Consider the following 57,671-nt stretch of genomic DNA (forward strand, 5'->3'; position numbering starts at 1 on the left):
TGATTTTTCCGGGCACTGGACCCCCGCCTACGCGGGGATGACAGATCGAATATTGATGTGAATTTCCGGGACACAACACTAGACTCTGTGCGCGATCACCCGGCCGCGTTCCTGAACTCCAGCATCACCCGCAGGCCACCCAAGGGTGAATCGCCCAGCTCCAGCATCGCAGCGTGGCGTTCAGCGATCGCCTTGACGATCGCCAAGCCCAGGCCGCTGCCGCCTTCGGTCGAGCCGCTGCGGCGATGGAAGCGGTCGAACACGCGTTCGCGTTCCTGCGCCGGGATGCCCGGCCCGCTGTCGTCCACGGTCAGACGCACCGCTTTCCCGAACGATTCCAGTTGCAGCCGCACCGTGCCACCGGCCGGTGAATAGCGCAGCGCGTTGTCGCAGAGATTGCGAACCAATACCCGCAGCGATTCGGCCTCGCCTTCAATGGTCACGGGTGTATCCGCGGCCTCCAGACTCAGTTCGGAGCCGCGTGACTGCGCATGGGCGGCGGCGTCCGCGACGCCGGCGCGCACCACTTCGTCGAATCGCAGCCGCGCAAAGGACGGATTCGCGCCGCCCGGTTCGCTGCGCGCCAGCGTCAGCAACTGCGCGACCAGATGCCCGGCGCGGTCCACCGCCTCGCCGAGTCGCGCGAGCGCATCCTGCCGCGCCGAATCGTCCGGCGCGCGTGCCAGCAATTGCAATTGCAGACGCACCGCAGTGAGCGGTGTGCGCAATTCGTGCGCCGCATCGGCCACGAAACTGCGTTGTATCTCGATGGCCTGCGACAGACGCGCGAGCAGGCGGTTGAGTTCGAGTACCAGCGGAGCGACTTCCGTGGGCATGCCGTGCGTGGTCACGGCTTCAAGAGTGCCGGCATCGAGTTTCTGAACTTCGTCGGCGGCGCGCCGCAAGGGCGCCAGCGCGCGCGTCACGATCCACCAGATCGCCAGGGCCATCAGCGGCGGGAACAGCAGCAACGGAATCATCGCGCGCAAGGCGGCGCGGCCCGCAAGGTGCTGGCGCACCTGCCAGGGTTGCGCCACCTGGATCACGCGACCCAGGGTCTGCAGGCCGAACACGCGCCAGCGTTCGCCCTGCAGAGTGAGATCGGAGTAACCGAGGATCGCCTGATTGATCGGCGGCAGACCGGGCCGCGACAGGTAGATGCGCGTGCCGAACAGGTCCCAGATCTGGATCACGAAGTCGGAATTGCTGTCCTCGGCGCCGAGTTGCAGGCGCGGCGCCACAGAACCCTGGTCGCGCAGCGACAGGGCCATCTGACGCAACTGGTAATCGAACAGCTCCGAGGTTTCCTCGAGGATGCGCTGATAGGTCAGCAGGCCGACCAGTGCGGCCACCGCCACGAACATCAGCAGCAGGCCGGCAAACAGGCGGGCGCGGATCGAGCGCATCAGCGCGCGCTCATGTCGGCACGCTGTAGCCGACGCCGCGCAGTGTGCGGATGCTGTCGCTGCCGAGCTTGCGCCGCAGACCGTGGATGTAGACCTCCACGGCATTGCTTTCGACTTCCTCGCCCCAGCCGTACAGATGCTCCTCGAGCTGCGCCCGCGACAGCACCGTGCCGGGGCGCCGCAACAGCGCTTCGAGCACGGCGAATTCGCGTGCCGACAGCCGCACCGGCCGATCCTGGAGGCGCACTTCGCGCGTGGCCGGATCCATGCGGATGCCGCGATGTTCGATCACCGGTTCGGCCCGGCCGGCGCCACGCCGCAGCAGGGAGCGCAGCCGCGCCGACAGCTCGTCGAGATCGAAGGGTTTGATCAGATAGTCGTCGGCGCCGGCGTCCAGCCCGGCGACGCGTTCCGGCACCGCATCCCGTGCCGTCAGGATCAGCACCGGCGTGTCGTCGCCGCGGCCACGCAGTGCACGCAGAACCTGCAGGCCGTCCATGCGTGGCAGGCCAAGGTCCAGCAGAATGCAGTCGAAACGCGTGGCGCGCAGACTGGTGTCCGCGTCCCTTCCATCGGCCAGCCAGTCCACGGCATAGCCCTCCTGGCGCAGCGCGGTGCGCACGCCTTCGGCGATCATGCGGTCGTCTTCGATCAGCAGCACGCGCATCGGCTTGGTCGGCATCGGTCCACGGCGGGGGACGGCATGATCGCCGCGCTTGTGGCTGGCGGCAAACGTCGCAGGCACACATTGATCGGGCGAATCTGCGAAAATCGCGCCCGCTCATGCCCCCCGATTCCACACCGAACGCCGCGCCGCCGCGCAAGGACGCCTTCGCGGCGCTGCGTTACCCCGAATTCCGCAACCTGATTCTGGCCAATGTGCTGCTGACCTGCGGCCGTCTGATCCAGGAAGTCACGATCGGCTATGAGCTTTACCGCATCACCGGCAATGCCTTGATGCTGGGTTTGGTGGGGCTGGCGCAGGTGATTCCGTTCATGGCCGTGGCGCTGTTCGGCGGGCATGTCGCGGACCGCCGCGACAAGCGCCGGCTGATGGCGATGGCGCAGGGGGTGATGCTGCTGGGCTCGGTGGTGCTGGCCTGGATCATGTGGTCCTCGCGCAGCGACAGCAGCATCGCGGATGCCAACGAACTTACGTTGATCTACGCCACCATGGCGGCGATGGGCTTTGCCCGCGCCTTCTATTCGCCGGCGATGTCCTCGCTGCGCGCGGAACTGGTACCGCGCGAAATCTATTCCAATGCCTCGGCCTGGAGCAGCACCTTCTGGCAGGGTGGCGCGATCACCGGCCCGGCGCTGGCCGGTTTCCTGATCGCTGGTTTCGAGGTCAACGGCACGCTGCTGATCGTGGTGGCGATGATGGTGTTGTCATTGCTGGCGACGCTGCGCATGTCCGCGCATCCGCCGCGTGAAATCCCCAGGCGCGAGTCGGTGTGGAAGAGTCTGGGCGAAGGCCTGGGTTTCGTGTGGCGTTCGCCGCTGATCCTGTACGCGATCACGCTGGACATGGTCGCGGTGCTCTGTGGTGGCGTGATCGCAATTCTGCCGGTGTTCTCGATCGACATACTTCACGTCGGGCCGCAGGGTCTCGGCATTCTGCGTGCCGCGCCAGCCGTGGGCGCGATGCTGACCATGCTGATCTGCACCGCCTTCACGCCCACGCACCGACCCTGGCGCAACCTGCTGCTGGCCGTGGTCGGCTTCGGCATGGCAACGCTGGTGTTCGCGGTGTCCAAGCTGTTCTGGCTGTCGGTACTGGCGCTGTTCCTGACCGGCATTTTCGACGCTGTCAGCGTCGTCATCCGGCAGACCATCCTGCAGGCGCTGCCGCCGGACCATGTGCGCGGCCGGGTGTTGTCGGTTTCCAGCATCTTCGTGTCCGCTTCCAATGAACTCGGCGCCTTCACCTCCAGCGCCATGGTGCGTTTCCTCGGGGCCGTGCCCGGCGTGCTGATCGGTGCCGCGCTGACGCTGACCAGCGTCGGCTACATGTGGAAGCGCGGCAAGGGGTTGGACAAGGTGCGGGTGGACTGATCGCTTCCGGCACGCTCAGGTGGTTAGTTTGAGGATCCGATGAATTTCGCCGACGAACAACTCGCCGTCAGCACCGTCGACAGCATCGATCTGTCGATGGAGCTGGCCGGGGTCGGAGCGCGTGCCTAGGCGTTTTCGATCGACGGGTCGATACGCGCGCTGGCTGCCGCGTTCTGATTGTTGCTCGCCGCCGGCTTCGACCGGGCGCGCACAGAACCGCCGCGTGGAATTCCGGGTGCTCGGAAAATAAGCCTCAACAGCTGGATCGAGGGCGCCTTCGGGCGCCCTTTTCTGTGGGAGGGCTTGCCTGGCGATCCATACGGTCACCGAAGCTCTCACAAATTCCGGATCGTGCCGGCGACCTGTACGCGATGAGCTGTGCAGGGAGCGTGTCGGTGCACGCTATGCGCCCGGCTTGATCGGCTGCGAGAGTATCCACAGCCCCGCGGTGGTGAACAACACCATCAGCAACAGCATTGGCAGCTGACTCGCTATGGCCTGCGAGCGCTTGGGGAACAGGCGCAGGGCTTCCACATGCGCAAGATAGACGCTGACCATATGTCCGAGCACAATCAGGCCCACCTGTACATTCCAGACCGTTCCCATGTCAGGAATGAACGGTGCGCGAAACCAGCCGGCCGTGCCGAACAAGTCCCAGCGCCGGCCCAGCGGATCGGAGGCTAGGCTGATGATCTTCGGACCTTGCGTCAGCAATAGCGTGTAGTAGTGCGTGATGTTGTAGACCAGCGCGATCGGAATCAGCGAATAGGTGAAGCGTAGCGCCAATACTCGGAGCGGCAGCGTGCTGCGCGCCGCGTGTTTCGCCAGCCAGACGAACAGCAGGTAGACCATCAAGTACAGAAACGGCGACAGCACCAGCGCCGTGGTCTGGTAGCCGAGATAGAGCTTGCGCAGCGTCGGGTAGGCAAGGAACGGATTGGGGCTGATCCAGGGCGTGAGCGACTTGTAGATATCCAGCCAGAACCAACGCATCCAGATGACGGTTTCGTGCAAGCCGTCGAAGGCGGTCGAAGACAGCATGAACAGCACGAACAGCAGCAGGCTGATGCTGTCAGCGCGCTCCTCAAGCAGGCCAGAAAAGGGCCAGCGTAGACGCAGGCGTCCGGATCCGGGTTCTCTCGGGCGGTATTCAATCGGCGCCGCTTTGGCGAGCAGCCGGAAATAGACGGCCAGGAATTCGCAGTAACGAAACCAAGCTGTCTTGCCAAGCAGCCAGACGCCGATCAGGTTGAGTACGGTGTAGACCGCCAGGATCACGGACAGCGAGTACGGTCGCGTATTGCCGAACAGCTCGATCCATACGAAACCCATGTACAGCAGCAGCGCTGGCCAATAGCCGAGCCAGGGCGGGTAGCGCAGGCGCCCGCGCGCGTACGAACCCCAAAACCGACCGATCAGGTCGGCGAGCGTGCGCCAAGGGCTGAGTACGGCATAGCTGTCGCCGCAGATCGCCGTGAAGTAGCCGAGCCCGAGGATGAACACGACCCAGAAAAAAGTCATGTTGAAATTGCCGTAGGCATTACGGGTACCGAACAGTCCGCTGACGATGCACAGCACCAGCATCAGCACGGCGACGATACGCAACAATCCCGTCAGCCGAATGCGGCGTAGTAGGCGGACGCCCAGGCTTTCGCCAAGCTCGATGCCATGTGCCGGATGCTCGTTGTCGCTTTCCGTCGCGAAATAGCCGACCACGACGAAAGACAGGATGAGCGCGGCGGCGGCGCCATACAGATAGAGCCACACCGGAACCGGCAGGTTGTAGACCTGCCCGAAGGAATGCGCGAATGCTGCAGACGGTGCGCCCATCAATGCCAGCGCCGCCAGGCTACGCCAGCATGGAAGCCTGTGGCGGTCCATCAGGGTTGAACTTCCACGACGGTCAGTTCGACGTCGGAATGATGCAGCTCCAGCGCGAAACGGCCGGCATGTTTGGCGATGAACTCCAGTGTCGCCGCCTGGTCTGCGTGCACATGCTGATGAAGGTCGTAGCCATGCAGGTGCAGCTCCTCGGGCTGATCGGAGTGCAGCGTCAGCGACACCGTGTCACCGACATGGACGACGACCCGCTCCGGACCCGACGCACGGCGACCGTTCGACGCCGTCCACTCGAAACGCTGCGGCTGCAGCGCCGGAACGGTTCCATCGCTTTTATCGAGTTCAGGAATGTCGGCTTGCAAGGCCGCAGCCGGAGCCGAGCCTTCGATCATTTCTTCTGCCGCGGGCGGAGCCTTCGCGGCCGGCTCCGGCGCCGGCTTCATCCATAGGAAAAGGCCGAACAGCATGAGCAGACCGGTGGCGGTAAATGTCAGCCTCTTGATGTCCATCGAGTCTTAGCATGCTCAGTGAATGACACTGTTCAGCTGGAAAAACCAGCCCTGTATACGAGCAGTATCGGCTAGGGAATCCGGGAGAGACTTACCATGAAGCGACACGGATGTCGGACGGCGCTGTTGGGTGCCGCGCTGTTGCTGGGGGCATGCGGCGGGTCGAGCGAGGTCGGAGGTGGCGATACGCCGCAGGACCCGGATCCGACGCCAGCGCCGTTGACGCGTTATGACATGGCCAATGGCTGTTACGCCCTGCAGGCGGTCGATAGTGGCGAGTACGCGTTGCGTGACGAAGAGGGCGGCTATATCGCCGCCGCTGGCGATGTCGCTGCCGCCACGCCGCTGTTCATGAAGCCGACCGCGCTCGGCAAGTATTTCCTCTATTCCGACAATGAGACGATGCTCGCCGTCCGCGGAGCGGCGGCATTGGGCGAGACCCGGATGCTCGTAGGCAGTGTGGCTGACCCCTGCGCCGAGGCCGACTGGACCGTACTCGAACGCGGAGACGCCCAATTCACGCTGTATTCCGAACTGGCCGACCGTTATCTCGCCGTCAACGAGGAAAGCGGTCTGTTCGAGCTGGCGACCGAGCCGTTCGATTTCGCGTTCGCCGCGGCACGCGGTTGCGTACCGTTCCCCGAGATTGCGCTCGATGTGCAGGGACAGACCTTTAAGGGCCGCGGCGTGGACCAGCCGGTACTCGGCTTCGCCGAAGTACACGCCCACGCCAGCGCCACCACTTTCCTCGGTGGCGGGCACTACGGGCAGCCGTTCCATAAATACGGTGTGACCGAAGCGCTAGGTGACTGCAGTGTGCAGCACGGTCCGAACGGCATACTGGATTTGGTGGGCAATCTGATGGGGGGTGAAAGCGTCAACCCGCTGGCAGCCCATGACACCCAGGGCTGGCCGACCTTCGTCGACTGGCCGAATCGCAATTCGCTGATGCACGAGGGCATGTACTACCGTTGGATCGAACGTGCGTACATGGCCGGTATGCGCATCATGGTCAACGATCTGGTCGAGAACCAGGTCTTGTGCGCGCTGCAGTCGGTGGTCGATGTGGCCAATGCACTGGACATCAACGTCAGCGACATCGTCCACAACCTGACCGAGCTGGTGGTACCGCCGCGCTGCAATGAAATGGAAAGCTCGATCGAGCAGATCCAGTACATGCACGATCTGGAGGACTACATCGATGCCCAGTCCGGTGGCCCCGGCAAGGGTTGGTTCCGTATCGTCGAGTCGCCGCAGGAGGCGCGTTCCATCATCAACGAGGGCAAGCTCGCAGTGGTGCTGGGCATCGAGATTTCGCACATCTTCAACTGTCAGGTCATCAAGGTCGGCGGACTCACACCGGATATCAACGGTTGTGACAAAACCGAGATCGATACTCAGCTGGACCGTCTCTACAACCTGGGCGTACGGCAGATGTTCCCGCTGCACGAATTCGACAACAGCCTCGGCGGCAACGGCATCTTTGACGGACTGATTCTAAACGTGGGCAACTTCGTTGATACCCTTGGATTCTGGGAAACCTATACCTGCCCCGACCAGCCGTATTTCTTCGACGCCGGTGCGGACATGACCACCTCGCTGCCGATCGATTCGCTCAATCCCCTGGTGGATCTGCTGACCAATCTGACGCAGGGGCTGGTGCCCTTGTATCCCACCGGCAAGCAATGCAACTCGCGCTGGTTCACGGACCTCGGCCGCTACGCAATGGAGCGGCTGATGGACAAGAAGATCATCATCGAGGTCGACCACATGGACCTCAAGATGAAGACCCAGCTGCTCGACATGGCCGAAGAACACAGCCCGGCGTATCCCTTGGTTTCGACGCATGGCGGCCACGGCGGCATCAGCATGGAACAGGCGCGACGCCTGCTCGCCGATGGCGGCCTGCTGTATCCGGCCAAGGGCAATGGCATCAAGTACAACGAACAGCGCGAACTGCTGCGCACGGTCAAAAGTCCCGACTATCTGTTCGCGATGGGCTACGGTGCCGACATGAACGGCCTGGCGCATCAGTCGCCGCCGCGCGGCTCGGATGCCGAGCCCGTGCAGTATCCGTTCACCCTGTTCAGCGGCACGGGCTGGGGACCCCAGTTCGACGGTCTGCAGCCTCTGGTGTTCGAACAGAGCGCGGTCCCCGAAGGCGGCCGCTACTTCGACATCAATTCCGAAGGCCTGGCGCAGTACGGCATGATCGCCGACTGGGTGGAAGCGGTGCGGATCGAAGGTGGCGAGCAGGCCATCACCGATCTCTACAATTCGGCCGAGCTGTACCTGCAGATGTGGGAGCGGACGGTCAATCGCTGAGGCTGCATCTGGCTCATTCGCGATAGCGGCTCAGATCCAGGCCAAGGTCGTCGGGCCCGAAGATCGCGTGCGACATCGCGCGCACGCTGCTGCGCCGCAGACTGCCGTCGGCGCCGAACATCAAAATCGTGATGTCGGTCCCGGCGACCTGCGAAAACTCGCCGATGTACTGCAGGCACATGCCGCAGGGCGACAGTGGCTCGGATTTGGCGGAGATCACCGCGATCGCCGAAAACCGGTATTCGCCGTTGGCAACCGCGTGATCGATCGCGCAGCGCTCCGCACACACGCCCATGCCCGAAATCACGCTTTCGATGTTGCAGCCCGGATAGATCGTGCCGCTGACGCTCAGCACCGCCGCGCCCACTGCGAATCCGCTGACAGGCGTGTACGCCCGGCGCATTCCGAGTTGCGCCGCTTCGACAAGTGCCTGTTCGGTCCCTGGGGTGATCGGTTCGCTCATCGGCCGATTGTTGGTCCGTGGGCGCGGCTTGTCCATGCCGGTCCCGGTGCAGGACGGCAGGCTGATAGACTGAGCGCTTCCGTATTGCCGGGGGCGTCCATACGCCCGAATCGTACCGAATGAGCACGCTGCAACAGCGGTTTCCGAATCACTACAGCGACGCGCCCGCGCGTCTGCAAGCCTACGAAATCCCCGAACGTGGCGAGCCCGGCAAGGCCGCCGGTCTGCTGCTTCCCGCCAGCGAATCCGAAGTCGGCGAGATGTTGCGCACCGCCAATGAAACGGGTGCGCGGCTGGTCATCAGCTCCGGTCGTACCGGCCTGGTCGAGGCGCAACGTCCCGAAGGCGAGATCGTGCTGTCGCTGGAGAAGCTGCAACAGCCGCTGAGCTTCAGTCTGGCGGACGGGCGCAGTTTCGATTTCGAGACCGGCCTGGCGCCCGAGGCGCACGGCGATGCCTTGGCGGCCTGGTGGCGCGACGCAGGCAAGCCGTCCGTCGACGGCGCCAGCATCCTCGTCGAGGGCGCGATGGCAGTGGATGCGCTCAACCAGATTCTCGCGCCGATCGATCTGATGTTTCCGATGGAAATGGGCTCAAGCAGCGCCGCCACGGTCGGCGCCTGTGTCGCCAATGCCTCGGCCGGCGCCAATGCCGTGTGCTACGGCACGGCCACCCATATGTGTCTCTCGGCATCCGGCTACTGGGGCAATGGCGAACCCAGCGGCAACTGCACAGCGACCAGATGGCGTCTGCCGTCGCCGGACGCGCTGGCGATCGATTCCGCATCCGTGAATACCGACTGGGGCCTGATCGGCAGCCAGGGTGCGTTTGGCGTGATCACTCAGTTGCGCCTGCGGACCTATCCGGTGCCAATGCAGCGCGAGGCCGCAATGTTGCCGGTGGCCGACATGCCGGCCGCGATGCGGATACTCGGCGCTGCACGCGCCGCGTTTCCGGGTGAGGTCGAGGAATTCGAGTTCATCGGCCGCAGCGCGCTGGAACTGGTACGTGGCCTGCGCGGAGACGCCTTTCGTTGGCCGTTCGAGACCGATCCCGGTGCGCCGTATTTCGTGTTGCTGCAACTCAAGACCCCGGACCCCAACATCGATCTGGCGGCGCGTCTCTACGAATTCCTGGCGGGTGAGCTGGATTTGCAGGATGAGCTGATCGGCTATGCACCGCTGCCGGTGCTCAAGGCGATCCGTCATTCGATTACCGAAGCCAGCAACCATCGCATGCGTGCACTCGGCGGTGGCCGGCTGAGCTTCGATACGGCCACGCCGGTGGCGGTATTCGGCGACTATCTCGCCGGATTGCAGGCTCAGCTCGAAGCCGATTTTCCGCAGGTCGAATGGATTGCTTTCGGCCATGCCGGCGTCGGTGGCGCGCATCTGCATCTGTTGGGTACGCGCGAATCGCCGGTCAAGGCCAGTGCGGCCGCGTTGATCCGTCGCGTGATCGACGTCACGCTGGCCCATGGCGGCACCTTCAGCGCCGAGCACGGCATCGGTCCGAAATGGGCCGAGGAGTATGCGGCGCATACGACACCCGAGACGCTGGAAGGCTTGCTGGCCCAGAAGCGGCGCCTGGACCCGAACAATGTGCTGAATCCGCGCAGCTTCGGATTCGACCGCCTGCTGAAATAAATCGGTTCGTCAGACGCTCTGCGCTCAGACCTTGGTCGCGGTCCGGCGATGCCGTCCGCGCGGGTGCGTAGAATGCGCGCCTCGATCGGTACACGTTACTCATGTCCTCGTTCCTGCTACTGCTGATCTGCCTGGGGCTCGGCGTGCTGTTCGCGCGCTCGGGCCGTCTGCCGCGCGATGCGCCCGCCGTGATCAATGCCTGGATCATCGACTTGGCGTTGCCGGCGCTGGTCATGGAGCTGCTGCCGAAACTCGACTTCCGTCTGGACGTCTGGTATCTCGCGCTGTCGCCCTGGCTGGTGTTCATCGGCTCCTGGCTGCTGTTCGACCGGATCGGCCGGCGCCTGCAATGGTCGCGTGGGCGCATCGGCGCAGTCGTGCTGACCTGCGGGCTCGGCAACACCGCCTTCATGGGTTATCCCCTGATCGAAGCCCTGCGCGGTCGTGAAGCGATGGGCCTGGCGGTGCTGGGCGACCAGCTCGGCACCTTCATCGTTCTGTCCACCGGCGCCGTGGTGGCTGCGGCGATCTACGCCGGGCGCGAGCCGCATCCACGCGCGATCGCCCGGCGCGTACTTACATTCCCTCCGTTCATCGGTCTGGTGATCGGACTCATTGCCGCCGCGGCCGGAGGTTGGCCGCCGGTCGTGGACGAGGTGCTCACGCGCCTCGGCAGCACGCTGACGCCGCTGGCGCTGTTCTCGGTCGGCCTGCAGTTTCAGCTGGGTTTCGGGAGCGGCCAGCGCGCGCCGCTGGTGCTGGGCCTGGGCTGGAAACTGATGCTGGCGCCGCTGCTGGTGTGGCTGGTCGGCGTGCCCCTGGGGATTCGTGGCCTGCCGCTGACCGTCAGCGTCTTGGAAGCAGCGATGGCGCCGATGGTCTCGGCCGGCATTCTTGCCGGACAGTTCGGTCTCGATCCCAGGCTTGCCAACAGCATCGTCGGTGTAGGTACTCTGGTTTCCCTGCTCAGTGTGCCGCTGGCGCACCTGCTGCTGTAGCACGCCGGCCCTGGGCTCGGCACCGACCGGACGGAGATGATTCCAATGCCAGTGATCTTTCGACCTCTGCTTGCCTTCACTCTCCTGGCGCTGTCCGCCTGCGGCGGAACCAGTGGCGGTGCGACCGCGGTCTATGGCACCTATGAAGGGGTGATTCCCTGCGCGGATTGCGCGGGAATCACGGAATCAGTTTCATCGTCATCACGGGCTCTCCTTCGGCTGAGGATTGCATCCTCGTCGTTCGCGGTGAGCTTGCGCTGAACCTGTCACCAGGTTTGACTTAGGTTTGACTTGAAGTCGGCTCGGGTGAACGCTGATGCCCCGGGTCACAGGACAGCAGACATGCGCAACACCTCCGGCAGTAGCACCGGCTGTTTCGATCCCGCAGATCTTGCCAAGTTCGGCAACATAGGCGAGCACGGCCCTGAACACGCTGACTTGTTCTTCAAGTACTACGGCGCGCTTCGGCTGCACCGCCGCCGGCGGCGGCGGCGGCAGTTCCTGTGGGGGGGGGCGACGGCCTGAACTGATTTTTCAGTTGCTTGTCCTTGCGCCTTTGCGAGAAACAAGGGCGGTTGCTCTGGCCGCCTCTTCAGCCGAGACGCTCGATCAGCCCGGCCAAGTGTGTCACCACGACGGGCATCCCCTTGTAACGGCGCCGGGTTACGCGCGGGACATCCTGCGTGACCAGAAAGTTTTCTCCTTCCGGATATTTGCGTCGAAACACCGTCAGCGCCGAGGGATCGAATTCATCGGCCGACCATTTGCATTCAATGGCGACGGGTGGGCCGCCACGCCGCGTCAGCACGAAATCCAGCTCGTGGCCTTGCTTGTCGCGCCAGTATTGAATTTGTCGGTGCTGAAAATGGGCATGCAGTTCGTTGAGTACATAATGCTCCCAGAGTTGGCCCAGGTCTTCCCGGCGTAGCATCGACCAGCCGCGGTAGTAGCTGACAAACCCTGTATCGAAGCCGTAGACCTTTGGTGCGGAAACGATCTCCGCGGATTTTCCGGTGGAAAACGGACGCACGACATGCGCGACGAAGGTTGATTCCAGGACCGCGAGGTAGTTCGAGATGGTTGTCCGGCTGACTTCGCAGGGCCGTGCATAGCGGGTGGCCTCGAAAATACCGCCGCTGGCTGCGAGCAGGAGTTCGACAAAGCGCAGAAAGGAATGGCGCCGTTCGAGTCTGAAAAGTTCCAGGATGTCCTTGGCCCAGTACGCGTCCATCCATTCCTGAAAATCCCGCTCGGCTAGGGATTCGGCGAGCAGGAAGGGTGGCAGCCCGCCACGATGCAGCCTCGTCTCCAGATCCGGCGTGTGGAATGCCTGGGTGTCGGCGGAAGTCGCCGGTGTCAGCCACAGCTCCGCCTTGCGGCCGGCGAGCGTATCGCGAAATTTGCTGGCGGCTCCGAGTGTGGAAGATCCGGTTGCAAGGATGCGGCTTGTCGGAAAGTGGTCGGCCGCGATCTTGAGAAGCTCCGAAGGATTGTCCAGGCGGTGAATCTCGTCCAGTACAACGCGCCGGCCTTCCAGGCTTTCGAGAAAGCCTTCCGGATCGTCCATAAGCCGTCGTGTTCGCGGCAGTTCGCAGTCGAAATATTCGATATCGGGCAGCGAACGGCACAGCGTGGTCTTGCCCACGCGGCGTACGCCAGACAGCCAGAGTACGGAGCGCTGCCGCCACAGATCCTCGATTCGCCGTTGCCATAATGGACGAGTCTGCATGCAAGCATGTTTGCACTTGGTATGACCATATGCAAATCTACTTGCATCTGGTCTATTACTACACCGCGAGGCCGCAGGTTCCTGCGGCTGGGTGACGGCCTAACCGATTTTTGTTTCGCGCAAAGGCGCAAAGCCGCCAAGAAAAATAAAAATCTATAAAAACAACAGACTTGAACCGATTTTCTGGTTGCTTCTCTTTGCGCCTTAGCGTCTTTGCAGGAAACAAAAGCTGTTGCTTTCAGCCCTGGGACTCAGCTTCCTTCAGCCTCGTCCGGCGCCTCAAGCGCTTCGTTGTCCTCGTTCGCCTCGCGGACCAGATCGGCCGGCAGCGCCTTGCTGGCGCGGGCGCCCATCACCCGCAGTTGCTCGGTGCGGCGCACGAGGTTGCCGCGGCCGTCGATGAGGCGTTTGCGCGCTGTGTCGTAGGCGTTCTGGGCCTTGCCGAGCTTGTCGCCGACGTCGGACAGCGCCATCTCGAACAGCACGAACTGGTCGTAGAGCTTGCCGGCCTCCTCGGCGATCTTTTGCGCGTTCTGGCCCTGGCGTTCGATTTTCCAGAGGTTTTCCACGGTGCGCAGCGTCGGCAGCAGGGTCGACGGCGACACCAGCGCCACGTTGCGCGCCAGCGCATCTTCATACAGATCCGGCGCGGCCCGCAGGGCTTCGATGTAGGCGGCTTCGGACGGCACGAACATCAGCACGAAGTCCAGCGATTCGATGCCCGGTAGCTCCTGGTATTCCTTGACCGACAGTCCCTTGATGTGGCCGCGCACCGATTGCACGTGTTCGGCCAGCCGCTGGCGGCGCTCGTTGTCGTCCAGTGCCGCTCCGAGGCGGGAAAACGCCGTCAGCGAGACCTTGGCATCCACAATCACATCGCGCCCGTCCGGCAGATGCACCACCGCGTCCGGTCGGCGCCGGCCGCCTTCGATACTGATGTTGACCTGGGTCTCATATTCGCGCCCACGCTCCAGCCCGGACAGCTCGAAGATGCGTTCCAGAATCATCTCGCCCCAGGCGCCCTGTGTTCTCGTTTCGCCCTTCAGTGCGTTAGCGAGGTTATTGGCATCCGAGGAAACCTGTTGCGAGAGCTTTTGCAGATTGACGATTTCCGACTTGAGCGCAAGGCGATCCCGGGTTTCGTGCTCGTAGGTCTGTTTGACCTGTTGTTCGAAATGACCGATGCGCTCGCGCAGCGGATTCAGCAGATTTTCGATCTGTTCGCGGTTGCTCTCGGAAAACCGCTTGGATTTCTCTTCGAGAATTTCCTGCGACAGCTGTTTGAAACGCGTGGCCATTTCCTCACGCGTGGATTCCAGCAGCTTGAGCTTCTCGGCGGAGGATTCGAGCTGTGCGGCCAGTGTGGCGCGATTGGCGGCGAGTTCGCTGTCGAGACGCCGACTTTCCGCCTGCGCGCGGTCGATCTGTTCACGTTGCCGTTCGAGTTCGGTGCGCTGCGCATCGACCTGGGCGTCACTGCGCAGCAGGCGACCCCGTAGCAGCAGTCCGGTGACGACGATGCCGATCAGCACGCCCAGGACGAGGCTGCAGGCCGCCGCCAGTGCCGGTGATTCGAGAAGTTCCATCAGGAGATTGTAAGCGTGTCGAACCGTTCACCGGCCGGCCGCATCCAAAAGCCGGTCAGGCCCGTATCACTGTTCGTAAGCCAAAGCGGCGTTTGTCGAGGTTTGCATGAACCAGCCTGGGCATACGCCTGAATATCGATTGGGAATGAACACAAGAATGTCTAATGGCCATGCCGCAAGCGGGCGAGAGTAGCTCGGCATCACGCAGTGCGTGATTCACGTTAAATCGGCATCCACCGCACCCAGGTGGGTGCCGTGCTGCCGCGTGGTATTCGGGCCAGGGCATTGGCCTGCGCCAGGTTGCCGAGCATGTGCGAGGCCTGTCCGCCCAGGGCTTCGAAATTGCAGCGGCCGTCGTCGGTGTAGTCGATGATGCCGCGCACCCAGCGTACCCGGGTCGGTTCTGGCTGGATGGTCTCGCCCTTGACGGTCGCGAACCGTGACCATTCGCGCGGCGGCTCCATGCCCTGCATGCGCAGGATCGCCGTACGCACGTAGATCAGCAGGTTGACCAGCACCGAGCCCGGATTTCCGGGCAAACCGAACAGCAGGCGGCCGGCACGCTCGGCGACGAACAGTGGCATGCCGGGCTTCTGCGCAACCTTCCACAACACCTCGCGTGCGCCGATGGCCCTGGCCGCGGCTGGAACGTAGTCATGGTCGCCGACCGAGACGCCGCCGCAGCTCAGCACCATGTCGGCATCTGCGAACGCACGTTCCAGAGCATTGCGGGTGTCCGCCTCGTGGTCAGGGACATGCTCCACGCGCAGCGGCGGTATGCCCCAGGACGTCAACCATGCGGCCAGCTGCGGGCCATTCGAATCCGGAATTTGGCCCAGTCGCAGCTTGCTGCCATCCGACACGATTTCGTCGCCGGTGGTCAGAACCACGATACGCGGCGGTTGGCGCACGCTGACATTTTCGACGCCGGCCGTCGCCAGCGGAGCGATCAGCGCCGGCGTGACCAGGGTCCCGACCTTTGCAATGACGCTGCCCTCACGGCATTCCTCGCCTTGCGGACGAATGTCGGTGCCGGGACCGACCGCTTCGACGATGTCGATGGCGGCGTTCCGCTTGCGGGTTTTCTCCTGACGGACCACGGTGTCGGCACCGCTCGGCAGCATGCCGCCGGTGAGGATGCGCATCGCCGTGCCGGGCTTGAGGTCCGGTGCCTGCGACTGCGCCGCCGCGGCGACGTGGCCGCTCAGCGGCAGGGTCTGCGGCAGTGCCGTCAGATCCTGATGGCGCAGTGCGTAACCGTCCACGGCGCTTTGTGTGAAGCGCGGCAGATCGAAATGCGCGCGTGCCGGTTCGGCCAGGACGCAGTGCACGGCTTCGGTCAGGGGTACGCGCACGGCATGCAGCGGTTGGGTCGCCGCAGCGATCAGATTGAGCGCATCTTCGACACTTTTCAGCATGGGTCCACCATCGTACCGGGCGGCGTTTCGTCGCAGGATGCGCCGTACGCTTCGGTTTCCAGAGCCAGAATTTGGGTGGCCAATCGCCGTAGTTCGGCACCGGCGTGGCTCACATATAGCATTGGCAAGCCGCTCGCGTCTCGCACGCGTTCGATGCAACTCAGCACTTCGTCACGGCCACGCGCGTCCAGAGCGGACACCGGCTCGTCGAGCAGCAGCAGTCGAGGTGCCGCCAGCACCGCGCGAGCAATCGCCACACGCTGCGTCTCGCCGCCGGAGAGTCCGTCGACCTTGCGCTGCAGCAAGGGCGCCAGACCCAGCAGTGCAATCACGGTGTCGCGATCCAGCGCGGGCGTGGCGGTGGCGCGGCGTGCGGCGTAGGCAAGGTTGCCGAGAACATCCAGATGCGTGAACAGGCGCGCATCCTGGAACACTGCGACGACCCGCCGCCGGTGCGGGGCAACGAAGACGGCTTGCGCGCTGTCCTGCAGCACTTCGCCATTGAAAAGCACGCGGCCCCGCGCCTGGGGCTCCAGTCCGGCCAGCACGCGCAGCAGACTGGTCTTGCCGGCGCCAGACGGCCCGCTGATGCCGAGAATGCCGTTCCAGCGGCGATGCGTGGACATTCGCAGCAATTGCGGAGGACGACTCAGGCTGAAGTCGATCTGGAGTTCGTTGTCGCTCATTCCTGATTCAGCGGACCACCATCGGGAAGCGCCGATTGAGTCCGTAGACCACCATCAGCACCACATAGGATACGAGCACGATCAATGCCGAAAGCTGATGGGCCGCCGCATAGTCGTGGCGTTCCACGGCTTCGAAGATCGCGATCGAGACCACGCGTGTTTCCTGCGGGATGCTGCCGCCGACCATCAGCACCACGCCGAATTCGCCGAGGGTGTGAGCAAAGCCCAGTACCGCCGCCGTCAGAAAGCCGCGCTTCGCCAGCGGCAGCGCGACCGTGAAGAACGCATCGAGCCGGGACGCGCCGAGCGTCCACGCCGCTTCCAGCGGCCTGCGACCGATCGCCTCGAAGGCGGTCTGCAAGGGTTGCACCACGAACGGCAGCGAATAGAACACCGAGGCCAGCACCAGGCCACTGAAGGAAAACGTCAGCGTGCCTCCGGTCAGGTCCACCCACAGGCTGCCGAGCGGTCCCTTGGGACCGAGCACGATCAGCAGATAGAAGCCGAGTATCGTCGGCGGCAACACCAGCGGCATGGCTACCGCCGATTCGATCCAGACGCGAGCCTTGCTACGGGTATGCGCCAGCCACCAGGCCATCGGCGTGCCCACGATCAGCAGGGCGATGACAGTGGCGGCCGCCAGTTTCAGCGTGAGCCAGATCGGTTCGAGATCGGCCATGGCCGTTTAGCTGGGACAGGCCGCGTCCGCGGCGATCTCGTAGCCGAAACGGCGAATGCTGCGCTGCGCATTCTCGCTGCCGAGATAGCGTAGAAAGCCGATGGCCGCCGCGTTGTCGCGCCCGCGCTTCAGCAACACCGCATCCTGTGCCAGCGGCGTGTGCAGATCGTCCGGTACGGTCCAGCGGCTGCCGCCGGCTTCGTCACCCGCGGCGGCGAGCGAGGATGCAGCGACGAAGCCCAGTTCGGCATTGGCGGTGGCGACCATGTGGTAAGTCTGGCCGATGTCCATGCCCCGTACGAGCCTGGATTGCAGCTGGGTCCAGACCCCGAGTCTTGTCAGCACTTCGCGCGCCGCCGCACCGTAGGGTGCAGTGTCTGGGTTGGCGATCGCGAGATGGCGCAGGGCGCTGTCGGTCAGCGCCGGTTTGGGATCGTCGCCGATGCGGTCGGCGTCGCGGCTCCACAGCACCAACCGGCCGACGGCGTAGGTGCAGCGTGTTTCGCGTACCGCCAGCTCTTCGTCGATCAGCCGCTGCGGGCGCGCCTGATCTGCGGCGATCAACAAGTCGAACGGGGCACCTTGTGTGATCAGCGTGTACAGGCTGCCGGTGGATCCGCTGGACACGCGCAGGCTGTGGCCGGTCTGCTGTTCGAACGCCTCGACCAACTGTTCCACGGGCGCCGCGAAATTGGCCGCCACCGCGATCGTGGCGTCTGCGGCCTGTGCGGCGAAGCCCGGCAGCGTCAGCATCAGCCAGGCCGATGCTCGCAGCCGAGACTTCATTCGTAGCCGCCCTCGTGCGGTCTTGCGATGCGGCACACCTCGATCAAATGAACCAGCCCCGGCAACACCGCCGCCAGGGTTTCCTCGGCGCCCTTGCGCGAGCCGGGAAAGGTGGCGACGAAGGTGCTGCCCGACAGGCCGGCAATGCCGCGCGACAGCATGGCGTAGGGCGTGCGGGCCTGACCGAAGGCGCGCGCCGTCTCCATGAAGCCGGGCAGTTCGGTTGTGAGTAGCGGCTGGACCGCTTCCACGGTCTTGTCGCGTGGGCCCAAGCCGGTGCCGCCGACGGTGACCACGAAGTCCGCCTTGTTCTCGATCCAGGCCTGCACCCAGGCGCGAATCTGCTCGGGCTCGTCCGGCGCGATGTCGTAGGCGACGATGTCGAAGCCGGCCTCGGCCAGCCGGTCGCGTACCGAAGCACCGGCGGTGTCCGGCTTCCTGCCGGCGGCGACGGTGTCCGACAGCACCAGCACCGCGGCTCGCGCACCACCCAGAGCATCCTTGAGCGCACGCTTGAAATGCGACTTCCCGCCTTTCTTCTGGAGCAGGCGGATATTGCCGATCTTCATCGCCTCGGCCGGTGCGTAGGCCTTGAGCATGTCGTAGACCGTGAGCGCAGCGATGGAGACGGCGGTGAGCGCTTCCATTTCCACGCCGGTCGCGGCGATTGTCTGTACCTCTGCCGCCAATTCGATGCCGTCGTCCACGACCTGCGCCTCCATTTCGGTCTTGAGCACGCCGATCGGATGGCAGTGCGGCAACAGGTCCGGCGTGCGCTTGACCGCCATCATCCCGGCCAGCTTGGCGGCGCCGCAGACGTCGCCTTTCTCGACCTCGCCGCTGCGCACCACGGCGATCGTCTCAGGCGGCAATCGCACGTAGCCGGCGGCACGGGCGCTGCGCAGGGTGGTCGGCTTCAGGGTGATGTCACGCATGCGTGTGCTCGTGTTCGTGGGAATGATCGTGCGCGTCCGCTTCGCCGTCCGGGGCGATGCAGCAGCCGGTGACGAAGGCGCTGCTGCCGTCTGCGTAGAACTCCTCCTTCCAGATCGGCGCGCGGTGCTTGGTGGCATCGACCGCATGGCGCAGCGCGGCGAAGGCTTCGGCCCGGTGCGGCGAACGCACCACCACCAGGATCGCGTTCTGGCCGACGCCAAGCTCGCCGATGCGGTGCTGGATGCGACACACCGGTACGCCGAAACGCTCGCGCGTTTCGGCCTCGATGCCGGCGATCAGCTTTTCGCACAGTGCCGCATGCGCGGTGTAGACCAGGTGCGTCACCGGCTTGCCTTCGTGATGATTGCGCACGGTGCCGGCGAAGATCGCCAGCGCGCCACAATCGTCACGCTCGGTATCGGCCAGCATCGCGTCCAGCGACAGCGGCGTGCTGCGGATGTGGTGTTCGGTCGGGGTATCGGGACGTGGCGAATCCATCTTCAGCCTCCGGAGACGGGTGGCAACACAGCGAGCGTATCGCCGTTCTTCAGAGCATGGCTGCGCGGCACCAGATCGTCACCGATCGCGAAGGCGCAGCGCTTGAGTTCGCGCGCCAGCTCGGCGGAGCCGGCGATCACCGCGGCAGCGTCGGCAACGGTTGCCGACTCGGGCAGCGCGAGTTCCCGGCGCTCGGTGCCGGCAAGGCGGGCGGCGACGCCCCAGAACTGGATTTGGATGTTCATGTCGATGGGTTCGCGCGTTTGTGTCTGGCCACACGGTGGGGACGCTTCGCTTTGCTGACGCGACGGTCTCCCTTCTCCCGGAGGGAGAGGGAGAAAAACCGGGTCACCGAGCTTGCTGCATCGGTAGACACGCCTAGCCTCCAAGATGGTGCATCGTGATCGGCCGCTCCACATAGCCCGGCTTCTCCGCGTATCCGGCTTCCTTGTTCCACACATGCCCGCGAATCGAGGCCAGCATGGCGGCGGCGTCGGCACCGGCGCGCAGCGGTTCGCGCAGGTCCAGCGCGGTGGGCGAAAACAGGCAGTTGTAGAGGCCGCCGGTGCTGCTCAGGCGCACCCGGTCGCAGCTGGTGCAGAACGGGTTGGTGACGGTGGAGATGATGCCGATGCTGTGGCGATCGTCCAACCGGTAGTAGGTGGCCGGTTCGTTGGTTCTCGGCAGGCGTTCGATGTGGTGTTGCCGGGCCAGGCGTTCCAGGATTTCGGCTTCGCCGATGACGCGCTCTGCGCGCCAGTCGCCGCGACCGTCCAGGGGCATGAATTCGATGAAGCGCAGCGGCAGGTCCTGTTCCATCGCCCAGCGCGCCAGCGGCAGCAATTCGTCGTCGTTGTAGTCGCGGATCGCCACGCAGTTGAGCTTGACCGGAATGCCGGCCGCGCGCGCGGCGTCGATGCCGGCCAGCACCGGGCCGATGTCGGCGCGCGTCAGTTCGCGGAACCGATCCGCGCGAATCGCGTCGATGCTGATGTTGAGATCGTCCAGCCCGGCGTCGGCCAGCGGCTGCGCCAGCTGCACCAGTCGCGAGGCGTTGCTGGTCATGGCGATGCGTTCCAGGCCTTCGGTGCGCAGGGTATCGAAGTCCGCGACCAGCTCGACCACATCCTTGCGCAGCAGCGGTTCGCCACCGGTCAGACGCAGTTCGCGCATACCCAGTTCGGTCACGAACAGGCGCACCAGTTGCAGCATTTCCGCGCGGTCCAGAATCTCCGGTTTCGGCAGCCATTTCGGATGCTCGGGCATGCAGTAATGGCAGCGGAAATTGCAGCGGTCGGTCAGCGACAGGCGCAGCTTGCGCTTGATGCGTCCGCGCGCGTCGGCGAGCTGCGGATGCAGGGCATTGACGGGCAGCGGCGCGTTCACGCCGCCTCCAGCGCTTGTGGTGTATTCAGATTGCGCAGGCCGCAGTCCGAAAAGTCCGCGCGTGCGGCGTTGTTGCGCTGCAGGAATCCGCGCACGGAGCGATCGTTGCGGGTGGCGGCTTCGTTGAGCGAGGCAATCAGCGCGCGCTCGAAGACGCACAGCGGATACAGCGCATCGCCGCACACGGCATAGGCCGCAGCGACGCGTGCGTCCCGTGCGGCGCCGATCAGCCGGGAGACCAGGTTCGGCGGCAGTTGCGGCACGTCGCAGGGCGCGCAGACGATCCAGCGGGTATCGGCGGCGCCGGCGACCGCGAGCATGCCGGCGAGGGGACCCTGATAGTCGCCGTCACCCTCGTCGCTGACGACCGTGAACCCGTAGGCGCGGTAGCGTTCGAGGTTGCGGTTGGCGCTGATCAGCAGCGTTGCCACCTGCGGCGCCAGAACTGCGGCGACCTGCTCCGCCAGGGGGCGGCCACGCCACAGGATCAGGCCCTTGTCGCGGCCGCCCACGCGCAGGCCGCGACCGCCGGCAAGGACGGCGCCGGTCACGGATTCGCGGAGGGTCGGGTCGATGTTCAAGGCTCGGCGTTCGAGGTCTGGTTTTGGAAAGCGTGCGTGATTCGTTGTTCCCAAGTATATATAACGCCTGTTCCGCCCGTGCAGAAAATCCGATGTCCGGTTCCCAGTTCTCCATACGCTCCAACTTCTGGCTGATGGTCGGCGACAAGAGTCTGGCCGGGCGCGGGCGCATCGAGTTGTTGGAGCGCATCGCCGAAACCGGCTCCATCCGTCAGGCGGCGATGGCCATGCGCATGAGCTACCGAGCGGCCTGGGATGCCGTCGATGCCATGAACCAGCGGGCGGCCGCGCCGGTGGTCTCTCGCGCCACCGGAGGGCGTGGCGGCGGCGGCGCGGTATTGACCGAAGCCGGAGTGCGTCTGGTGAATCTGTTCCGCTCGGTGGAGGCCGAGCACGCGCGCAGCGTGGAGCAGATCAACGAACGTCTGGCGGGCCTCTACGACCAGGTGTGTGGCTCAGCGTGAGCGCCAGTCGCGCGGTGTGTCGATATCGCGCAGCAGATCATCCGGCGCGGCGATTTCGCGCACGCTGTCGAGCCGTTCGAGCAGGCCGCGCGCGCCGCGGTCGCCCCGCAGCGCCGCCAGCGGCGCGAACAGGCGGCGATGCAGCAAGACCGGATTGGCGCGCCGCCCGCCACTGACCGGCACCACCGCCGAATCGCCGGTTTGCCATGAAAAAATGAGGCGGTCGATATCGTGTGCGCGCAGTGCCGGCATGTCAGCCAGCACGATGACGGCGCCGTCGCGGTCGGCCGGCACGGCGGCGAGGCCGCGTTGCAGCGAACTCGCCATGCCGCTGGCATGGCGCCGGTTGAATACGAGCCGAAGCCGCACCCGCCAGGGCAGCATTGCCCGCCGCAGGGCGCGCTGCTGATGGCCGGTGACGACGATCACCGGCGAGCCTTGCGAGCGCAGCGCAGCGGCGACCGGTGCGCCGACCAGCGGCCGCCCACGGTGAGGTTGCAGCAGCTTGTTGCGTGGCCCGAAGCGGCGTGAGCGACCGGCGGCTAGCACCACGACCGCGAAGCGCTCAGGCACGCGCGGCGACGATCTGCGCCAGGATCGACAGGGCGATTTCCTGCGGCGTCGAACCGCCGATCGGCAGACCGGCCGGGGTGTGCAGACGTGCGAGCTGTTCGCGAGTTAGCCCGGCGTCGAGCAGGCGCTGCAGGCGCAGTTCGGACTTGCGCCGGCTACCGAGCGCACCGATGCAGAACGCCGGCGAATCCAGGGCGTGCATCAGCACGGCGTGGTCGGTATCGGCGTCGTGCGTCAATGTATAGACCGTGCACCAGGTGTCGAGCTTCAGGTCGCCCAGCGCCTGTTCGATCGGGCGGCGGTCGTAGGCGAGCAGCCGAATGCCCTGCGGCGGCGCTTCGGGGCCGTTGGGCCGCAGCAGTACGATCTCGAAGCCGAAGGCATCGGCCAGTCGCGCCAAGGCCAGGCTGACGGGGTCGCCGCCGGCGATCACCAGCCGCGTGGTCGGCCGATGCTGTCGGGCGATCTCGCCTTTGCGCTGCCCGACGCTCCAGTCGGTGACCACCGTCAGCGGACGCCGCGCATCGCGCGTCTGGCGCCATCGCGCGACCTGCGCTGACGCATCGCGCAGCGTTCGCACCAGAATCCCGATGCGGCCGCCGCAGGCGAGCTGGATGTCCAGCACCGGGCTGCCGGCGCCGTAGTCGAGATAGCGCGGTTCGCCGTCGGCGAGCACGTCCAGAGCCTGCTGCGCCACTTCGGCCTCGACGCAACCGCCCGAGACGTAGCCGGCGCATTCACCGAGATCATTGATCGCCATTTCGGAGCCCAGAGGGCGCGGCGAGGAGCCCTCGATCTCGACGAGCGTGGCCAGCGCGAAGCGGCGGCCGTCGGCGAGCCAGCGCTCCAGCGTCGGCAGCAGATCGTCGACCAGGCCGTACTCCGGCCAGTCCGGCCAGTCCGCCATGCGCGTGCCGGCCGGGATGCGCGGCGTCGTTTCGGGCATCAGGCCTTGGTCAGCCCGGCGCGCGTGAATGGCAGTTGACGTACGCGTTTGCCGGTGAGCTTGTACACCGCATTGGCCACGGCCGGCGCCAACGGCGGCACGCCGGGTTCACCGACGCCGGTGGGCTGCTCCTGCGACGGCACGATGTGCACCTCCACCTTCGGCATCTCGGGAATCCGCAATACTTTGTAATCGTGGAAGTTGCTCTGTTTGGGCACACCGTTCTCGATCGTGATCTCGCCGTACAGCGCGGCGGCCAGGGCAAAGCCCGCGCCGCCTTCCATCTGCGCCGCAATCTGGTCGGGGTTGACCGGAACACCGCAGTCCACGGCGACGGTGAGGCGATGCACGCGCGGCAGGCCGTCCTTGCCGATCGAGACTTCGGCCACGTGCGCGACGTAGGAGTCGAACGAGAAATGCACGGCCACGCCGAGCGCGCGGCCGGCTTCGGGCTTGTTGCCCCAGCCGGACTTCTCGGCCGCCAGCTTGAGCACGCCGGCCATGCGCGGCGCTTCGTCGAGCAGCGCCAGGCGGAATTCCACAGGGTCGCGTCCGGCCTTTTCGGCCAGTTCGTCCATCAGGGTTTCCATGACGAAACCGGTATGCGTGTTGCCGACCGAACGCCACCACAGCGGACGCACCGCCTGCTTCGGCGAATGCATGGTCACCGAGAACGCCGGAATTGCGTAGGGCGTGGGTTCGATCCCTTCGCTGGTCGATTCGTCCACGCCGTTTTTGACGTTGCCGGCCATGATGTCCGTGGCGCCCATGATCGACTGGCCGACGATGCTGTGCTGCCACGCGGTGATGGCGCCTTCACCGTCGAGACCGATCTTCGCCTTGTGGACGTACAGCGGGCGGTAGAGGCCGCCCTGCATGTCATCCTCGCGACTCCACTGCACCCGAATCGGCACTTCGCTCCCGCTCTTCTGTTTCATCGCCTTGGCGACGTTGACGGCTTCCACCGTGAAGTCGGCCCAGGCATTGGCGCGCCTGCCGAAGCTGCCGCCCGAGATCAGGGGATTGAGTGAAACTTGTTCGGGCTTGAGCCCGGCGGCCCCGGCCGCCTTGGGAAGGTCTATCGACGGGAATTGGTGGCCGCCCCAGGTTTCCAGCTTCCCGTCGTGCAGCCAGGCCACGCAATTCATCGGCTCCATTGAGGCGTGTGCGAGGTATGGCAGGCGGTACACCGCATCGAGAGTGATCTTGGCACCGTCGAGTCCGCTCTGGGTCTTGTCCGAGGCCACGACGACGGCGCCGGCCTGGTCGGTCATCGCTTCGTATTCCTCGTAGAGCGCCTCGCTCGACGCCGGGCCGGCGCCGCTGCGGTCCCATTCCAGCTTCAGCAGCTTGCGTGCCTTCAGGGCTGGCCACATCGACTTTGCGACCACCGCCACGCCTTCGGGAACCTTCACGACATCGACGACACCGCTGAGCTTGAGCGCCTCGGCTGCGTCGAAGGACTTGAGGCTGGCACCGAATGCCGGTGGTCGCGCGATCACCGCCGTCAGCAGACCGGGGAGTTTCACGTCGATCGTGTAGGTCGCCGTGCCGTTGCACTTGGCCGGGGAATCCAGACGATGCGTATTGCGCTTGCCGACGTAGACGAACTTCGACGGGTCCTTGAGCGGTGCGTTCTTCGGCGGCTGCAGCGTCGCCGCATCCTCGGCCAGCTCGCCGAATGTGGCGGAGTTGCCGCCGCCCGACACCACGCCCTTGCTCACCGAGATCTGCTTCGCCGGAACCCCCCAGCGCCTGGCTGCGGCCTCCACCAGCATCGCCCGCGCGGTGGCGCCGGCATGACGCATCTGCATCCAGGAATTGGCGATCGCGGTCGAGCCGCCGGTGCCCTGCATGCCCCCCATGTTGAGGTTGCCGTAGAGCTTGGCATTGGCGGGAGCGTACTCCGCTTGGACGCGGGCGAGATCGGCGTCGAGTTCCTCGGCGAGAATCGTGGTCAGGCCCGTGGTCACGCCCTGGCCCATCTCGTGATGCTTGACGACCAGCGTCACCGTGTCGTCGGGCGCGATGCGCACAAAGGCGTTCGGCGCGAATTGAGTGTCGGCCGTTTGCGCCGCGCGTGCGCGGCCGGGCGATGCGAGATAAACGCCCATGACCAGTCCGACGGCACCGGTGGACTTGAGAAAACTGCGCCGGTCGAGCCCGCCACCGAGCATGTGGAGTTCGCGAGCCAGGGTATTGGAGTCCAGAAATTTCATGGCGCGTCGTCCTCAGGCCGTCATCTGTTCTGCGGCGCGATGAATCGCGGCGCGAATGCGTTGATAGGTCGCGCAGCGGCAGATGTTGCCGGCCATCGCGCCATCGATGTCGTCGTCGGTCGGTTTCGGAATCTGCTCCAGCAGCGCCACCGCCGACATGATCTGACCGGACTGGCAGTAGCCGCATTGCACCACGTCGAGTTCGACCCAGGCTGCCTGCACCGCCTTGGCGGCCTTCGACGACAAGCCCTCGATGGTGGTGATTTCGGCGTTCTGCGCGATCGAGTACGGCGCCGAGCAGGCGCGCAGCGGAGAGCCGTTGACGTGCACGGTGCAGGCGCCGCACTGGGCGATGCCGCAGCCGAACTTGGTGCCGGTCAGGCCCAGTTCGTCGCGCAAAACCCACAGCAGCGGGGTATCGGAATCGACCTCGACTTCGTGGATCTGGCCGTTGACCTTGAGGCTGGGCATGTTGGTCTCCTTGGGTAGTCCGTGGGGGTTTGCGTCACGGCGCGTGCCTGGATGCCTATCCGCCGAATCGGTGTCGCCATGCCGGAGCAGACACTTTTACCGGTTCGGCCGACTGGGCCTTGTGCCATAGGTTAGCGTGAATCACGCGCGGCGTGATGCCGACCGACCCTCGCCCGCTTGCGGGGAGAGAGAGGGGGGCCGCTCGCGGCTGCGAGCGGCGTATGAGGGCAACGACCATGCCGCAGGTGATTCATGAGGACCACCTGCGGAGCGGGTGGTGGGGTGAGGCTGATCGCTCCCAGCGTAGGATTCATTTTTCCGGTGCCTCTGGGCATGGCCGTCAGAAGTTCATCGTCACGCCGATGTTGATCGAGCGGCCACGGCCCGGTACCGGGCGTAACACGCCGGTGGCGTCGAAGTCTCCGAGAGACTGGCCGCCCAGCGGCAGCGTGTAGGCCTTGTCGAGGAGATTGTCCACACCCAGTTCCAGACGCCAGGACTGCCAGCGGTAGGCCGTGGCCAGGCCGATGAGGGTGTAGCCGCCAGTTTCGGGTTCGACGCGGGTGTCATCGACGCGGGTCTTGGCAGCCACGGCCTCCACGCGCAGGCGGTTTTCCCAGGCGCCGAGCTGGTGCTGCAGCGTCAGTACCGCGTTGGGTGGCATCTGGTGGTAGAGCGATCCGCCATCCTCGCGGTTCTTGCCGCGAACCCAGGATGCGGCCAGCTCGGCGCTGGCGCCGCCCCAGGTTTGCGAGGCGAACAGATGGCGCGCGGCCGACAGGTCCACGCCATAGAGCTCGGCCGACTGGTTGACCAGTTGCAGCTGCGAAAAGCCGTTGGACAGCTCGGCGAGCGGCATCGCGTCGATGTAGTCGTGCACGCGGGTGTAGTACGGTGTGAGTTCGACCTGCCAAGGATGGATCGCGCCGCCCTGCAGGCGGGCGCTGGCGCTGAAGGTATCGGCGGTTTCGGGTTCGAGTTCGAGATTGCCGACATAGCCGTTGCCGTCGCCGTACCAGCCGATCATGCGGCTGGACATTGAACCGCGACCCCAGGCGTAGCGTTCGTAGAGGTTGGGGGATCGCGTTTTCCGCGCATAGCCGAGTTCCAGCGTCAGTTGTTCGCTGGCCTGGTAGCGCGCCAGCGCACTGAGGTCGAGATGGCTGTCCTGCCGGTCATGATCGACGGCATTGAAGGCCTCGGCCGCCGCCGCGTCGGCGGCGCTCATCATGCTGGTGGTTGAATACGGCTGCACGTCGCCGGTGTTCATCCACACGATATCGTTGCGAACGCCGAGCAGTGTGGTCCAGCTCGCGCTCCAGCGCGCCTGCCACTCGGCGAAACTGCCCAGGCGCGTGCGATAGGCATCGTTGACGTTCACATAGGTGTCTGGCCCCATCATCATGCTGCCTTCGACCGCGGGCCAGTAGTCGTTCAGGGTCTGGCGCTGCAGTTCGTTGCCGACGCGCAGGCTGTCGCGCGGCGACAGTTCGATGTCGCCCGAGACCCGATAGCCGGCGCTGCGCACGCGCGTGACCATCGGCATGCCGCCGTTCGCGGTTCCGCCCTTGTCGGCCAGGAAGTTCATTTCGTGCTCGGTGTCGCGATAGTAGGCACGCGTGTCCAGCGTTCCCCAGTCGTAGCTGCCGCGATAGCGCAGCGCGCCCTGCGCCGAGCGGTTGAAGCTCATGTCCATGTACTGATTCGGAAATCCCTCGTACGGCGAATGCTGGAGGCTGCCGTCGAGTTCGACCAGTCCGCGGGCGGTGCGCATCGCCAGTTTCAGGGTCTGGTCGAGCTTCTCGTACTCGGTGGAGCGGACTTCGCCGTCGCCGTCGCCGCCCTCGTAGTTGTGCGAACGAACGCCGGAAGCCGAGTAAGCGAGGTGATAGCGGTCGGAGGCGAGCATGGCGCCGAGCTGGCCGCCGCCAACATCGCCGTTGCTGCGATAGAAGGCGCCCGCCTGGCCGGCGAACAGGCGCTCGCCGATGTCCGCGAAGCGGGGTTCGGCCGATTCCACGGCGATGGTGCCGCCGATGCTGTCGCCGCCGAGACTCACCGGCGTGATGCCGGCGATGACGTTGATCGTGGCGATCGTCTGCGGGTCGGTGTACGACAGCGGCGGGTTCATGTGATTGGGACAGGCATTGTCGATCGCCACGCCGTCGATGACCACGCGCACGCGATCGTCGTTGAGGCCGTGAATGCTCGGCAGGCTCGAAAAGCCGCCGGCGCCGTTGGCCGACACGCCGGGAATGCTGCGCAGCAGCTCGGCGACGTCACTGCTGGAGGCGGCGGCGCGATCAAGGTCCTCGCGGGTCAGGCGGCCCTGGTTGAGGGCCGATTCAGCCTCGCTGCCTTCGATCAGGGTCATCGGCAGTTCGAAGGGCTCCCCGGCAAAAGCCGGGGCGTGGTACAGGCAGGCGGCCGCGACGGCGACCAGGCACAGGCGCGATGCCGGTGCATACGGATTCTTGCGAATAGTCATGAGCGTCTCGTTGAACCCGGCGCGCGATGCGCACCGAGTCAGTCGGTTGCATACGGAAAGGCGCCGGCCGGCGCGCGCGGCGTCGGGCCAACGCGGCGCTGATGGGCAGCGGGTGCGGTCCGCGACAGGGACCGAAGGCTTCAGGCGAGAGCGGGAGGCCCGGTGGCGGGCGGGCGCGGCCGGCTGTCGGCGACGCGCAGGCGCGAGGGTGGCACCGTTGCCGCGAATGGCAGCGGTGCCGACGAGAACAAGGAGAGATCGACGCTTGGTAGACCCGGCATCGCCGCATGGGCGAAGGCGCAGGACTGAGTCAGCATGAGATGGTGGTCGGCGTGCGCCGCGTCGCCGACGTCCGGCGAGAACTGCGGACCGCCGCCGTTGCACAGGATCAGACCGATGCGGTGCTCACCGCCGTCCGCCGGGCCCAGCATGAAGCCCTGCGGAAGCAGGACATTCATCATCACGGCGACGAGCGCGAGGTACAGGGCTGTGCCGGAATGTCTGAGACGTGCGTTCAAGTTGAACGGCCGGAGGGATGGAACCGGCGTCCATTGTAGTCAGTGCGTGACACGGCGTCATCCACGGGCGTCACCCGGCTTGATGGCCACCAGGACCATGAGGGCGTCCGAGCGCGTCGCGCGCGGTCCGGGCCGGACAGATTCCGTGCCTGCTGCGGTTGAAGACGGGTCGGCAAATCCAGGCTGTCCCTGTAAACCGATTCGGACAAGCGTCAAAACGCAGGATTCGACCGACAGGCGGACGCGGCATCGAACCCGAAGGCTGTAGGACGTGTAGGACGCAGCCCCTATCGCCGTCGCGACAGACCGGCCCCCATGGCCGCGCCGACCGCCACGCCGATCAGAATGTTGCCGAATGCCACGCCGAGCGCGCTGCCGATCAGGTGCCGATCAACCAACTCAGCAGACTGAGGCCGATCAGCAGGTACAACGTACCGCTGACGAATGCGCGTTTCATGTAGGCGCGCAGCGCCGCATAGAGCAATAGCAGGCCCACGATCAGAGGTACCAGCCCGACGGTGGAATCGCTGATGCCCAGGGCCTGTGCGACCCCGCTCACGAAATCCGAGATCGCCCCGCGGATGAAGCCGAGGACCGTTGCCAGAGCCTCGACGATGAAGCGAATGAGGCTGCCGAGAATATTGCCCAGCCACTGGAAGAACCCGTCGGCATGGGTGGGTGGCATTGCGGCGCGGAGTGAATTCATCGCGGCATCTTAGCCTTGTCGGTGGCATTCAAGCGTTCAATCGAGCAGCCATTCCGCCAACGCGCAGGCCACGGTCTGCGTCGCCGCCTTGAGGTCGTTCAGGCGCAGGCATTCGTCGGCGGCGTGGCCGTTGGCCTCGCCCAATGTGCGCGGGCCGGCGCCATAGAGCACGGTGGGAATGCCGGCGGCGGTGTAGTGGCGCGCGTCGGTGTACAGCGGCACGCCGTGTTCGACGACGGCGGTGCCGAGGAAGTATCCGCCATGCCGTTGCAGGCTCTCGCAGAGCCGGTCCGCACCCGGCAGCTTGACCAGCGGCAGCGCCAGCAGCAGACGGCGCAGTTCGATGCGTATGCCGGGGATGGCGCCGGCCGTGGATTCGATCAGCTGACGCAGTTCGGTTTCGACGGCGTGCGGCGCTTCCTCCGGAATCATGCGGCGGTCGATGCGAAAGCGCACAAGGTCCGGCACCACGTTGGTGTTGATGCCGCCCTCGATCAAACCGACGTTGAGCGTGGGGTGATCGATGCCGTGGGTGTGCGAGTGGCGCGTCGCGAGTTCGTCGCGCGAGGCGTACAGCGCCTGCAGGATCGTCGTTGCCGCGGCCAGTGCATCGACGCCGGATTGCGGCATCGCCGCATGGCCCTGCTTGCCGTGCACCGTCACTTCCAGATGCAGGCAGCCGTTGTGCGCCGTGGTCACGGCGTAGGCGAAGCCAGCGCCGAGCGCGAGGTCGGGCTTGCTCAGTCCCTGTTCCAGCAGGCGGCGCGGACCAATGTCACCGCCGACCTCCTCGTCGTAGGTGAAGTGCAGTTCGATACTGCCCTTGAGCGCCGCACCGCTGGCGGCGAGGTTTTTCAGGGCCAGCAGCGCGTAGGTGTAAGTCGCGAAATCGGACTTGCTGACGGCGACGCCGCGGCCAAGCATCACCGGACCATGCTGTGGGTCTTCGACGATGGCGGCGCCGTAGGGGTCTTGCGTCCAGCCGCGGCCCGGCGGCACCACGTCGCCGTGCGCGTTGAGCGCGATGCAGGGGCCACCGTCGCCGAAGCGCTGGCGCACGATCAGGTTGGTGGAGGAGATCATCCCGGCCGCGCGGGTCACGGCCTCCGGCACCGGATATTCCTCCACTTCAAGACCGAGTTCGCGCAGCAGTGCCGCCGCCTTGAGCGCATGCGCCGCGCAGTCGCCCGGCGGGTTGTCGGTGGGAATGCGCACCAGTTGGGCGAGAAAATCGCAGGCCGCCGGGAAGTCGGTTTCGACCTGGGCGGCGAGTGCGTCACGGGTTCGATCGTCGATCATTGCCGGAGTCGTCATGGGGCCTCGAGGCGCACGAGAAAATCGGCGACCACGAGCGCGGCGACGTCGGCGTCGAGTACGCTGAGCGTCTCATCGGGATGGTGGCTGATGCCACCGTTGCCGCAGCGCACGAACAGCATGCCGGCCTGCGTCAACGCCGCTATCGGCACGGCGTCGTGACCGGCGCCGCTGGCCAGTTGGCGCACGGCGTCGCGGCCGGTGACGCGGCGGATACTGTCGGCCAGGGCCTGGCGGATCATCGGCGCGCAGGGCGTGGCCGCGCCCTTGAGCACTTCTTCGAGTTCGATGCGCACACCACGCCGGGCGCCGATGCGCTCGATCTCGGCGAGCAGGTCCGCGACGGCGGCGTCGCGCGTGGCGTCCTCGGGCGCGCGCACGTCCAGCGACAGTTCGCAGCGGCCGGGGATCACGTTGACCGCGCCGCCCGGCACCTGCAGCCGGCCGACGGTGCCGACCAGGCCGGCAACGCCGGCGCAGCGCTTTTCGGTGTGCAGCAGGATTTCGGCGGCCGCCGCCGCGGCATCGTGGCGCAGGTGCATGGGCACGGTGCCGGCGTGGCCGGCGGTGCCCTCGATTTGGATCAAAAAGCGCTGGCTGCCGTTGATCGCCGTGACCACGCCCAGCGGCAGGTCCTCGTCCAGCAACTGCGGGCCCTGTTCGATGTGGACTTCCAGATAGCCGAGCAGCGATTCGGGGTCGCGCGCCAGCGCGGGAATCGCCTGCGGATCGAGTCCGGCACCGAGCAGCGCTGCGCGCAGGCTGATGCCGTCCGCGTCCTGCCGATCGAGCAGGCCCGAGTCGAACTGGCCGGTGATCGCGCGGCTGCCGAGATAGGTGGAGCCGAAGCGCACGCCTTCCTCGTCGCCGAAGCCGATGATTTCCAGATCGTAGTCCAGCCTCACGCCGCTGTGCCGCAGGTGCTCGACCACGGCGATCGGCAGCAGGATGCCGAGGCGTCCGTCGTAGGCACCGCCATTGACCACGGTGTCGTAGTGCGAGCCCATCAGCAGCGTCTTCGCGTTCGGGCGGCCGCAGGACCAGCGGCCGACGACATTGCCGATGGCGTCGATCTGCGCCTGCAGGCCGGCCGCACGCATCCAGTCGCAGAGTCGCTGCGCGGTCGCGCGATGCGCTGCGCCGAGATAGGTGCAGCTCAGCGCGTCGGCGTCGTCGGAGTACTGACGCAGATGATCGGCCATGGCGAGAATGCTTTCGCCCATCGGCTCGCGCACGCGCTCGGCGAGGCGGAATTCGGCGATGCGTTCGATTTGCGCGAGCGCGGTCGCCAACTCGTCCGCGGGTTCGTTGCGCAGACGCTGCTCGAAGGCGCGCAGCACCGAGGCGCGGTCATGGCCCTTGACCGCGAGCACGAACGGAAAGCCGAAGCGCGTGTTGTAGTCGCTGTTGAGTGTCTGCAAACGCGCGAATTCCTCGGCGCTGCATTCGGACAGGCCGGCGCCGGCCTGCTCGCGCGTGGATTCAGCCGTGAGTTCGCCGCGCACCGCGGCCTTGCCGGCCAGTTCCGGATGCGCGCGCACCAGCGCCAGCTGTTCGTCCGTCGTGGCGGCCAGCACCACTGCCTGCATCGCGGCCAGCAACTCCAGACGCGAGCTGAACGGTCGCGCTGCCGCCGTGCGTTCGGCGATCCATGGTGAGTGTTCGTAGATGCCGGCGAGCTGCGCCGAAAATTCGGCAGCCGCCGCGCGGTTGAGCGCGCCCAGTTCGATGCGCGGGTCCGTGTTCACGCTGCCGTCTCCGCCGGGAAGCGCTCGATCCAGTGCCGCGCGATGTCGATGCGGCGGCACACCCACACGTCCTCGTGCGCCTGCACGTGATCGACGAAGCGTGCCAACGCCGCCATTCGCGCCGGCCGGCCGACGATGCGGTTGTGCAGGCCGATCGACAGCATCTTCGGCGCGTTCAGTCCCTTGGGGTCGCCTTCTGCGTAGAGCACGTCGAAGGCATCGCGCAGGTGTTCGAAGAACTGGGTGCCGGTGGCGAAGCCCTGCGGGCTGGCGAAGCGCATGTCGTTGGTATCCAGTGTGTACGGCACCACCAGATGCGGCTTTACGCCTTGCGCGGTGTCTACCTGCGTCCAGTACGGCAGGTCGTCTGCATAGGAATCCGCGTCATAGACGAAGCCACCGTGCTCGACCACCAGCCTGCGCGTGTTGGGGCTGTCGCGGCCGGTGTACCAGCCCTGCGGCGCCTCGCCAGTGAGTGTGCGCAGGATGTTCACGGCTTCGGCCATGTGCGCGCGCTCGGTGGCTTCGTCGATCAGTTGGTAGTTGATCCAGCGCAGTCCGTGGCAGGCGATCTCAAAGCCGAGTTCGCGGCAGGCGGCCAGCGCCTCCGGGTGGCGCGCCAGTGCCATCGCCACGCCGAAGACCGTCAGCGGCAGGCCGCGCGATTCGAACAGACGCAGCACACGCCAGAAGCCGGCGCGCGTGCCGTATTCGTAGAGCGATTCGATGCTCTGGTGGCGCATCGGAAAGGCCTGCGGGTCATACATTTCCGAGAGGAAGGTTTCCGAAGCGGCGTCGCCGTGCAGCACCGAGTTCTCCGAGCCCTCTTCGAAATTGAGCACGAACTGCACGGCGATGCGTGCACCACCGGGCCACTGCGGATGTGGCGGCCTGCGGCCGTAGCCGATCAGGTCGCGGGGGTAGTTCGGATCTCGGAAGTCAGGATTCACGGTCGGCTTCGGTGGGGTCAGACACGCGCCGGTGGTGCCAGCACACTGTAGAGATCGACGCCCGGGGTTTCGGGTTCTTCGAGCTGCAAGTCGCCGAGTACGTGGTCGAGGTGTTCGAGCATCAGCTTCGGGGCCTTCGCGCTGCGCGCCAGCAGAGCCTGGTAGAGCGTCTCGTGTTCGTCGGGCGGGCAGCTCGAAGCACCGGATGCCTGGTAGACGGCGACGATCAGCGAGGATCGCGAGACCAGCTCGCGCAGCAGTTCGAGCAGCGTGTGGTTGCCCGCGATTTCCGCCAGCAGCAGATGGAACTCGCCAGACAGGCGGATCATCGCGCGCCGGTCGCGGCGCAGCCAGGCATCCTGCTCGGCTTCGAGCATCGCGCGCACGCGCTGGATATCCGCATCGGTGGCGACCTCGACGAACTTGGCGACGATGCCGGCTTCCAGCAGGCGCCGCGCCTCGAACACGTCCAGCGCGTCCTGCGTGGTCGGCTTGCACACCACCGCACCGCGGTTCGGCATCAGCGTCACCAGACGCTCATTCGCCAGGCGTTGCAAGACCTGTCGCACACGCGTGCGCCCCAGCGAGAAGATCTCGCACAGCTTGGTTTCGACCAGCCGCGTTTCGGGCGGCAGGCTGTGGTCCATGATCGCTTCGCAGATGCGTTCGTAGGCCTGATCAACATCGCTTTCGGCGGTGACGTCCGCGGTCGGCGGGCGTTTGCTGCGCGTGGGGCGGCGCAGCGTGACGCCGGCGATTTCGGCGCTCATGCGGTGGCTCCGGTGTTGCTGTCGCGGTTCGCGATCAACCGTAGGGCTGGCAAAGCGCAGCGTGCCCACGCGTTCGGGGCGCGGCGAACCGCGTGGGCACGGGCTGCGCCCTTTGCCCACCCTACGGAACGGTCGCAGTGGTCGGAACGGTTCATTGATTCTGTTTTCATCATTCAGGCCGCCCTCTCCACGGCTTCTCCCATGACATAACACCGCCGAATCGCGCGGTCGTCGCCCAGCGTCATCGCCAGCCGCAGCGTCTCGTCGAGTGTGCGTGCCTGTGCGCTGCGCCGCGCCAGCAAGGGCGTGGCGGCAAGGTCGAGAACCACGAAGTCGGCTTCGTTACCGCTGCGGAACGAGCCGATGCGATCATCCAGGTGCAGCACGCGCGCGCCGCCCAGCGTCGCCAGATAGAAGGCGCGCAGTGGGGTCAGGGTCTGCTGCCGCAGCTGCGCCACCTTGTAGGCTTCGCCGAGCGTGCGCAGCATCGAAAAGCTGGTGCCGCCGCCCACGTCCGTGCCCATGCCGAAGCGCACACCGGCGGCGTCGGTGGCGGCGAGGTCGAACAGGCCGCTGCCGAGGTAGAGGTTGGAGGTGGGGCAGAAGGCGATGCCGGCTTCGGCCTCGTGCAGGCGCGCGCGGTCGGTGTCGTCCAGGTGCAGGCAGTGGGCGTAGACCGAGCGTTCGCGCACCAGACCGTAACGGTCGTAGACGTCGAGGTAGCTGCGGCTCCAGGGATGCAGTTCGTGCACCCAGTCGATTTCGCCGAAGTTCTCGGCGAGGTGGCTGTGCACGTAAACGTCCGGCTGTTCGGCGGCAAGCGTTCCGGCGGCCTGCATCTGCGCGTCCGAGCAGGTCACGGCGAAGCGCGGGGTGATCGCGTAGTGCAGGCGGTCCGTGCCGTGCCAGCGCTCGATCAGCGCGCGGTTGTCGCGGTCGCTGGAGGCGGCGGTGTCGCGCAGGTTCTCGGGGCAGTGGCGGTCCATCATCGCCTTGCCGGCGATCATGCGCAGGCCGCGCGACTGGCTGGCCTGCATGAAGGCGTCGACCGAGGTCCTGTGCACGGTGCCGAACACCAGCGCGGTGGTGGTGCCGTTGCGCAGCAGTTCGTCGAGAAAGAAGTCCGCGACCTCGCGCGCGTAGGCGGCGTCGCCGAAGCGTGCCTCGGCCGGAAAGGTGTAGTCGCTGAGCCAGTCCAGCAACTGACGGCCGCCGGAACCGATGATCTCGGTCTGCGGGTAGTGGATATGGGTATCGATGAAGCCCGGCAGCAGCAGGCCGTTGCCGTGTTCGACGATTTCGACATCGGCCGGCAGTGTTGCCAGTAATGTTTCGGCTGGGCCGAGGCCCTGCACGCGACCGTCGGCGACCAGCAGCAGCCCATCGGTGAAATACTCGTAGGCGCCGGCCTCGTCGTGTTCGCCGGGGTCGGTGAGGAAGTGCAGCAGCGCGCCGCGATGGGCGGTCAATCGCGCGTTCACGGCTGCGGCGCTCCGGCGTCGATCCAGGCGATCAGCTGAGCGCGCTCGGCGTCGGTCATCTTCGTCAGATTGCCGATCGGCATGGCGCGGCTGGCGACCTGCTGGCGCACCGGTTCGAGATGCGCCAGCAGCGTCTCCGGCGTGTCGAGTTCGATACCCAGCGGCGGGCTGTAGAAGCCGGGCTGGGTCGGGTGTTCGGCGTGGCAACCGGCGCAGCGCTGGATGACGATGGCCTGCGCGCGCTCGAAGTCCGGAACCTCGACCGCTTCGGCGCCCGCGCTGTCGTCTGCCGTGTCCCTGGCCGTTGCCGGCGGCGTGGGCCGCAGCGCGACGAGTACCACCAGGATCGCCAGCACGCCGACGATCACCGGCAGCGGCGAGGTCTTGCCGCCGCGTTCATGCGCCTTGTGGCGTGCGACGAACCAGGCGCGGATCGCGGCGCCGGCGAAGCACAGGCCGATCAGCACCAGCCAGTTGTGCGGGCCGCCGTAGGTCATCGCATAGTGGTTGCTGATCATCGTGAACAGCACCGGCAGCGTGAAATAGGTGTTGTGCACCGAACGCTGCTTGCCGCGCTCGCCGTAGACCGGGTTGGGCGCCTCGCCGCGCGCCATCGCGGCGACGTTTTTGCGCTGGCCCGGGATGATCACCATCAGCACGTTGGCGGCCATGATCGTCGCCATCATCGCGCCGAAATGCAGGAAGGCGCCGCGTCCCGAGAACACCTGGCACAGGCCCCAGGCGGCGGCGCACAGCAGCAGCGCGAGCACCGCGCCGAGTGCCTTGTCGTTACGGCCCAGCGGCGAGCGGCACAGGCCGTCATACACCGCCCAACCCGCGAGCAGCGTGCCCAGGCCGATCGCCACCGCCTGCCAGCCGGCCAGCGCGGCGACCGAGGGGTCGATCATGTACACCTCGGGCGAGCGGTAGTACAGCACGCACAGCAGGAAGAAGCCGGACAGCCAGGTGCTGTACGCCTCCCAGTAGAACCAGTGCAGCGATCCCGGCATTTGCGCCGGTGCCAGTGCGTACTTCTGCGCGTGATAGAAGCCGCCGCCGTGCACCGACCACAGCTCGCCGCCGACACCCTTGGCGGCGTCGGCCGGGTCGGCCGGTTTGAGCAGGTGATTGTCCAGCCACACGAAATAGAACGAGGCACCGATCCAGGCGATGCCGGTGATCACGTGGACCCAGCGACCCAGCAGGCTCAACCATTCGAACAAATAGGCGTCCATGCGCGCCTCAGAGGTCCGGGTGGAAGGGCTTGCCCAGCGCGGCCGGCTGGTTGAGCAGGATGATCTTGCCGTCGCGGCAGATCAGCACCAGCACCACGATGGTGGCGAGGTACGGCAGCATCGACATGAACTCGGACGGCACGTCCAGACCGAAGCCCTGGGCATAGAGTTGCAGCACGGTGACGCCGCCGAACAGATAGGCGCCGAGCAGCACGCGCAGCGGCTTCCAGGTGGCGAACACCACCAGCGCCAGCGCGATCCAGCCTCGGCCGGAACTCATCGATTCCACCCACATCGGCGTCAGCGCGGTCGACAGATAGGCCCCGGCGACACCGCTGCAGGCACCGCCGAACATCACTGCGGCGTAGCGCACCAGGGCCACCGGGCGGCCGATGGCATGGGCCACGCCGGGCGCCTCGCCGACCGCGCGTGTCAGCAGGCCCCAATGGCTGCGCGTGAGGAACCACTGCACCGCGAAGAACAGCACGATGGAGCCGTAGACCACGAGGTTGTACTTGAACAGCAGCGGCCCGAGCAGCGGAATGTCCGACAGCAGCGGCAGATCCAGCGCCGGCACCGGCGTGATCGGCTGGCCGACGAAGGGCCGCCCGGCGAAGGAGGACAGGCCCACGCCGAACAGCGTCAGCGCCAGGCCGGTGGCGACCTGGTTGGTCTGCAAGGTAATCGTGAGAAAGCCGAAGATCAGCGACATCAGCACGCCCGCGCCGATTGCGGCGAGATAGCCGAGCGCGAGGCTGCCGGTCGTCAGGCCGACGGCGAAGGCCGCCACCGCGCCGATCAGCATCATGCCCTCGACGCCGAGGTTGAGCACGCCGGCCTTTTCGGTGACCAGTTCGCCGAGCGCGGCGTAGATCAGCGGCGTGGCGGCGACCACGGTGCTGACGAGGATCGCGATGATTGGGTCAGTGGTCATGAGGCGCAGCGGTTTCGCGCAATTCGAGGGTGGGCAAAGGCCGCAGGCCGTGCCCACGTGGGTCGGGACGGTGCCGACGCTACGATCATTACGGTCGTTCCCGGCATCACGCTGCTCCCGCCACGGTTCTGATGCGCAGCCGGAAGTTCACGAACAGATCCGCCGCCAGCAGATAGAACAGCAACAAGCCCTGGAACAGTCCGGTGATCGCCGAAGGCAGTGCCAGGTTCATTTGCGCCTGCTCACCGCCGAGATACAGCAGCGACATCAGCAGCGAGGCCAGCAGGATTCCGACCGGATGCAGGCGCCCGACGAAGGCGACGATGATCGCGGCGAAGCCGTAGCCGGGCGAGATTTGCGGCTGCAACTGGCCGATCGGGCCGGCGACTTCGCCGAGGCCGGCGAGGCCGGCCGCACCGCCACTGATCAGCAGCGCAAGCCAGATGTTGCGTGCGCTGCCGAAGCCGGCGTAGGTGGCGGCCGCCGGGGCCAGACCGGAAACCTGCATGCGAAAACCGGCGTGGGTTTTCCGGGTGAAGAACCAGGACGCGGCGACCAGCAGCAGCGCAAACACAAAGGCGATGTTGACGCGCGTGCCGTTCCACAGAATCGGCAGCAGTTCCCATTCCTCGAACAGGCGCGACTGCGGAAAGTTGAAACCCATCGGATCGCGCCAGGGGCCGTGCACCAGCCAGGCCAGCAGCAGTTGCGCGATGTAGACCAGCATCAGGCTGGTGAGGATTTCGTTGGTGTGAAAGCGCGTGCGCAGCAGCGCCGGAATCGCCGCCCACAGCATGCCGCCGAGCACGCCGGCGACCAGCATCGCCGGCAAGATCCACGACGATTCGGTTTCGCCCCAGGCCAGCGCCACGCCGGTGCCGGCCAGCGCGCCGACGATCAGCTGGCCCTCGGCGCCGATGTTCCAGACATTGGCGCGAAAGCCGATCGCCAGACCCAGCGCGCACAGCAGCAACGGCGTGGTCTTGAGCAGCAGTTCCCCGAGTCCGTAGACGCTGTTCAGCGGCTTGATGAAGAACACCTGAAAGGCTTCGACCGGGTTCTTGCCAAGGATCAGGAAGATCAGCAGGCCGGTGAGCAGCATCGCCACCGCCGCGATCAACGGCGAGGCCAGGCGCATCGCGCCCGAGGGTTCCGGGCGTTTCTCAAGCCGCAGCACGTTCGGCCTCCTCGCGCTGGATGAAGCCGCCGGCCATCCAGCTGCCGATCTCCTCGATGCTGGTCTCGGCCGGCGTGCGCAGCGGTGACAGTTGTCCGCTGGCGATGACGGCGATCCGGTCGCAGATCGAGAACAGTTCGTCGAGTTCCTCGGACACCACCAGCACCGCGCCACCGCGGTCGCGCAGGTCGATCAGCGCCTGGCGGATCATTTGCGCGGCGCCCACGTCCACGCCCCAGGTCGGCTGCGCGGCCAGCATCACCTCGGGTTCGTGACTGATCTCGCGGCCGACGATGAATTTCTGCAGGTTGCCGCCGGACAGGCTGTTGGCGGCTGACTGCGTGCCGTTGCACTTGACCTTGTAGGCCGCGATCACCTGCTCGGCGAAGGCGCGCGCCGTGCGCATCTTCACCAGCCCGCGACGCACCATGCTCGCGGCGCCGGTCAGCAGCGCATTGTCGGCGAGGCTCATTTCCGGTACCGCGCCGTGACCGAGCCGGTCCTCGGGGACGAAGGCCAGGCCCAGCGTACGGCGCCGCGCCGGGTCGGACTGGCCGACCGGCAGGCCGCCGAGCCGGACCTGACCGGCATCCGTGCACGGCGTCTCGCCGGAGATCGCCGCCATCAGTTCGGTCTGGCCGTTACCGGAGACGCCGGCGATGCCGATGATCTCGCCGCTGCGCACGCGCAGGTCGATGTTGTGCAGGGACGTGCCGAAGGGGTCGGGCGAGGCCAGTGTCAGATTGGTCAGCTCCAGCCGGATGTCGCCGGCTTCGCGCGGCGTCAGCCGGCATTCGGTGAGTTCGTTGCCGATCATCAGCCGCGCCAGACTTGCATTGCTTTGCGTGGCCGGTGTGGCAGTGCCGCTGACGCGGCCGCCGCGCAGCACCGTGGCGGTGCCGCACAGCTCGCGGATTTCGTCGAGCTTGTGGCTGATGTAGAGAATGCTCACGCCTTCGGCCGCGAGCCGGCGCAGGGTCTCGAACAGCACGCGCACCGCCTGCGGCGTCAGCACCGAGGTCGGTTCGTCCATGATCAGCAGGCGCGGTCGCTGCAACAGGCAGCGCACGATCTCCACGCGCTGGCGCTCGCCCACCGACATGCTGTGCACCAGCCGCTGCGGGTCCACCGGCAGGCCGTAACGCTGCGAGACCTCGCGAATGCGCTCGCCGAGTTGCGGCAGCGCTTCGCGTTGGTCCAGCGCCAGCGAAATGTTTTCGGCCACGCTCAGGGTTTCGAACAGCGAAAAGTGCTGGAACACCATGCCGATGCCCAGCGCGCGTGCCGCTTTCGGGTTGGCGATCGTCACCGGCCGGCCTTCCCATTCGATCTGGCCTTCATCGGGGCGCGTCACGCCGTAGACGATCTTCATCAGCGTGCTCTTGCCGGCGCCGTTCTCGCCCATCAACGCGTGAATCTCGCCGCGCTGCACGCACAGGTCCACGCCGTCGTTGGCGACCACGCCGGGATAGCGCTTGGAGATGCCGCGCAATACCAGGCGCGGTGCGTTCAGCTCTGCTTGGCTTGGCATATGTGGCACTGACCGGCATTGCAGGGAGACTCGACCGGCTGTGGGGCCGGCGAGGCGCTTGGGTCGGCTGGGGTACTCAGCGTCTGCATGAGCTGTGCGGCCACGCCCACGGCGATGGCGCCGGGCCATTTGCTGTCGATGCCGGGCACGCCGATCGGGCAGATCAGCCGCGCCAGACGCGCCTCGTCGATGCCGTCGCGACGCAGCCGCGACCGGAAGCGCGCGGCCTTGCTGGCCGAGCCGATCAGGCCGAGGTAGCGTGCGTCGTCGCGCTGCAGCAGGGCCAGCACCAGCGCGTAGTCCAGTGCATGATCGTGCGTCATGACGATGTGCGCGGCGCCGGGTGGTGCCTCGTGCTGCAGCGCCAGCGGCGCGGTGGCGCGCGGCGTCACCGATTCCGGCAGGTCCGCCGGAAACACGCCGGGTCGGGCATCGATCCAGCTGACTTGCAGCGGCAGTTCGGCCAGCACACGCACCAGGGCCTGGCCGACGTGGCCGGCGCCGTACAGCCACAGCGGCTGGCGGGCATCGTCGAGGCGTTCGAGCAGTTCGGCGCTGTCCTTGGTGGGGTCGCGTTGTAGTGTGACGGGCGTCTGCGCGTCGGCCGACACGATGCTGCGGGCTTCGATGCGGTCGCCGCGCAGGGTGCTGCGCAGCCATAGCGGCTTGCCGGTTTCCAGTTCGGTCACGAGTCGTTCGAGCAGCGGGCGGTCTGCGCCGGCCCAACGTTCCAGCCAGACTTCGACCACGCCGCCGCAGCATTGGCCGAGTTCGATGCCGAGTATCAGTTTCTGCACGCGGGCGTTCGCGTCACCGCCCAACAGCTCGCGCGCGGCGCGCAGTGCCTGCCATTCGAGATGGCCACCGCCGACGGTGCCATACAGTGTGTCGCCCGCCAGCAGCATGCAGGCGCCGGCCTCCCGCGGGGCGGAGCCGCGAACGCCGGCGATCAGCACGCGGACGACGGCCGGGTGGTCACGCAGGCTGGCGAGGGTTTGGCGCGGCCAGCTGTGCAGCGGACGCAGCCAGTCGCCGGTTGCAATGGACTGCGCGGATTGTGGGGCTGTGTGGAGGCTAAGCATGACTGGCTTGCGCTCGTGTCCACGCGTTTGTGGCGACCCTGCCCGCGTGGGCACGGCCTTTGGCCTTTGCCCTCCCCACGGTCTCGCCGTGTGCCCGGGGCCGTAGGGTGGGCAAAGCGCAGCGTGCCCACGCGTCCGGGCTATTCATCGCGCATCCCCCCGAATCCCCTCCACCGCCCCCAGCACCGCCTCCGCCGTCGCCGGCGCCCGCAGCCTCGGAATCGCGGTGCCGTCACCACAGGCGGCGACCGCGTCGCGAATCGCGTGCAGCACCGAGATTGCCAGCATCAAGGGTGGCTCGCCGACGGCCTTGGAACGATGAATCGTGTCCTCGCGATTGGGCTCGTGTTCGAGCAGGCGCACGTCGAAGTGTTCGGGCCATTCGCGCGCGGTCGGGATCTTGTAGGTCGAGGGCGCGTGCGTGCGCAGTTCTCCGTGCGCGTTCCAGACCAGTTCCTCGGTCGTCAGCCAGCCCATGCCCTGAACGAAACCGCCTTCGATCTGGCCGAGATCGATCGCGGGATTCAGCGAGCGGCCGACGTCATGCAGGATGTCGGTGCGCAGCAACTGGCTTTCGCCGGTCAGCGTGTCGATCGCGACTTCGGAGACGGCGGCGCCGTAGGCGAAATAGAAGAACGGCCGGCCGTGCAGGTGCTCGCGGTCCCAATGAATCTTGGGCGTGGCGTAGTAGCCGGTGGCGGACAGTTGCACGCGCGCGTCGTAGGCCAGCGCAACGAGATTCTTGAAACCGATCGAGTGTTCGCCGAGTTCGACGTGGCCGTCGGCGAAGCGCACCTGCTCGGGTTTCAGGTCCGGCGTGATGCGGCAGGCGAAGTCGGTGAGGCGTTCGCGCAGGGTGATTGCCGCCGCCTGCGCGGCCTTGCCGTTGAGGTCGGAGCCGCTGGAGGCGGCGGTGGCGGAGGTGTTGGGAACCTTGCTGGTGTCGGTACTGCTGAGGCGCACCGCGCCCAGCGGCAGGCCGAGTTCCTGGGCGACCACCTGCGCGACCTTGGTGTACAGGCCCTGGCCCATTTCGGTGCCGCCGTGATTGAGCAGCACGCTGCCGTCGGTGTAGATGTGGAGCAGCGCGCCGGCCTGGTTGTAGCGCACGGCGTTGAAGGAGATGCCGAACTTCACCGGCGTCAGCGCGATGCCGCGCTTGATGATCGGGTTGGCAGCGTTGAATTCGGCGATCCCGGCTCGACGGCGTTCGTAGCCGCTGCTGGCGGCAAGCTGATCGGTGATGGTGTCGAGCACATTGTCCTCGACGATCTGGCCGTAGTGGGTTTCGTTGCGCTCGTCGATGCCGTAGTAGTTGCGGCGGCGCACGGTCAGCGGATCGAGCCGCAGCCTGCGCGCGATCTCGTCGACGATCTGCTCGATGATGAGCATGCCCTGCGGTCCGCCGAAGCCCCTGAAAGCGGTGTTGGAGACCGTGTTGGTCTTGCACAGATGGCAGACCAGATCGAGATGTTCGAGGAAATAGGCGTTGTCGATGTGGCAGACGGCGCGGTCGTTGACCGGGCTCGACAAATCCGCCGAATAACCGCAGCGCGAGGCCATCATCACTTGCAGCGCCTGGATGCGGCCGGTGTCGTCGAAGCCGGCCTCGTAGTCGGCGAGAAAGTCGTGGCGCTTGCCGGTGAGCAGCATGTCGTCGTCGCGGTCCAGGCGCAGCTTGACCGGGCGGCCGGTCTTGCGCGCCATCACCGCCGCGGCCGCCGCCAGCAGCGCCGGCTGGCTTTCCTTGCCGCCGAAGCCGCCGCCCATGCGCCGGCATTGCACGTTGATGCGGTGCGAGGGCCAGCCGAGCACGTCGCCGACCATGTGCTGGACTTCGCTGGGGTGCTGGGTAGAGCTGTGAATCAGGATCGTGTCGTCTTCTTGCGGGATCGCGATTGCGATCTGGCCTTCCAGATAGAAGTGATCCTGGCCGCCGATGTCGATGCTGCCGTGCAGGCGGTGCGCTGCCTCGGCCAGCGCCTGCGTCGGTTCGCCGCGCAGGATGCGCTTGCTCGGCATCACGTAGCTTTGCGCGGCCAGCGCCGAGCGAATGTCGAGAATCGCCGGCAGGGTTTCGTAGTCGGCCTGCGCCAGCCGCGCCGCCCTGCGTGCGGCGGTATAGCTGTTGGCGGCGACCAGGAACAGCGACTGCCCGGCGTATTCGACGAGGTTCTCGGCGAACACCGGATCGTCGGGCTGGATGCCGCCATAGTTGTTGCGGCCGGGAATGTCAGCGGCGGTGCAGACCGCGACCACGCCCGGTGCGGCGCGCACCGCGCTCAGGTCCATGTTGAGGATGTGCGCGTGCGCCACCGGGCTGAGGCCGAAGGCGGCGTGCACGGTGTTGGCCGGCAGATTGATGTCGTCCGCGTAATGCGCGCCGCCGCTGACGTGCAGCTGCGCGCTTTCGTGCGGCGTGGCGCTGCCGATCACAGCTTCACCGCCAGCGTGCGCAACAGCGGCGCATGGCCGCGCAGCGGATGCGCGAGATAGAAGCGGCGCAGCAGATTGCCGGCGCCGCGCAGGCGGTAGTCGGCGGAGGCGCGCATGTCGCCGATCGGCGCGTAGTCGCGGGCCAGCGCCGCGATCGCCAAATCGGTTGTTGCGTCACTCCAGGGCTGGCCGATCAAGGCGGCCTCGGCTTCGCGTGCGCGTGCCGGAATCGCGGCCATGCCGCCGTGAGCGATGCGGGCGTCGCGCACCAGGCCATCCTCGACGCGAATGGCGTAGGCACTACAGACCGCGGAAATGTCCTGATCGAGCCGCTTGGACAGCTTGTAGCTTTCGACCCACACGCCGGCACGCGGCGCCGGAACATGGATCGCCACCAGGAATTCGCCGGGCTGCCAGTTCTTCTTCTGATAGCCGAGATAGAAATCTTCCAGCGGCAGGCGGCGCAGGGCATCACCACGGCGCAGCGTGATTTCGGCGCCGAGCGCGATCAGCACCGGCATCGAGTCGCCGATCGGCGAACCGTTGGCGACGTTGCCACCGAGCGTGCCGGCGTTGCGCACCGGCGGCGAGGCGAAGCGTTGCGCGACTTCGGCCAGCGTCGGGTAGTGGGCGACGATGGCGGCCCAGGCGTCGGTCAAGGAGACGGCGGCGCCGATATCGAGGCCGGCTTCGGTCTCGGCAATCGTCCGGAGTTCGGAGACCTCGCCGACATAAACCAGCGCCGGCAGCTCGCGCAGGTGCTTGGTGGCCCACAGGCCGACGTCGGTGCTGCCGGCAAGAATCGTCGCCTCGGGTTGCTCGATCAGCGCGGCGGCGAGTGTGTCCAGCGTGCGCGGCGCGGCGTAGCCCACCTGTTCGAACGTCGCGTCGCGCTGGATTTGGCGCAGCGCCTGCACACGCGACGATGCCGTGGTTTCCTCACGCGACCAGTGTGTCGGCCCGGGATAGCCGCCCATGCGGCAGCCGGCGTCGATGATCGGCCGGTAGCCGGTGCAGCGACACAGGTTGCCGGACAGGCACTCCACGACCTCGTCGCGCTCGACCGCCGGCTTTTGCAGATACAGCGCGAACAGCGACATCACGAAGCCCGGCGTGCAGAAGCCGCACTGCGAACCGTGCGCATCGACCATCGCCTGTTGCACCGGGTGCAGCCTGCCGTCGGCGGCGCGCAGGCCTTCGACCGTGAGCAGTTCCTTGCCGTCGATCGTCGGCAGGAAGCGGATGCAGGCGTTGATCGCGCGATAGCGCACGGCCGCTTCGGAATCGTCGAGTTCACCGAGCACCACGGTGCAGGCGCCGCAGTCGCCTTCGGCGCAGCCTTCCTTGGTGCCGCTGAGTCCGGCGTGTTCGCGCAGGTATTGCAGTACCGTGGTCGTCGCCGGAAGGCCGTCCACGCAGCGCGTTTCGCCATTGAGGACGAAGCGGACGGACTGATCGGCGGCGACCGGAATCATGGTGTGGGTTTCGGCCTCAACTGCCGCGGTAGGTGGAGTAGCTCCACGGCGAGACCAGCAGCGGCACGTGGTAATGCTGCGTGGGTTCGGCGATGCCGAAGCGCAACACCACCTCATCCAGAAAAGGCGGTTCGGGCAGGGCCGTGCCCTGGGCGCGAAAGTAATCGGCCACGTCGAACACCAGTTCGTAGCGTCCGGCTTCGAAGGCGGCGGCGTCGAGCAGTGGCGCGTCGGCGCGGCCGTCCTTGTTGGTTTGTGCGCGCAGCAGCGAGCGACGTCCGCCGTCCAGGCGGAACAGCTCCAGCGTCAGCGCGGCAGCCGGTCGGCCGCTGGCGGTGTCGAGTACGTGCGTCGTCAGTTTGCCCATGGGATTCACTACGGAGTCCGAGCGCCCGAGCCCGCAAGGGCTGTGCCATCGCCGCAATTGTGGTGCGCCGGCTGTACGCACTGCAACTTTGAAATTGTATGCAATCTTAATATCGGATCGTCGCACATCAATGGCGCAGAGTGTGCGCACTCTTGGCGCATTCCCGTCCGAACAGCACCCGATGGGTGCGGCCGCCGCGGGCGGGAGCCGGTAAAAACGAGGCAAATCGGACCGTCCCGGCAGTGGCACGACCATTGCGACGACGCTCGCCGATAGCCGGTCGAGTTCATGGTGTATGCAAAGACGCAGTGCTTTGCGTACGCCATGCACGAATCAGAGTGGGGACGGGTGGGGACGGTGCCGCTTCATGTTGAAGCCGTCGAGTCGGTGCCAGGATATTGCCCACACCCTGAAACCAGAAATTGTGAGCGCATGAACAGAATGAAGCGGTTGGGTTTGAGCTTGATGAGTCTCGCGGCGGGTCTGCTCGTCGCCGGCAGCGCCTGGGCTGCGGACCCGCTGAAGGTGGCGTTTGTCTACGTGGGGCCGGTCGGCGACGCCGGCTGGACCTATGCGCATGAGCAGGGCCGGCTGGCGCTGGTCGAGGCGCTGGGCGATCAGGTCGACACCACCTATGTCGAAAGCGTGCCGGAAGGCGCGGACGCAGAACGCGTGATCCGCCAGCTGGCGGCGGACGGCAACCAGCTGATCTTCACCACCTCGTTCGGCTACATGACCGCGACCCACAAGGTCGCGCGGATGTTCCCGAAAGTCGCTTTCGAACACGCGACCGGCTTCAAGACCGGGCGCAATGTCGGCGTCTACGAAGCGCGCACCTATGAAGGGGCCTACCTGCTCGGTGTGCTCGCCGGCAGTCTCAGCAAGAGCAACAAGCTGGGTTATGTCGGCTCGTTCCCGATTCCCGAAGTGATTCGCAACATCAATGCGTTCACGCTCGGCGCGCAGAGCGTGAATCCGGACATCAAGACCAAGGTCATCTGGGTCAACACCTGGTACGACCCCGGCAAGGAACGCCAGGCGGCCGAAACCCTGATCGCGCAGGGCGCGGACGTGATGTGTCAGAACACGGATTCGCCCGCCACGCTGCAGGTGGCGCAGGAAAAAGGCGTGTACGCCTGCGGCTGGGATTCGGACATGTCGCGCTTTGCGCCGGACGCGCAGATTTCCGCGGCGATCCTCAACTGGGGGCCGTTCTATATCGAAACCGCGCAATCCGTGATGGACGGCAGCTGGAAGCCCGCTGACATCAAGGGCGGCATCGCCAACGACATGATCCAGATGGCGCCCTTGCTGCCGGCGATCCCGGAGGATGGCGTGGCGGCGTTCGAGGCCAGGAAGGCGGCGTTGGCGGATGGATCGTTCGCGCCGTTCCAGGGGCCGCTGCTGGATCAGGGCGGCAAGCTCAAGGTGGCGGAAGACGATGCACTTTCAAGCGAAGCGCTGATGTCGATGAACTGGTATGTGGCCGGGGTCGAGGGGGCGATCCCCAAATAGCCTTAACGTGAATCACGCGCGCCGTGATGTGCCGACCGCCCCCGCCCGCTTGCGGGAGCGGTGGGTGGGGGGACGGCCATGCCGCAGGCAGATTCATTTCTGCGGGGTGTCGCTTGCGGCATGGCTGTCAGATCGCAGAACTCGCGGGCAGGCGTTGATCGGGCTGTCGCCCGACGCATCGCCGGACCCTCAAAAATTGAGTCACCGCGCGGCGCGTCATTCGCTGATTCGGTAGCCAGGTGTGACTTGGAGGCAGGTATTCGGTAAGCACTGACGCCCCGGAACGAGGTGTCAGCGGCGGTAAGGAGTGGGACCGATGCACGCAGGAGGCGTTGCCGTTGAGGCGCGCCAGTGCAGATGTCACGGAAATGAAGCTGACAAGTCTTTTCAACTATTTTGGGGACGGGAGTCACATGAAGCGTTCAAAGATGGCCTGGAACACACAGGCCCTGGCATTGATGATGTTGGGCGGCAGTCTGGCGGCTCCGGGCACCCTGCTGGCGCAAGACGCCGATGAAGAGGAAAGCTCGACCGAACTGGGTACCACGGTGGTCGAAGGCGAGGTCAACGACCAGCTTGAGATTCTGCCGACCGAGCCGAACGGTTCGGTGTTCGGTTTCAACAAGACGCTGCTCGAGACGCCGCGTTCGGTGACCTCGATCAGCAACGAAATGCTGAATCGTTTCAACCTGACCGAGCTGGATGATCTGGTGGCCCTGAGCCCGGGTTCGTTCACGCAGTCGTTCTTCGGCGTGGCCGGTTCGCTGGATGTGCGCGGTACGCCGGGCGAAGTCTATTTTCGTGGTGTTCGTCGCATCGACAACCCCGGCAACTATCCGACGCCGATCGGCGCCACCGACCGTATCGACATCGTGCGCGGTCCGGCTTCCCCGATCTACGGCCCGTCGAAGATCGGTGGCTACCTGAACTTTATCCCGAAGTCGGCGCGCGCCGACACCGGGCAGTACATGCCCAAGGCCATGGGTGAGCTCAACATCACGCGCGGCAGCTGGGACAAGGACATCCTCACCGCCGAAGTCGGCGGCCCCGGCAAGATCGGCGACAAGGCCTTCGGCTATTACGTCTACGCCGAGACCGAGGATTCCGGGTCCTACTACGAGAATTCCTCCACCGACCAGAGCATCTACCAGGCCTCGTTCAACATGGACCTGACGCCGAAGTCGCGCATCGAGTTCGGCGGCATGTATCAGGAATACGAAGGCAACCAGGTCGCGGGCTGGAACCGCCTGACGCAGGACCTGATCGACGACGGGACCTACATCACCGGCCTGCCGATGTCCCTGGACCTTGATGGTGATGGTCTGATGTCGGCGGCGGAATCCGTGTCGCAGCATCTGACGGTCTTCCTCTTCGAAAATGGCATCGGTACGACCTCGGCCGAAGACATCAATGCCCAGCTTGACGGCAACCCGTACATGGCGCTGCAGAATCCGGGCACGACCCACATCGATGGCAGCCAGGTTCTCGTGCAGGAAGACGATGAGCTGACCGATGACGTCATCACGTTGTACTTCGACTTCATTCACGATTTCGACAGCGGCCTGACGATGACCAACAAGTCGTTCTACGAATCGCTCAAGAACAACAACGAGAACCAGTACGGCTTCTCGCAGTTCGCGGACACCTGGGCCTTCGAAGATCAGTTGATCTTCGCCTACCAGACCATGCACGGTGACAAGGTGGAGGCGGCTTACCAGTTCAGCCCCTCGATCCGCTATCAGGACTTCGAACACGGCGACAACTTCGCCTTCGAGTATTTCGATCGCCGCGACATCACCCAGCCGGGTTCGCCGGTGGATCGGCGCTCACTGGCGACCCGTGATCCCGGGCTCGAACCCTATTCGTCGCATACCAAGGGCAACTTCACCGATCTCGCCGCGGCCGTGCTGGCCGACTACACGTTCTTCAGCGACATTCACCTGCTGGCCGGCGCGCGCTACGACCAGATCGACGTGGAGTCGACCTGTATCGAGGGTGCCGACTGTGCCGACATCGCCGGAACCCAGTTCGACTCCTCCGACGACGCCTTCTCCTGGTCCGGGAGTCTTTCGTACGACATTCCGAAGACCGGGATGACGCCGTACTTCACCAAGTCCAAGCAGACCACCTTGATCGTCGGCCAAGGTGGCCAGGTGCCGGCCAGTATCGTCATGGACGGTCATGCCGTAGCCGATTCGGAGCTCACCGAATATGGTGTCAAGGCCAGTCTGTGGGGTGGCCGCATCTACACCACTGTCGCGCATTTCAAGCAGGAGCGCGTCGACTACAACGCCCAGGACACGGTGACCAACAACACCACCGAAGCCAAGGGCTGGGAGTTCGAGTTCCGCGGCGTCATCAACGACAACTTTGCCGTAACCGGCGCCTGGACCAATCTTGAGGTTCACAACCTGACGGCAGCGCAGAACGGCAACCAGTTCTCGTTCGCCGGCGCCGAAGACCTGCCCGAGGGCGTTGATCCTTCGCGGATGTTCGGTGGTGTGGCCATCGGCAACGTCTACGATAATGAAAGCGCGCGCAAAGCCGGCGTTCCCGAGAACATCTACAGCGTCTACCTGATCTACACCGGCACCACGGGCTGGATGTCCGGTCTGACGGCGACCGTCGGCGCCACGCATGTGGACTCGGTCTATTCGGGCTTCTCGCAGTCCGTGAAGCTGCCGGAGTACACCCTGGTGAACGCGGGCATCAACTACGAAATGACGCATTGGACGGTCGGCCTGTCCGGCAAGAACCTGACGAACGAGGAGTACTACCGCTCCAACTTCCCGGATCTGTTCGGCTCCTCCGTGGTGCTGCCGGAAACCCCGCGCAACTGGCTGGTCACCCTGGGTTACAAGTTCTAGGGCTGCGCAGCGGGTGGTTTGGCAAGGGGCGCGGATGGGCGACTGTCCGCGCCTTTTTGGGGAGCCGGCAAGCATACGTCCGTCGTCATTCCGGACAAGCCGCAGGCTTGATCCGGAATGGTGGGCGGGAGCCCACGACGCGGACGCCGAAAAAGGCTGGGCGCCAAAGCATGAGCGAATCCCCGGGCGCATTGACGTCGGCTTGGGATACCATCCCGACCCAATTCGGGAAGCAGGCTGGCCACTCGATTCTGTGTTGGATGCGGCTCGCGCGCCGCGTCCCTTACGAATGCGATGGGTCGATAGAGCAAGGAGTAGGGGCAGGTGAACACGATCAATATCCACAGACTCTTGGGCTGGATATCCGGCTTCCTGTGCGTGGCTGCGGTCGCGCTGGCGCTCGCCGGATGCTCGCCGCAGTCGGCGGAGCCGGCCCAGGTCGATACGGCCGCAGGTGATGCCGCGGCCGAGGCGAGCCAAGCCGCCATCGAATCGCCGACGCAGGCCGAACCGCTGGAGGTCAAGGTGGTGGTGGTCACGATGTTCGAAATCGGCGAGGACACGGGCGATCAGGCCGCCGAATTCCAGCTCTGGTACGAGCGCCAGAAGCTGAGCCAGCGCTTCGCGTTTCCGCATCATCACGATCTGTTCTTCAATCCGGACACCGGCGTGCTCGGCATGGTCACCGGCATCGGCACCATGAATTCGTCGAGCGCGATCATGGCGCTGGGCCTGGACCCGCGTTTCGATCTGAGCAAGGCCTACTGGCTGGTCGCCGGGATTGCCGGTTTCGATCCCGAAGACGCTTCGATCGGCTCGGCCGCCTGGGCCGAGTACCTGGTCGACGGCGATCTCGCCCATGAAATCGATCCCCGCGAGATTCCCGAAGACTGGATCACCGGTTATTTCGCGCGCGGCACCAAGTCACCGTATGAGAAGCCGCGCCCGGAATCGTCCGGCGAAGTGTTTCACCTGGACCCGAAGATGACCGAATGGGCCTATCAGCTCACCAAGGACATCGAACTGCCCGACAGCGACGTGCTGCGCCGTCGGCGTGAGAACTACGCGGGCTTTCCCAACGGTCAGAAGCCGCCGTTCGTGCTCAAGGGGGACAACCTTGCTGGCATGACCTATTGGCACGGCAAGCTGCTCAATGACTGGGCCAACCGTTGGGTCAAGTACTGGAGCGACGGCAAGGGCAATTTCGTGTCGTCCGCGATGGAAGACACCGGCACGTACCAGTCGCTGGTGTATCTCGACAAGGCCGGCAAGGTCGACAAGCAGCGCACCATGGTGCTGCGCACCGCCAGCAATTATGCGATGCAGCCGCCGGGCGTCAGTGCCGTGGACAACCTGCTGATGGACCATGACGGCTACGCCGGACTGGATGCGTCGGTCGAAGCAGCCTACGTGGTCGGCAGCACGGTGGTGGACGACATCGTCGCCCACTGGGACCGATACAAGGATCAGTTGCCGTACGAAGCGCAGTAGCCGTCGGCCCTCGGAACATGCCGGACGCAGCAGGCCGCAAACCATTTGATGCTTGAACTGTTCTCGCAGACCCTGGCGGTCACCGTGCCGGTGTTCGCGATGGTGCTGCTGGGCATCGTGCTCAAGCGCATCGGCTGGATCGATTCGGCTTTCATCGGCACCGCTTCGCTGCTGGTGTTCAAGGGCTGCATGCCAACGCTGATCTTCATCAGCCTGCTCAAGGCCGACACGCATGCGGCCATCGGCTTCGGCCTCCTGAGCTATTTCACGCTGGCAATGCTGGCCAGCGTCGGTCTGGCGCTGGCCTGGGGCATCTGGCGGATTCCACGGGAAGATCGTGGCGTCTATGTTCAGGGCGCTTTTCGCGGCAATTGCGGCATCGTCGGCCTGGCTCTGGCGGTCAGTTCCTACGGAGACTTCGGGCTGGCGCTCGGCGGTATCTTCGCCGCGATCGTGATCGTGATCTACAACGTGACGTCAACCGTGATTCTGGCCCACTACAGTGCCGATATCCGTTCGAGCTGGCGCGACAACGCACGTGGTATCGCCACCAATCCGCTGATACTCGGCGTGGTGCTGGCCTTGCCGTTCGCGTTCTTCGACATCGGTCTGCCCGATTGGCTGATGCGCTCGGCGCAGCTGTTCGCCGACCTCACCCTGCCGTTGGCGCTGATCTGCATCGGCGGCACGCTGTCGCTCGCGGCGATCGCCCAGGCCAGCCGGATCGCGGTCAGCGCCAGCACGATGAAGCTGCTCGGTCTGCCGCTGGTGTTCACCGCGCTGGCCTATGCGCTGGGCTTCCGTGGTTCGGAACTCGGCGTGATGTTCCTGTATTTCGGCAGTCCCACGGCAGCGGCCAGCTTCGTCATGGCGCGCGCCTACGGCGCCAACGACAAGCTGGCGGCGGCGATCATCGTGCTCACCACCATCGCCGCCGCGGTGACGATCAATCTCGGCATGTTCGTGCTCGGTTCTATTGGCGCGATATAGGGCTGGGTTTTGTCTCGCGCGGAGACGCAAAGGCGCACAGAAAGAAAGACCCTGAGTCAAAAAGGCGGTTCTTTGCGCCTCCGCGTCTTTGCGAGAATCCCGCTTTTTCGGGCGTCCGGACCTGCTCGGTTCGGGCAATCGATCTACGGCTTGTCGCCTTCGAACGGACTCTGCCGGTACCGCTCCCAGTGTTCGCTGAGTTCGCGTACCACCGGGCTGCCGACCCGCCAGTGAGCTTCAACGGCGGGGCCCATCGCGCCGAAACCATCGATTTCGCGTGCCAGGCTGTCTGCGGCGGACAGGCCGGTGGGCTGCATGCTGAAGTTGCTGCCCGTGCGCAGCAGCATCACCCGCTGGAAATCGGCTTTGCCGCCAGCCTCGAGGAAACGGATCGCCTCGAGTATGCCGCTGTCTTCCACTGCGGTGGTGACGAATTCGCCCTGGCCGTGCGTCCAATAGTGGACCCAGTCGTTGGCCCATTGGTTGAGCAGCTTGCCGTGCCAGAAAGTGCTGGCGGAGATATTGTCGCCCTGCATCACCCGTGGCGGCTTTTGCGCGGCGGGAAACGTGGTGTAGCCCGCGCGGATCGTCGCAAGGGTCTTGTTGTCGTCCAGCTTGATGTCGCGGGTCAGCTCATAGGCCCAGTCGCCGAGCCTGGGGTTGAGCTTGAAGACCTTGCCCTGGCTGGTGTCTACCGGTTCGGAATATGGCGTCTTGTGGTGCAACGGGATATAGCCGGTGGTCCAGCCCTCCGGAATTTCGCGCGCGTCAATTTCGTAACCCCAGTCGCCGTTGACGACCCACTTCCCCCAGACCGCCGAACCGACGGTGGCGTCGTTGGGGTCGATGCCGGCAATGCCGCCGATCAGCCAGTACGCCTGGCTGAAATCGAAGCGTGGGTCCATGCCCATTGCCATGACGCTGGCCGCCGCACGGTCTGCCGTGAGGCCGGTGTAGGTGACCAGCACGCCGCGCTTGCGATCCAGGCAGGCAGCATGGGTGCTTTGCGGCAGTGGCATGCAATCCAGAGGTGAGTGGCCATCGATGCCGCGTTCGTACCAATGCTGGAATTCGCCGGCATCGTCGCCGCTGTCCGCGCCCAGTTCATAGTTGACCAGTACCACCACGCGGATCGGGAGCGGTGCCGTGGTATCGGTGGCCGTTGCCGTCGGCGGATTCAGGCTGGTGCCGAGCAGGCCCAGTGACACGACGGTTTGGCGGAAAAGAGTTCGTAACCGCATTTTGGATTTTCCTCGGTTTCGATGGTTTGTTTTGCGCAAAGACGCCAAGAACAGCTTTTATTCAAGCCGTTTCTTCCTTTGCGCCGTTCACGTCTTTGCGGGAACGCTGCTTTTCTGGGGGTGCCACTTCTTCACGCTTGCCGCTATGTGGTGACGATCAATCTCGGCATGTTTGTGCTCGGTGTGGCCGGAGCAATCTAAGCGCCCTGAGCGAGGCCCCACACTCGGCCGGGCTGGTGTACCGGACCGGGTGCGAGCCGGCGTGGCGCTGCTATCGGCTTTCGGTCATCGCGTAGTCGGTGCGCTGGCGAGCGAGGATGTGTTCGGCGGCGCTGATGCCGGACTGCGCCGCGCCGTCGGTCGGTGCGACCCAGGTCTCAGGGTTCGGGTGGTGGAAGAACACCAGTGAACGGCGCGCCTGCGGGGTCGCCTGCGGCGGAGGGTTGACTACTCGGTGCAGGTTGGCCGGAATGCGTCCTCCGGACCACAGGTGCACCAGGTCACCGGCCTGCAGGAGGTAGGCGTCATCTCGTAGGCGTACCGGTACCCAGGCCTGTTCGGGACCGATTGCGGCTTCGAGCCCGCCGGGGGCGTCATCGGCCCACAGCAGGGTGATGCCGCCGATATCGGTGTGCGCGTGGGCACGCAGGCGACCGCTCGGTGGGGCGCCGGTCTGCGCGTGGAAATGATTGAGCACCAGGTTCGAATGTTGTCGCAGCGTCCACGCCGGCAGGTCGGACTCGGGAAGCTTTAGCCCCTGCGCGATCATCCGGGTGAGCCGGCTCGACAGGCTATGCATGGAGGCGTAAAGCCGGGTCCAGGCTTGGCTGAAGCCAGGCGGGTGCTGTGGCCAAAGCGGGAAGCTGGTGGCCCAAGCCGCATCATCGAGCTGCGATTGGCCAGCCGCCAGCCGGACCTCGAAGCGTTCGTGCAGATCGGCTTTCGGTCCGGATTCGTTCACCGGTTGCCAGCCATACCAGGGGCCGTCACCGGGCCAGATGACTTTCTGCTTCTCGTCGCGTGGCAGGGCGAAGAACTGATCACCGGTGCGGACCACGGCTTCACGTTCTGCGGTGGGGATACCGTGCCCGACCACGAAGACGCAGGAAGCTGCAATCAATGCGTTGACGAGGTCCTCGGCGCTGGCGGTCTGGAGATCGATGACGGGAACGGTGGCGGTCATGGCTGGGCTCCTGGAGTGTCAAATTGGGGCGCCGCCTCGTTCGGCGCTTCACGGTTGCGCTTCTGCGGTACCGCCAGGCAGATGCAGGTGGCCATTGCCAGATAGCAGAACGTGACGAATCGCAGGCAGAAATAGGTGTCGAAACGTTGCACCAGTTGGGCGCTCAAATACGGACTGATGGCCTGGCCGGCCGCGCCGCAGAACAGCAGGAAGGTCACGACACGCTGTGGGTGGCGGACCAGGGTGGCCGCAAAGCTCAGGCTCAGTTTCAACATGCCGGCGTTGGCGATGCCGAGCAGCAGGGTCACGGTCAGCACGCTTGCGGCGGTGCTTGAGGTCCACACCAGGCATGAACCGAACACCGAACTGATCGCGATCAGCGGCAGCAGAGTCTTGAGCTTGAAACCTTGCAGCAAAGCCACCAGTGTCAGCTGTCCGATGACCATGCCGGTCCAGTAGCGGCTGATACCGCCAGTGCTTTGCGCATAAGCGAATTGCAGATGTTGTTCCAGGTGCTGGGGTAGCCAGATCAGCATCGACACTTGGCCCAGCATGTAGAAAAACAGCGCGGCGGCGCAGAGCCAGACGGCAGCCGGCCAGCGTTCGCGCCGACTGGGTTCATTGATTTCGCGAACCGACGGCGGGTAGCGGCTGCTCCAGGCCAACAGCACGATCAGTGCGCAGATGACGGCCAGGACGATGTAACTGGTATTCCAAGGCAGGCCGTGAGCGATGAATGCGGCCGCTGTCGGCGCGCTGACGATGCCGGCGAGAGCGAAGCAGAGATCGGTGCACAGCATCGCCACGGCCTGACTGCGCCCCGTATAGCTCAGCGCCAGCGTGACCGCGCCACCGCTGAGGCCGAGCCCGCCGACAGTCCCTACAATGAACAACAGCGCCGCCAGCAGCAGCCAGCTGCTGCTGAGCACTATCGCCAGCAACGCGGCAGCGGCGATGCAGTAACAGCTGATGAAGGCCTTGCGCAGCCCGCTCCATTCGAAATAGATCAGGCTCAACAGGGTGCCGAACATCACTCCACTGCTGAGGTAGGAAAAGTGCGCCGCGACTTCGGTGAGCGGTCTGCTGAAGTGTTGCGCCATTGGGCCACTGATCGCGCCGATCTGAGAAATCAGGCCGGACAGGACGAAGTAGCAGAGGAAGCTGCCGAGCGTCAGCCGGACGAGATTGGCGTCCGGCCAGCGCATACGCGTCGGTCGGATGCGCATCTCAGTGCTGCTCGCCGTCGGAAAGCGCCACCGTCGAGACCCCATCTTCGCATTGAACCGCGGTGGCAAAGCGCTGACGGTTGCCGGTCCGCGATCGGTCTCGGGTACCACGAACCGGTTGATGCCGTGGTCGATGCGTCATGAGACTCACTGATTGAGCAGCGAAACGAATACCGGTGGGCCCCGTCGGGGGGCGTGTGGCTGTCGCCGGTCTACGGTATTGCAGCTCCCGCGCCGCCGAGATGACCATGATCAAGGTCGTGATCGCGGTGGGCAGCGGCAGAGTCGGGTGGCGAATCACCTCAGCGTCTCGGTATGAATTAATGGTGGCGTGGAAGGCACAGCTTGTAGCGCTTGCACAGAAACGAGTAGCTGACCGGCTCGACATCGTTCAGCGAGTCCCAGCCACGGCGTTTGAATGCGGCGGCGAAGCTCTCAACGCGCTTGTCATAGTCCTTGAGCAGTTTCTGCTTGACGGGCTCCTCGACGAAGGCGAACTGCAGAGAGTTGCGGCCCATCTGCACGATCTCCTCCCAGGACAGGTTGAATTCCTTCACGGCCACGTAGTACTCGTCGCTCATGTTCGAATCCCACATGCCGCGATCATCGGTGGACAGCGCCACCGGAATGCCGATGCGCAGGTATTCCGGGAACGGATGCTGGGAATAATCGCTGACGTATTCGAGCAACAGGTTGCTGATCAGGTTGATCTCGACCAGATAGGGACCGTGGCGCATCAGCAGCATC

At 65.5% G+C, this 57,671-nt stretch carries 50 protein-coding genes (1 of these 50 running past the window's edge); 10 read left to right on the plus strand and 40 right to left on the minus strand.

Annotated features, from left to right (window positions below; genetic code table 11):
- Positions 1-95 precede the first annotated feature (95 nt).
- Positions 96-1,406 carry an ATP-binding protein gene (locus RM530_RS11975; RefSeq protein WP_311365467.1) on the minus strand — a complete coding sequence of 437 codons (1,311 nt, stop codon included), beginning with the start codon at positions 1,404-1,406 and terminating at the stop codon, positions 96-98.
- A gap of 10 nt (positions 1,407-1,416) precedes the next feature.
- Positions 1,417-2,073, minus strand: coding sequence for a response regulator (locus tag RM530_RS11980; protein WP_349256229.1), 657 nt, complete (start codon positions 2,071-2,073; stop codon positions 1,417-1,419).
- 116 nt (positions 2,074-2,189) lie between these two features.
- On the opposite strand from RM530_RS11980, the gene RM530_RS11985 reads away from it, so the two are divergent.
- A complete protein-coding gene (locus RM530_RS11985) occupies positions 2,190-3,461 on the plus strand; it encodes an MFS transporter (protein ID WP_311365469.1) in 1,272 nt (423 codons plus the stop codon).
- 402 nt (positions 3,462-3,863) lie between these two features.
- On the opposite strand, the gene RM530_RS11990 is transcribed toward RM530_RS11985, so the two are convergent.
- A complete protein-coding gene (locus RM530_RS11990; protein ID WP_311365470.1) occupies positions 3,864-5,342 on the minus strand; it encodes a hypothetical protein in 1,479 nt (492 codons plus the stop codon).
- The gene (locus tag RM530_RS11995; protein WP_311365471.1) at positions 5,342-5,809 is read right to left on the minus strand and encodes a cupredoxin domain-containing protein; all 468 of its coding nucleotides are present in this window, start codon (positions 5,807-5,809) and stop codon (positions 5,342-5,344) included. Before RM530_RS11995 ends, RM530_RS11990 begins: the two co-directional genes overlap by 1 nt.
- Positions 5,810-5,905: 96 nt before the next feature.
- Here RM530_RS11995 and RM530_RS12000 point away from each other — a divergent pair, with 96 nt between their 5' ends.
- The gene (locus RM530_RS12000) at positions 5,906-8,134 is read left to right on the plus strand and encodes an amidohydrolase family protein (protein ID WP_311365472.1); all 2,229 of its coding nucleotides are present in this window, start codon (positions 5,906-5,908) and stop codon (positions 8,132-8,134) included.
- A 13-nt stretch (positions 8,135-8,147) separates the two neighbouring features.
- Here RM530_RS12000 and RM530_RS12005 read toward each other — a convergent pair whose 3' ends face one another.
- A complete protein-coding gene (locus RM530_RS12005; protein WP_311365473.1) occupies positions 8,148-8,597 on the minus strand; it encodes a cytidine deaminase in 450 nt (149 codons plus the stop codon).
- Positions 8,598-8,716: 119 nt separating this feature from the next.
- On the opposite strand from RM530_RS12005, the gene RM530_RS12010 reads away from it, so the two are divergent.
- From RM530_RS12010 to RM530_RS12020, 3 genes are all read left to right on the plus strand, one after another.
- Positions 8,717-10,243, plus strand: a complete 1,527-nt coding sequence (locus tag RM530_RS12010; protein WP_311365474.1) for an FAD-binding oxidoreductase — start codon at positions 8,717-8,719, stop codon at positions 10,241-10,243.
- A gap of 101 nt (positions 10,244-10,344) precedes the next feature.
- Positions 10,345-11,241, plus strand: coding sequence for an AEC family transporter (locus tag RM530_RS12015; RefSeq protein ID WP_311365475.1), 897 nt, complete (start codon positions 10,345-10,347; stop codon positions 11,239-11,241).
- A gap of 342 nt (positions 11,242-11,583) precedes the next feature.
- Positions 11,584-11,766 carry a carboxymuconolactone decarboxylase family protein gene (locus tag RM530_RS12020; protein WP_311365476.1) on the plus strand — a complete coding sequence of 61 codons (183 nt, stop codon included), beginning with the start codon at positions 11,584-11,586 and terminating at the stop codon, positions 11,764-11,766.
- Between the two features lie 67 nt (positions 11,767-11,833).
- Here RM530_RS12020 and RM530_RS12025 read toward each other — a convergent pair whose 3' ends face one another.
- The 11 genes from RM530_RS12025 to mobA all read right to left on the minus strand — a co-directional run bounded on the left by RM530_RS12025 (position 11,834) and on the right by mobA (position 21,526).
- Entirely contained in the window at positions 11,834-12,970 is a 1,137-nt protein-coding gene (locus tag RM530_RS12025) for an ATP-binding protein (protein WP_311365477.1), read from the minus strand.
- Between the two features lie 251 nt (positions 12,971-13,221).
- The gene (locus tag RM530_RS12030) at positions 13,222-14,556 is read right to left on the minus strand and encodes a DNA recombination protein RmuC (RefSeq protein WP_311365478.1); all 1,335 of its coding nucleotides are present in this window, start codon (positions 14,554-14,556) and stop codon (positions 13,222-13,224) included.
- Positions 14,557-14,777: 221 nt separating this feature from the next.
- The gene (locus RM530_RS12035) at positions 14,778-15,974 is read right to left on the minus strand and encodes a molybdopterin molybdotransferase MoeA (RefSeq protein WP_311365479.1); all 1,197 of its coding nucleotides are present in this window, start codon (positions 15,972-15,974) and stop codon (positions 14,778-14,780) included.
- Entirely contained in the window at positions 15,968-16,660 is a 693-nt protein-coding gene (locus tag RM530_RS12040; protein ID WP_311365480.1) for an ATP-binding cassette domain-containing protein, read from the minus strand. The genes RM530_RS12035 and RM530_RS12040 overlap by 7 nt, the downstream gene beginning before the upstream one ends.
- Positions 16,661-16,667: 7 nt before the next feature.
- Positions 16,668-17,339: a molybdate ABC transporter permease subunit gene (gene modB, locus RM530_RS12045; RefSeq protein WP_311365481.1), complete on the minus strand. Its 672-nt coding sequence runs from the start codon at positions 17,337-17,339 to the stop codon at positions 16,668-16,670.
- A gap of 6 nt (positions 17,340-17,345) precedes the next feature.
- Positions 17,346-18,125 carry a molybdate ABC transporter substrate-binding protein gene (gene modA / locus RM530_RS12050; protein WP_311365482.1) on the minus strand — a complete coding sequence of 260 codons (780 nt, stop codon included), beginning with the start codon at positions 18,123-18,125 and terminating at the stop codon, positions 17,346-17,348.
- Positions 18,122-19,060, minus strand: a complete 939-nt coding sequence (gene moaCB, locus RM530_RS12055; protein ID WP_311365483.1) for a bifunctional molybdenum cofactor biosynthesis protein MoaC/MoaB — start codon at positions 19,058-19,060, stop codon at positions 18,122-18,124. The genes modA and moaCB overlap by 4 nt, the downstream gene beginning before the upstream one ends.
- A complete protein-coding gene (locus tag RM530_RS12060; RefSeq protein ID WP_311365484.1) occupies positions 19,053-19,559 on the minus strand; it encodes a molybdenum cofactor biosynthesis protein MoaE in 507 nt (168 codons plus the stop codon). The genes moaCB and RM530_RS12060 overlap by 8 nt, the downstream gene beginning before the upstream one ends.
- 2 nt (positions 19,560-19,561) lie before the next feature.
- Positions 19,562-19,804 carry a MoaD/ThiS family protein gene (locus RM530_RS12065; protein ID WP_311365485.1) on the minus strand — a complete coding sequence of 81 codons (243 nt, stop codon included), beginning with the start codon at positions 19,802-19,804 and terminating at the stop codon, positions 19,562-19,564.
- Between the two features lie 133 nt (positions 19,805-19,937).
- Positions 19,938-20,945, minus strand: a complete 1,008-nt coding sequence (gene moaA, locus RM530_RS12070; RefSeq protein ID WP_311365486.1) for a GTP 3',8-cyclase MoaA — start codon at positions 20,943-20,945, stop codon at positions 19,938-19,940.
- Positions 20,942-21,526, minus strand: a complete 585-nt coding sequence (gene mobA / locus RM530_RS12075) for a molybdenum cofactor guanylyltransferase MobA (protein ID WP_311365487.1) — start codon at positions 21,524-21,526, stop codon at positions 20,942-20,944. The genes moaA and mobA overlap by 4 nt, the downstream gene beginning before the upstream one ends.
- Before the next feature lie 92 nt (positions 21,527-21,618).
- On the opposite strand from mobA, the gene RM530_RS12080 reads away from it, so the two are divergent.
- Positions 21,619-21,990, plus strand: coding sequence for a winged helix-turn-helix domain-containing protein (locus tag RM530_RS12080; protein WP_311365488.1), 372 nt, complete (start codon positions 21,619-21,621; stop codon positions 21,988-21,990).
- Here the strand turns inward: RM530_RS12080 and RM530_RS12085 are convergent.
- From RM530_RS12085 to uraH, 20 genes are all read right to left on the minus strand, one after another.
- Positions 21,982-22,563 (minus strand): nucleotidyltransferase family protein, encoded by a 582-nt coding sequence (locus tag RM530_RS12085; protein ID WP_311365489.1) that lies wholly within the window; start codon positions 22,561-22,563, stop codon positions 21,982-21,984. The two genes, RM530_RS12080 and RM530_RS12085, sit on opposite strands and share 9 nt — an antisense overlap.
- Complete coding sequence (locus tag RM530_RS12090; protein WP_311365490.1) at positions 22,556-23,509, minus strand: XdhC family protein; 954 nt, start codon at positions 23,507-23,509, stop codon at positions 22,556-22,558. Before RM530_RS12090 ends, RM530_RS12085 begins: the two co-directional genes overlap by 8 nt.
- Positions 23,509-25,686 (minus strand): xanthine dehydrogenase family protein molybdopterin-binding subunit, encoded by a 2,178-nt coding sequence (locus RM530_RS12095; RefSeq protein ID WP_349256230.1) that lies wholly within the window; start codon positions 25,684-25,686, stop codon positions 23,509-23,511. Before RM530_RS12095 ends, RM530_RS12090 begins: the two co-directional genes overlap by 1 nt.
- Positions 25,687-25,740: 54 nt before the next feature.
- A complete protein-coding gene (locus RM530_RS12100; protein ID WP_311365492.1) occupies positions 25,741-26,199 on the minus strand; it encodes a (2Fe-2S)-binding protein in 459 nt (152 codons plus the stop codon).
- A 340-nt stretch (positions 26,200-26,539) separates the two neighbouring features.
- Entirely contained in the window at positions 26,540-28,687 is a 2,148-nt protein-coding gene (locus RM530_RS12105; protein WP_311365493.1) for a TonB-dependent receptor, read from the minus strand.
- Positions 28,688-28,827: 140 nt separating this feature from the next.
- A complete protein-coding gene (locus RM530_RS12110; RefSeq protein ID WP_311365494.1) occupies positions 28,828-29,205 on the minus strand; it encodes a DUF2946 family protein in 378 nt (125 codons plus the stop codon).
- A gap of 379 nt (positions 29,206-29,584) precedes the next feature.
- Positions 29,585-29,911 (minus strand): hypothetical protein, encoded by a 327-nt coding sequence (locus tag RM530_RS12115; RefSeq protein ID WP_311365495.1) that lies wholly within the window; start codon positions 29,909-29,911, stop codon positions 29,585-29,587.
- A 36-nt stretch (positions 29,912-29,947) separates the two neighbouring features.
- Positions 29,948-31,225 carry a M20/M25/M40 family metallo-hydrolase gene (locus RM530_RS12120; RefSeq protein ID WP_311365496.1) on the minus strand — a complete coding sequence of 426 codons (1,278 nt, stop codon included), beginning with the start codon at positions 31,223-31,225 and terminating at the stop codon, positions 29,948-29,950.
- The gene (locus RM530_RS12125) at positions 31,222-32,973 is read right to left on the minus strand and encodes an allantoate amidohydrolase (RefSeq protein ID WP_311365497.1); all 1,752 of its coding nucleotides are present in this window, start codon (positions 32,971-32,973) and stop codon (positions 31,222-31,224) included. The genes RM530_RS12120 and RM530_RS12125 overlap by 4 nt, the downstream gene beginning before the upstream one ends.
- Positions 32,970-33,923 carry an allantoinase PuuE gene (puuE, locus tag RM530_RS12130; RefSeq protein WP_311365498.1) on the minus strand — a complete coding sequence of 318 codons (954 nt, stop codon included), beginning with the start codon at positions 33,921-33,923 and terminating at the stop codon, positions 32,970-32,972. The genes RM530_RS12125 and puuE overlap by 4 nt, the downstream gene beginning before the upstream one ends.
- A gap of 17 nt (positions 33,924-33,940) precedes the next feature.
- Positions 33,941-34,693, minus strand: a complete 753-nt coding sequence (locus RM530_RS12135) for a GntR family transcriptional regulator (protein ID WP_311365499.1) — start codon at positions 34,691-34,693, stop codon at positions 33,941-33,943.
- A gap of 173 nt (positions 34,694-34,866) precedes the next feature.
- The gene (guaD, locus tag RM530_RS12140) at positions 34,867-36,174 is read right to left on the minus strand and encodes a guanine deaminase (protein ID WP_311365500.1); all 1,308 of its coding nucleotides are present in this window, start codon (positions 36,172-36,174) and stop codon (positions 34,867-34,869) included.
- The gene (locus tag RM530_RS12145; protein WP_311365501.1) at positions 36,171-37,409 is read right to left on the minus strand and encodes a urate hydroxylase PuuD; all 1,239 of its coding nucleotides are present in this window, start codon (positions 37,407-37,409) and stop codon (positions 36,171-36,173) included. Before RM530_RS12145 ends, guaD begins: the two co-directional genes overlap by 4 nt.
- A 7-nt stretch (positions 37,410-37,416) precedes the next feature.
- Positions 37,417-38,343, minus strand: coding sequence for an ABC transporter permease (locus tag RM530_RS12150; RefSeq protein WP_311365502.1), 927 nt, complete (start codon positions 38,341-38,343; stop codon positions 37,417-37,419).
- A gap of 106 nt (positions 38,344-38,449) precedes the next feature.
- On the minus strand, positions 38,450-39,520 hold the full coding sequence (locus RM530_RS12155; protein WP_311365503.1) for an ABC transporter permease: 1,071 nt from the start codon (positions 39,518-39,520) through the stop codon (positions 38,450-38,452).
- Positions 39,507-41,051, minus strand: a complete 1,545-nt coding sequence (locus RM530_RS12160; RefSeq protein ID WP_311365504.1) for an ABC transporter ATP-binding protein — start codon at positions 41,049-41,051, stop codon at positions 39,507-39,509. The genes RM530_RS12155 and RM530_RS12160 overlap by 14 nt, the downstream gene beginning before the upstream one ends.
- Entirely contained in the window at positions 41,030-42,133 is a 1,104-nt protein-coding gene (gene xdhC / locus RM530_RS12165) for a xanthine dehydrogenase accessory protein XdhC (RefSeq protein ID WP_311365505.1), read from the minus strand. The genes RM530_RS12160 and xdhC overlap by 22 nt, the downstream gene beginning before the upstream one ends.
- Positions 42,134-42,277: 144 nt before the next feature.
- Positions 42,278-44,569, minus strand: coding sequence for a xanthine dehydrogenase molybdopterin binding subunit (xdhB, locus tag RM530_RS12170; protein ID WP_311365506.1), 2,292 nt, complete (start codon positions 44,567-44,569; stop codon positions 42,278-42,280).
- Entirely contained in the window at positions 44,566-46,044 is a 1,479-nt protein-coding gene (gene xdhA, locus RM530_RS12175) for a xanthine dehydrogenase small subunit (RefSeq protein WP_311365507.1), read from the minus strand. The genes xdhB and xdhA overlap by 4 nt, the downstream gene beginning before the upstream one ends.
- A gap of 16 nt (positions 46,045-46,060) precedes the next feature.
- Positions 46,061-46,411, minus strand: coding sequence for a hydroxyisourate hydrolase (uraH, locus tag RM530_RS12180; RefSeq protein ID WP_311365508.1), 351 nt, complete (start codon positions 46,409-46,411; stop codon positions 46,061-46,063).
- Between the two features lie 432 nt (positions 46,412-46,843).
- On the opposite strand from uraH, the gene RM530_RS12185 reads away from it, so the two are divergent.
- The 4 genes from RM530_RS12185 to RM530_RS12200 all read left to right on the plus strand — a co-directional run bounded on the left by RM530_RS12185 (position 46,844) and on the right by RM530_RS12200 (position 53,274).
- Entirely contained in the window at positions 46,844-47,926 is a 1,083-nt protein-coding gene (locus RM530_RS12185) for a BMP family ABC transporter substrate-binding protein (protein ID WP_311365509.1), read from the plus strand.
- Positions 47,927-48,384: 458 nt separating this feature from the next.
- Positions 48,385-50,793: a TonB-dependent siderophore receptor gene (locus RM530_RS12190; protein ID WP_432276095.1), complete on the plus strand. Its 2,409-nt coding sequence runs from the start codon at positions 48,385-48,387 to the stop codon at positions 50,791-50,793.
- A 333-nt stretch (positions 50,794-51,126) separates the two neighbouring features.
- Positions 51,127-52,284: a purine nucleoside permease gene (locus tag RM530_RS12195; protein ID WP_432276096.1), complete on the plus strand. Its 1,158-nt coding sequence runs from the start codon at positions 51,127-51,129 to the stop codon at positions 52,282-52,284.
- A 48-nt stretch (positions 52,285-52,332) separates the two neighbouring features.
- A complete protein-coding gene (locus tag RM530_RS12200; RefSeq protein ID WP_311365512.1) occupies positions 52,333-53,274 on the plus strand; it encodes an AEC family transporter in 942 nt (313 codons plus the stop codon).
- Positions 53,275-53,417: 143 nt separating this feature from the next.
- Here RM530_RS12200 and RM530_RS12205 read toward each other — a convergent pair whose 3' ends face one another.
- The 4 genes from RM530_RS12205 to RM530_RS12220 all read right to left on the minus strand — a co-directional run.
- Positions 53,418-54,482 (minus strand): purine nucleoside permease, encoded by a 1,065-nt coding sequence (locus RM530_RS12205; RefSeq protein ID WP_311365513.1) that lies wholly within the window; start codon positions 54,480-54,482, stop codon positions 53,418-53,420.
- A gap of 304 nt (positions 54,483-54,786) precedes the next feature.
- Positions 54,787-55,698: a 2OG-Fe(II) oxygenase family protein gene (locus RM530_RS12210; protein WP_311365514.1), complete on the minus strand. Its 912-nt coding sequence runs from the start codon at positions 55,696-55,698 to the stop codon at positions 54,787-54,789.
- Positions 55,695-56,924, minus strand: coding sequence for an MFS transporter TsgA (gene tsgA, locus RM530_RS12215; RefSeq protein WP_311365515.1), 1,230 nt, complete (start codon positions 56,922-56,924; stop codon positions 55,695-55,697). Before tsgA ends, RM530_RS12210 begins: the two co-directional genes overlap by 4 nt.
- A gap of 320 nt (positions 56,925-57,244) precedes the next feature.
- A protein-coding gene (locus RM530_RS12220) for an adenosine deaminase family protein (RefSeq protein ID WP_311365516.1) crosses the window boundary here: on the minus strand, positions 57,245-57,671 show its end. Its footprint extends 1,013 nt past the window's final position; the window shows 427 of its 1,440 coding nt (coding positions 1,014-1,440); the start codon falls outside the window, past its right edge — the gene reads right to left on this strand; the stop codon is at positions 57,245-57,247.

Origin of the sequence: Banduia mediterranea, assembly GCF_031846245.1 — a bacterium.
Classification (GTDB): Bacteria; Pseudomonadota; Gammaproteobacteria; order Nevskiales; family Nevskiaceae; genus Banduia; species Banduia mediterranea.

Coding starts and splice junctions, on each gene's coding strand:
- RM530_RS11975 (WP_311365467.1), bottom strand. CDS start 1,406: ATGCGCTCGATCCGCGCCCGCCTGTTTGCCGGCCTGCTGCTGATGTTC.
- RM530_RS11980 (WP_349256229.1), bottom strand. CDS start 2,073: ATGCGCGTGCTGCTGATCGAAGACGACCGCATGATCGCCGAAGGCGTG.
- RM530_RS11985 (WP_311365469.1), top strand. CDS start 2,190: ATGCCCCCCGATTCCACACCGAACGCCGCGCCGCCGCGCAAGGACGCC.
- RM530_RS11990 (WP_311365470.1), bottom strand. CDS start 5,342: ATGGACCGCCACAGGCTTCCATGCTGGCGTAGCCTGGCGGCGCTGGCA.
- RM530_RS11995 (WP_311365471.1), bottom strand. CDS start 5,809: ATGGACATCAAGAGGCTGACATTTACCGCCACCGGTCTGCTCATGCTG.
- RM530_RS12000 (WP_311365472.1), top strand. CDS start 5,906: ATGAAGCGACACGGATGTCGGACGGCGCTGTTGGGTGCCGCGCTGTTG.
- RM530_RS12005 (WP_311365473.1), bottom strand. CDS start 8,597: ATGAGCGAACCGATCACCCCAGGGACCGAACAGGCACTTGTCGAAGCG.
- RM530_RS12010 (WP_311365474.1), top strand. CDS start 8,717: ATGAGCACGCTGCAACAGCGGTTTCCGAATCACTACAGCGACGCGCCC.
- RM530_RS12015 (WP_311365475.1), top strand. CDS start 10,345: ATGTCCTCGTTCCTGCTACTGCTGATCTGCCTGGGGCTCGGCGTGCTG.
- RM530_RS12020 (WP_311365476.1), top strand. CDS start 11,584: ATGCGCAACACCTCCGGCAGTAGCACCGGCTGTTTCGATCCCGCAGAT.
- RM530_RS12025 (WP_311365477.1), bottom strand. CDS start 12,970: ATGCAGACTCGTCCATTATGGCAACGGCGAATCGAGGATCTGTGGCGG.
- RM530_RS12030 (WP_311365478.1), bottom strand. CDS start 14,556: ATGGAACTTCTCGAATCACCGGCACTGGCGGCGGCCTGCAGCCTCGTC.
- RM530_RS12035 (WP_311365479.1), bottom strand. CDS start 15,974: ATGCTGAAAAGTGTCGAAGATGCGCTCAATCTGATCGCTGCGGCGACC.
- RM530_RS12040 (WP_311365480.1), bottom strand. CDS start 16,660: ATGAGCGACAACGAACTCCAGATCGACTTCAGCCTGAGTCGTCCTCCG.
- modB (WP_311365481.1), bottom strand. CDS start 17,339: ATGGCCGATCTCGAACCGATCTGGCTCACGCTGAAACTGGCGGCCGCC.
- modA (WP_311365482.1), bottom strand. CDS start 18,125: ATGAAGTCTCGGCTGCGAGCATCGGCCTGGCTGATGCTGACGCTGCCG.
- moaCB (WP_311365483.1), bottom strand. CDS start 19,060: ATGCGTGACATCACCCTGAAGCCGACCACCCTGCGCAGCGCCCGTGCC.
- RM530_RS12060 (WP_311365484.1), bottom strand. CDS start 19,559: ATGGATTCGCCACGTCCCGATACCCCGACCGAACACCACATCCGCAGC.
- RM530_RS12065 (WP_311365485.1), bottom strand. CDS start 19,804: ATGAACATCCAAATCCAGTTCTGGGGCGTCGCCGCCCGCCTTGCCGGC.
- RM530_RS12080 (WP_311365488.1), top strand. CDS start 21,619: ATGTCCGGTTCCCAGTTCTCCATACGCTCCAACTTCTGGCTGATGGTC.
- RM530_RS12090 (WP_311365490.1), bottom strand. CDS start 23,509: ATGCCCGAAACGACGCCGCGCATCCCGGCCGGCACGCGCATGGCGGAC.
- RM530_RS12095 (WP_349256230.1), bottom strand. CDS start 25,686: ATGCTCGGTGGCGGGCTCGACCGGCGCAGTTTTCTCAAGTCCACCGGT.
- RM530_RS12100 (WP_311365492.1), bottom strand. CDS start 26,199: ATGCCCAGCCTCAAGGTCAACGGCCAGATCCACGAAGTCGAGGTCGAT.
- RM530_RS12105 (WP_311365493.1), bottom strand. CDS start 28,687: ATGACTATTCGCAAGAATCCGTATGCACCGGCATCGCGCCTGTGCCTG.
- RM530_RS12115 (WP_311365495.1), bottom strand. CDS start 29,911: ATGAATTCACTCCGCGCCGCAATGCCACCCACCCATGCCGACGGGTTC.
- RM530_RS12120 (WP_311365496.1), bottom strand. CDS start 31,225: ATGACGACTCCGGCAATGATCGACGATCGAACCCGTGACGCACTCGCC.
- RM530_RS12135 (WP_311365499.1), bottom strand. CDS start 34,693: ATGAGCGCCGAAATCGCCGGCGTCACGCTGCGCCGCCCCACGCGCAGC.
- RM530_RS12145 (WP_311365501.1), bottom strand. CDS start 37,409: ATGGACGCCTATTTGTTCGAATGGTTGAGCCTGCTGGGTCGCTGGGTC.
- RM530_RS12150 (WP_311365502.1), bottom strand. CDS start 38,343: ATGACCACTGACCCAATCATCGCGATCCTCGTCAGCACCGTGGTCGCC.
- RM530_RS12160 (WP_311365504.1), bottom strand. CDS start 41,051: ATGCCAAGCCAAGCAGAGCTGAACGCACCGCGCCTGGTATTGCGCGGC.
- xdhC (WP_311365505.1), bottom strand. CDS start 42,133: ATGCTTAGCCTCCACACAGCCCCACAATCCGCGCAGTCCATTGCAACC.
- xdhA (WP_311365507.1), bottom strand. CDS start 46,044: ATGATTCCGGTCGCCGCCGATCAGTCCGTCCGCTTCGTCCTCAATGGC.
- uraH (WP_311365508.1), bottom strand. CDS start 46,411: ATGGGCAAACTGACGACGCACGTACTCGACACCGCCAGCGGCCGACCG.
- RM530_RS12185 (WP_311365509.1), top strand. CDS start 46,844: ATGAACAGAATGAAGCGGTTGGGTTTGAGCTTGATGAGTCTCGCGGCG.
- RM530_RS12190 (WP_432276095.1), top strand. CDS start 48,385: ATGATGTTGGGCGGCAGTCTGGCGGCTCCGGGCACCCTGCTGGCGCAA.
- RM530_RS12200 (WP_311365512.1), top strand. CDS start 52,333: ATGCTTGAACTGTTCTCGCAGACCCTGGCGGTCACCGTGCCGGTGTTC.
- RM530_RS12210 (WP_311365514.1), bottom strand. CDS start 55,698: ATGACCGCCACCGTTCCCGTCATCGATCTCCAGACCGCCAGCGCCGAG.
- tsgA (WP_311365515.1), bottom strand. CDS start 56,924: ATGCGCATCCGACCGACGCGTATGCGCTGGCCGGACGCCAATCTCGTC.